Consider the following 56900-nt stretch of genomic DNA (forward strand, 5'->3'; position numbering starts at 1 on the left):
ATATCTCGCACGACGTCATCCATGACAGCCCATCTCCCCCCTTGTGGGGGAGATGTCCGGCAGGACAGAGGGGGGCGACGTAGGGCGCAAACCTCAACACGAAAACTCCTCGCCCTAAGCCGCCTTCTCCTTGGCCTTGCGCGGCAGATGCGCAACGATGTTCTCGATGATGCGCATGCCGGCATTGTGGCCGAGCGTCATGATCGATTCCGGGTGGAACTGCACCGCGGCGATCGGCTCCTTGCTGTGCTCGAAGGCCATGATGACGCCTTCTTCGGTCTCGGCGGTGACGACGAAGCCGTCGGGCAGGCGGACCGGATCAGCGAAAATCGAGTGATAGCGACCGACCGTCACCTCCTTGGGCAGGCCGGAAAAGATGATGCCCGGCTTCGACACGCGGATACGCGACGGTTTGCCATGCATCGGCACGTGCAGCTGCCGCAGCTCTCCGCCATAGGCCTCGGCCAGCGCCTGCAGGCCGAGGCAGACGCCGAAGATCGGCAGGTCGCGGGCGCGGGCCCGCTTGATGGTGGCGGCGCAGTCAAAGTCCTTCGGCGTGCCGGGACCGGGCGACAGCACGACCAGATTGGGTTTCAGCCGGTCGAAGACCTCGTCCGGCACAGGCGTGCGCACGGTCGAGACATTGGCGCCGGTCTGGCGGAAATAATTGGCCAGCGTGTGGACGAAGGAGTCCTCGTGGTCGACCAGCAGGATGTTGACGCCGTCGCCGACGCGCGCGGTGGCGCGTTCGGTGTCGGCGGCATTGCCGGTCTTGGCGTCGCGGATGGCGGAGATCATGGCGGATGCCTTCAGTTCGGTTTCGGCTTCTTCTTCCTCGGGAATGCTGTCGAAGAGCAGCGTGGCGCCGGCGCGCACCTCGGCGATGCCGTCCTTGATGCGGATGGTGCGAAGCGTCATGCCGGTGTTCATGTCACCGTTGAAATTGACCATGCCGATCGCCCCGCCATACCAGGCGCGCGGGCTCTTCTCGTTCTGCTCGATGAAGCGCATCGCCCATAATTTCGGCGCGCCGGTGACGGTGACCGCCCAGGCATGCGACAAGAACGCGTCGAAGGCGTCCATGCCTTCGCGCAGCCGCCCCTCGATATGGTCGACGGTGTGGATCAGCCGCGAATACATCTCGATCTGGCGGCGGCCGATGACGCGCACCGAGCCCGGGTCGCAGACCCTCGACTTGTCGTTGCGGTCGACGTCCGAGCACATGGTCAGCTCGGATTCGTCCTTCTTCGAATTGAGCAGTTTCAGGATCTGCTCGCTGTCGGAAATGGCGTCACCGCCGCGCTTGATCGTGCCGGAGATCGGGCAGGTCTCGACACGGCGGCCGTTGACGCGCACGAACATCTCGGGCGAGGCGCCGACCAAATATTCGCCTTCGCCGAGATTGATGAAAAAGGAATAGGGCGAGGGGTTGATGGTCTTCAGCTTGCGGGAGATGTCGGAGGGCGGCGTCTCGCAGCGCTCGTAGAACATCTGGCCGGGCACCACCTCGAACAGATCGCCGCGCTTGAAACTCTGCATCGCCTTGCGCACCAGATTGGCATATTCGCCGGGCTCATGGTCGCCGCGCGGCGGGATGCGGTCGGCGGTCCTGAACGGCTCGACGATTTCGTCGCGCGGCAATCCCTGCGTCGAAAACCCGTCGCTGGAATAGTCGTAGCGGTCGGTCCAGGCCGTGGTCGAATAGTGGTCGACGACTAGAATCTCGTCGGGCAGGAACAGCACGAGGTCGCGCTGGCCTTGCTGGCGCTCGAGCTTGTAGTCGACCGGATCGAACTGGAAGGCGAGATCGTAGCCGAAGGCGCCGTAGAGGCCGAGATTGGCGTCTTCCTCTGTCTTGAACAGAGCGGTGATGGCGCGCAGCACGGTGAAGACGGAGGGAACGCGGCTGCGTTCTTCCTCGGTGAAGACACGGCCGGGCTTGGCCACGTCGAGGCGGATCAGTCGCTTCGACGTCTCGGCGATCGTCACCTCGTCAAGGCCGCCGAGCGCCTTGCCGACCACCGGCAGAAGCATCTCGCCACGGCTGTTCAGCGCCTCGATGCGCATGGCGCGGCCACGCGCCGAGATCACCAGCGGCGGGTCGATGATGGCGGTGTCCCAACGCGTATAGCGGCCGGGATATTCGTAATTCGAGGAAAACACGGCGCCACGGCGTGAATTCAGCCCGTCGACATAGGCGTCGATCGCGCCTTGGTAAGGCCGGTCATGACGCTCGCGGGTAATCGTCACGCCACCCGCCGTGACGAAGCGTTCGGCCCCGTTCTCCAGAATTTTCGTCGTCATTGCCGTCTCCATCAGCGTCTTGGGCTTTTCAGCGTCTTGGATATTTCTGCGTCTTGGGGGCAACGAACCCGGAGCATGGCTTTGAAAAACAAATGGCCGCCCGGACATTCCGTTGCGGCCACCTTCCATTTTTCACGCGCACGCGTTCGAACAGGCCGCTGTCAGCGAGCCCACCACCAAACGGTCTTGATCGAGCGCATGTTCATGGCGATTCCAATAGCGGCGATTGAACGGCCGCGCAACTGGATTCAATGAGGGGCCTGGAGAAGGGGAAGGGGGAGGGCGTGGAGAAGGGCATGAGCCCCTCAATCCTCCAGCGTTCCCGACCGTGCATCGGCGCTTTTCCTGTCGCCGACCAGTTTTAGCAGATCTTCGCCGGCACGGATGATGCGGCGGGAACGCCGTGTCAGGATGATGCCCGCCTGCGGCGCGAACACCGGGGTGCGGCCGCCGGCTTCACCCGGCGCATGGACGATGGTGGCGAGCAGCGCGCCTTTTGCCACACGGTCGCCGGGCTTCACGTTATAGAGGACCGCGCCCGCCCGCGGCGCCGGCATCATGTCGATGTTTTCGAGCGGCGCGACGAGACCGGTGAAAGAATTGGGCCTGGTGAAAGAATTGGGACCGGTGAAGCTGCCGGACGTGGACAAGGCCTGATCCAGGATCACGCCGCGCCCCACCAGCAGCCGATACAGCCCTTCGGCATCGGCGCCGGCCAGAGCGCCGTCGACATCGAGTATGCCGCGATACTCGACCGTGGTGGCGACGCGCCGGTCGAACCGCGCCACCTCGGCAGGGAGGTTCAGATACGGCGTGATCGAGGCGCCTTCGAAGGTGCCGTCGGTATCTTCATCCCAGAGGATCACCGCATCGATGCCCATGGCCGCCGCACAATCCGCCATGGCCGGCCACAGGCTGGTGTGGACATAGAGGTAGGCAAGGCCCTCGTCGTCGCAGTGCAGGTCAAGCACGATGTCGTGGCCGATCGACAGCTGCAGCAGCCGGCTCTTCAGGCGCTGATCGGCAGTGCCAAGCGTGGTGTCGGGCAACAATTTTACGTCAGGCGCGGCCAGCAGCGGAAAGCCGCGGTTGAAGTTGGTGCGCGTGCCCAGGTGAAAACGGCCCTGGTGCTCGCCGAAATGATACTGGGCGCGGCCGATCGGATTGGCTTGCGGCACGATGGTGATATTGCCCTTGATGCGGCCTTCGGCCTCGGCCTTTTCAAGCATCGGCATCAGCGCGTCGATGGCGACGACGCCCGGCAGTTCGCCGGCATGCAGTGCGGCCTGCAGATAGACCGAGGATGCCGCCATGTCCGTTCCCTCGAAGCGGAAGACCGGGAATTCGTAGGAAACGCCCTCGCTGTCGCCGGTGATACGCTCGATCGATTTCTGCATGATACGACTCCTGGAAAGAGGCCGAACACATGCCCTTTCGCCGCTACGCTGTCGATTGGTCCAGCTTTTCACGCTATGGGCGCAAGGGCCTACCCGGCCGGGCGCGGTGGACATACTGGTCCTGCCCGGCCTATGCCAGCGGCTTCAACTCCTGGGCGATGGTGGGCAGAAATTCCGAGACGTTGGGGTGGATGTGCATGGCGCGCGCCAGCGTGCTGATCGGCGCCTTGGCATACATCAGATCGAGCACGCAGTGTATCGCCTCGTCGCCGCCGGGGCCGAGCACCGAGCAGCCGAGGATTTCGTTGGTGTTGGCATCGGCCAGGATCTTCATGAAACCTTGCGTCTCGCCTTTCTCGACGGCACGGCCGACGCGTGTCATCGGGCGCTGGCCGACCAGCGCGCGGCGGCCGGACTTTCTTACCGCTGCCTCGGTCATGCCGCAGCGGCCGAGCGGCGGGTCGGTATAGAGCGCATAGGCCTCGATGCGGTCGCTCACCCTGCGCGGGTCGTTGTCGAGCAGATTGGCGGCGACGATCTCGTAGTCATTGTAGGAGGTGTGGGTGAAGGCGCCCTTGCCGTTGCAGTCGCCCATCGCCCAGATGCCGGGCACGCCGGTGCGAAGCTGGTCGTCGACGACAATGAAGCCGCGTTTGTCGACCTCGACGCCGGCGTTGGCGAGGCCGAGATCGTCGGTGTTGGGGGTCCGGCCTACTGCCAGCAGCACATGCGAGCCGACAGCCGGCGCCTTGCCGGCGGTGAAAGTCACGGCGATGTCGCTGCCCTGCCTGGCGAAGCCGATGTCGCCGGCGCCGAGATGAACCGTGATGTCTTCGTTCTCGAGGATGGATAGGATGGCGGCCGAGACATCCTCGTCCTCGCGGTCGATCAGCCGCGGGCTCTTTTCAATCACCGTGACCTGTGAACCGAAACGGCGAAACATCTGCGCGAATTCGAGCGAGACGTAGCTGCCGCCGACGACGACGAGGTGGCGCGGCAGCACGTCGAGATCCATCATCGACGAGTTGGTCAGGAACGAAATGTCGTCGACGCCCGGCAGATCAGGCACCGAGGCACGGCCGCCGGTGTTGATGAATATTTTCCCGGCGCTCAGCAGGCCGTCGCCGACGCGCACGGTATCGGCCGTCTCGAAGCGGGCATGGCCGCGATAAAGCGTGCATTTGTCCATGCCGGCAATCCAGCTTTCGAGGTTGCCGCGGGCGTCGTCCGACACCTTGTCCTTGCGGGCCTTGATCGCCGTGTAGTTGACGCCGACCGGACCGGAGAGCGTCACGCCGTAGTCGGCGGCGCGGCGGGCGAGATGCGCGGCATAGGCGCTGGCGACCATGGCCTTGGTCGGCATGCAGCCGGTGTTGACGCAGGTGCCGCCGACCAGCTTTCGCTCGATCAGCGCCACGCTCATGCCGGCCGCCGTCAGCCGGCCGGCGAGCGGCGGGCCGGCCTGGCCGGCGCCGATGATGATGGCGTCGAATGACTTTGCCGTCATGCCACCGCCGCCACGATCAGCAGACCGCCGACGATCGCCACCGCGTCCTCGATGAAGGCGGCGGGCTGGTCCTTGCCGAAAGCCAGCGCCAGGCGTTTGCGCAGCTCGGCGCCGCCCAGCGTGCCGATCACCGCGCCGATGGCGCCGGCGATCAGGCCGCCGACGGTGGCGCCGCCGGTCGCGCCGATCACCGCGCCGGTGAAGGCGCCGACAGCGATGCGCGCGCCAAACTGCTGCGGCACCTTGCGGCTCGGCGTGGACGGCAACTGGTCGGTGACCAGTTCGGCAATGGCCAGGATGGTGAAGATGCCGACGGTGATCCAGTGGCCCATGAAGCTGGCCCAGGTTCCGGCGACCGGCAGCCAGCCGAGCCAGGCGCCCCAGGCGACGGCGGCGGGCGCGGTCATGGCGCGAAGACCGGCAACGACGCCGATGAGAAGTGCAAGAATGTACAGCATGATTGGCCCCTCGATCACACGGCCTGGGACAGCCCAGCCGGGGCAGGCTAGCATAGGTTCGGCATTTGACCAGAGGCGTAGCAGGACGGATCACCGTGGCCCGAAGCGAGCGCAGGATAGAGAGCAGAGAAAAGACAGCCTGTTGGATGGCAATCGGCGTCGGCGCGGCCCCTCATCTGCCTGCCGGCATCTTCTCCCCATATGGTGACGGGGAGAAGGGGCTGGCCGCAACCTCGGCACCCCTTTTGCAACGCTGACAGTTGGCGAAATCGTCGGAGACGGCGTCTTTCTCCCCGTCACTATACGGGGAGAAATGCCCGGCAGGGCAATGAGGGGCAGCGCCAGACCTGAAGCGATTGCCTCACCTCGGCGCCTGCGCCACGCGCTCCTGAACGTTCTTCGAGAATTCGCGCCGGTACTGCGCGGGCGTGGTCCTGAGCCGCGCCGAAAAATGCTGGCGCAGCGAGGTGGCGCTGCCGAACCCGGCCTCGAAGGCAACCGTGTCCATCGATTTCTCCGTTGCTTCCAGCAGCCGCTGCGCCAGCGCGACGCGCTGGTCGGTCAGCCAGTCGCCGAAGCTGGTGCCGATTGTTTTCTGGAAGCGGCGGGTGAATGTCCGGCGGGTGAGGCCGGCGATGTCGGCGACACTGTCGAGGCTGTGCGTCTCGTGCAACGTCTTGCGCACGGTGTCGAGAGCCTGTGCGAAGCGGTCGGCATTGCCGGTCCTGGCGATGGGGCGTTCTATGAACTGCGCCTGCCCGCCCTGACGATGAGGAGAAAGCACGATCTGCCGGGCAAGCCGGAGTGCCGCCTCCGCGCCATAGCGAGCCCGTATGATGTGGAGACAGCAGTCGAGCCCGGCGGCGACACCGGCCGAGGTCACGACATCGCCATTGTCGATGTAGAGCACCTCCGGCTCGACGAGAATGTCGGGATAGAGGGCCTGCAGCTGGTCGGAAAAAGCCCAGTGCGTCGCGGCTCGCCGCCCCGAAAGCAGTCCGGTCGCCGCAACAGCGAACGTTCCCAGGCACAATCCGACAATCAGCGCACCGCCCCGGTGCGCGCGACGCAGCGCCTCGATCAGTGCCGCCGGCGGTGGGACTTCGAGGTTCTTCCAGCTGGGCACGATGACGATGTCGGCGCCATCAAGCGCGGAAAGCCCGTGCGGGGCGCTGATGGTCAGCCCCGCATCGGTGCGGATCGGCCCGTCCTCAATCGCGCAGACCCGGAACTCGAAGCGCGGCAGGCCGAGCGTCGTGCGATCCTCTGCGAATACAAGGCAGGGCACGGAGAGGTGGAAAGGGCTGATGCCATCGAAGGCGATGGCGGCAACGATCGGATCGGCCATGATGAGCACCATGAGAGTTTCCGGAATGTCCCAATTCTTTCGAACAATGTCAATCGGGACACTTTTGCGACCTGATGCCGAGTCTATCCTCGACCCATCAATGTCAACGGGAAAGGAAAACTCCATGCCGGAATCAGCCAAAGGCAAAGCGCCACGCCGTGCCCTCATCGTCGTCGACGTTCAGAACGACTATGACGGTGGCAATCTCGCCATCAAGCATCCGCCCTTCCGCGACACCGTCGCCAATGTGGCGCGCGCCATGGACGCGGCCGCCAAGGCAGGCGTCAAGGTGGTGGTCGTCAAGCAGTTGGCGCCGGAAACCTCACCGGTCTTCGCCAAGGGCAGCCATGGCGCCGAATTGCATCCCGAGATCGCGAGGCGAAACCGCGACCACTACATCGAAAAGACCTTGCCAAGCGCCTTCACCGGCACCGACCTCGAGGAATGGCTGCGCGCCAACGCTATCGATACGATTACGGTCATCGGCTACATGACGCATAATTGCGATCTGTCGACGGTCATCCACGCCGTCCATATGGGCTTTGCGGTCGAGTTCCTGTCGGATGCAACGGGGTCGCTACCCTATGCCAACAGCGCCGGCTACGCCTCGGCCGAGGACATTCATCGCGTGGTGACGGTTGTCCTGCAGTCGCGCTTCGCCGCCGTTCTCAAGACCGCCGAATGGATCGACTGCCTGAAGACCGGCGTGCTGCCCGAGCGCGATACGCCCTATGCCTCCAACCAGCGCGCGCTGGCGCGGAGCGCCGCTTAGAAGGTTGGCGCGGCACACGCAAAGAGGGCGCCGCATCGCTGCGGCGCCCCTATCATTCCGGCCTTCAAAATTCTCAGAACAGGCCTTCGATCTGGCCCATCTCGTTCAGGAAGATCTTTTCCGAGGACGGCGCCTTGGGCAGGCCGGGCATGGTCATGACCTCGCCGCAGATGACGACGATGAAGCCGGCGCCGGCAGACAGCCTGACCTCGCGCACCGGCACGGTGTGGCCGGTCGGCGCGCCGCGCAGGTTCGGATCGGTCGAAAACGAATATTGCGTCTTGGCCATGCAAACCGGCAGGTTGCCGTAGCCGGCGTGCTCCCAGGCGTGGAGCTGGTCGCGCACCGACTTGTCGGCGATCGCTTCGGATCCGCGATAGATGCGCTGGACGATGGTATTGATCTTCTCGAACAGCGGCATGGCGTCGGGATAGAGCGGCGCAAACTGCGAGGAGCCGGATTCGGCCAGCGTCACCACCTTGTTGGCGAGTTCCTCGATGCCGGCCGAGCCGTAGGCCCAGTGCTTGCACAGGATCGCCTCTTCGCCCATCGAGGCGACGTAGTCCTTCATCGCCCTGATTTCAGCGTCGGTGTCGGAATAGAAATGGTTGATGGCGACCACGGCAGGTACGCCGAACTGCCTGACATTCTCGATGTGACGGCCGAGATTGGCGCAGCCCTTCTTGACCGCCTCGACGTTCTCCTTGCCGAGGTCTTCCTTCTTGACGCCGCCATTCATTTTCATGGCGCGCACGGTGGCGACGATGACCGTGGCCGCCGGCTTCAGGCCGGCCTTGCGGCACTTGATGTCGAAGAACTTTTCGGCACCGAGATCGGCGCCGAAACCGGCTTCGGTGACGACATAGTCGGCAAGTTTTAGCGCCGTCGTGGTGGCGACGACCGAGTTGCAGCCATGCGCGATGTTGGCGAAGGGGCCGCCATGGACGAAGGCCGGGTTGTTCTCCAGCGTCTGCACGAGGTTGGGCTGCATGGCGTCCTTGAGCAGCACGGCCATGGCGCCGTCGGCCTTGAGGTCGCGGGCATAGACGGCCGACTTGTCGCGGCGATAGGCGACGATGATGTCGCCGAGGCGCTTTTCCAAATCCTTCAGGTCGGTGGCGAGGCACAGGATCGCCATGACCTCCGAGGCGACGGTGATGTCAAAGCCGCCCTCGCGCGGAAAACCGTTGGCGACGCCGCCGAGCGAGCAAATGATCTCGCGCAGTGCGCGGTCGTTCATGTCCATGACGCGGCGCCAGACGACGCGGCGGATGTCGATACCGAGTGCGTTGCCCCAGTAGATGTGGTTGTCGATCAGCGCCGAAAGCAAATTATGCGCCGTGGTGATGGCATGGAAATCGCCGGTGAAGTGGAGGTTCATGTCCTCCATCGGCACGACCTGCGCATAGCCGCCGCCGGCAGCGCCGCCCTTGACGCCGAAATTCGGCCCGAGCGAGGCCTCGCGGATACAGACGATGGCCTTCTTGCCGATGCGGTTGAGACCGTCGCCGAGGCCCACCGTCGTCGTCGTCTTGCCTTCGCCGGCCGGCGTCGGGTTGATGGCGGTGACGAGGATCAGCTTGCCGTCCTTGTTTGCCTTCACCGACTTGATGAACTCGGCCGAGATCTTCGCCTTGTCGTGGCCGTAAGGCAAAAGATGCTCGCTTGGAATGCCGATCTTCTGGCCGATCGCCTGGATCTGCTTCTTGTCGGCGGCGCGCGCGATCTCGATGTCGGACTTCACTTCGGCCATGGCGGCTTTCCTCTGGATTGGACGGTGGAGGGGACGGGTTTGATCAGTGTGGTCGCAAGCCTGTTCGGAACAGCCTGGCGCTGCAGGCGAGGGCACGTTCTACCCCTGTCGCTGCCGTGGCGTCAACTTGCATGCAACTATGTTTCCTATAGAGAAAGACGGCTCCTGGTCGACCTGACCCGGATCTTCGCGGGTTGTCGCGCCGTATAGAAGCCAGAGCACGCGCCGTCCTGCCGTCTCAAAACAGCCGCGGAATGCACGGAATGCGACAGGGTTGGAACGCCGGTCGGCGCTTCGAGCGGTGGCGCTAGAATGCGCCGATCTGGTGCATCAGCCCCAAGCCGTCAAGCTGGCCGAAATGTTCGACCACGATGCCGTTCTCGACGCGATCAATGTTAATCACACCAACCGAGACGCAATTTCCGCTCGGTGCGACGCCGTGGAAGATGCCGGTGTGCGTGCCCTGAAAGCGACCGCGCGTGACCACCTTGTCGGCATCGCCGATATAGTCGTCGATGACGTGATGGCCGTCGGGGAATCCAACAAAGAATTCGGTGAGCGATTTTCGCCAGTCATCGAAGCCGATCGGATTGGCGCTGGCGAGATGAACGGTGAGATCCGGAGAGACCAAATCGGCCAGTCTATCCCAGTCTTGCGCATCGATCGTGGCATAGAAATTTCGAGCAAATTCCCGGATATCCATCGCGTGTCCTCGCTGGCTGCCGCCCACGGTTGAACGACGGCGAGACGATCAGGTTCCGCGCCCGGAGATGCGCAGCCGAACTGCTGCGACAGGACGTTGCCGATCTCGACCAGGGCCAGCGGTGATTCAAGCCAAGGCGTCTTTCACCAATCGCTTGCTTCACCGATCCAGGACGGACCTGACCTCGACGAGGTTCGATCGAACCCTAAGCACATAAAAACCCATCGTGGTGAGGTGGGTGGGCATGATCCAGCCATCCTCGCGGCCGTTGGAGATTATCAGAGGCTGGATGGCGAGCGCTGCCTTGAGCTGGCCTTCCACGCTGTTCCACAGCGGCGTGAGGCCGCGATTGTCGAGGATCTGCTGAAAATCGTGATGCGCCGCCGTCAGGATGCCGTAATAGCCGTAGAGCTGGCCGTAGGCGAACCAGAAGCGGTCGTCAGCGCGCGTGTCGAACCAGCCGCTGTTGAAGTTCTGCGAGCGGTCGCGGATCAGGTCCGACGTCGAGCCTATGTCACTCGCGATCCGGTCGACGAACTGCAACAGATTGTCGGCGCGCGCGTTGAAGACAACCTCGCATTTCATGAGCCGGTCGTTGAAGGCGCGAAGGCTGCTCGCCGCCGTGCGATAGAAACTCGGCGTCGGGGTTTTCGGACCAAAGGGCCTGAGGCCGAAGTACCAGGTTTCCTCGTCGAAGGTGATCGCGCCGCGCGCATCCTGCAGGTTCTGGTCGATCTGGCTGGTGCCGCGGACGCGGCCCAGCGTGTCGACAAGCTCGACCGTGGTGCGCCGGATGGCCTGATTGACCCCGCGCTGGAAGGAGGCCTTGTTGTCGAGAAACGGCGTGCGGTCCCAGTCCATGCCGAAGAGCCCGAGCTTGTAGAGTATCATCGACGAGATCCAGGCATTCTCGTTGACGTTGAAATCGATGAGATCGGCCGTAACCTGGACAATGGCCGAGTGGGTGCAGGTCTTGACCTCTCCCTCGACGCCAGCGGTTTCCCCGGTGGCGGAAGGAGCGGGCTGTGCCGGCGTGGTTCCGGCCGGCTGCGTGAACCTATATGCTTCCGCATACGCGGGATTGAAATTGCTCCAGACCTGCGTGTTCCAGATGAAATAGCCGTAGAGGCCGATCAGCATGAGCAGAGCGAGGCCGAGCACCGCCTTCAGGATCCAGCCGCGCTGCGAATACCAGCGCCCGGCCCACAGGAACGGCCACAGGATCACGCCGACGGCGAAGCCGATGCCGCGGCCGATCCACTGGAACATCCGTGTGAAGAAGTTCACGATCGGATCAAGCATGGCGATGTCACCCCTCGTCAGTCAGCCGGCCATTCAATCGGTAAGGCCGTAGAGGCGTGTGCGAAACGCCACCTTGTCTTTCAGATATGTGGTTTTCAGAACGTCCACAACATGCGATCGCCAGGCGTCGCTGAAGCCGTCATAGTCGCTGTAAAAACCCGGTTTGTTGAAGACGTAGCGCGAGACGAAATCCTGCGGCACGAAATCCGAGATCAACTGGTTGGTCAGCCAGGCGTCGGGATGTCCGGGCTTGGCCCGGATCGTCAGGAAACGCTGCTGCGGGAACACGTCCTCGACCTTGAGATAGCCGAGGTGAGCGATCTCGCGCTTGGCGGCGTTGAGGAAAGGAAAATTGCCGTCCCTGGTGATCAGGTCGGCATGGCTGTGGATCCAGGTCTGCAGCCAGACCTTGTCGACGTCGGTCAGGTTGCGGTCGGGCTCGGCGTCGCGGATCAGCGCGCGCACCACCATTTCGGCGCGGTGTTCGAGATAGCCTGAAGTTTCGATCCACGAGGCACGCGGCAGTTCGATGCGGCCGGTCGCGGCGAGGAACTTGAACACCCTGTCGGCATCATTGATCGAGAGGTAGCTCACCTGCCACGGCCGCGAGCGGCGGAAGCCGGGTGCTGCCGGGTCGCTGATCACCGTCGTCATGTCGGGGTCGATGAACACATAGAGCCCGCCGAAATGGCTGGTCCAATAGGCGCTGTGGCGAAAGATCACCTGATCCGGCACCAGCGCGTTCTCGCGGATGTCGCCGCAGATCTTGGCCAGCTCGACCATGCGGGTGAGCATGGCACTGTCGCGCCAGGCGTCCGGTTCCTGCTTCAACCGGTCGACGAGCTTGCCGAGTTCGGCGGCTTTGCCGAGCACGTCCTCCGCCGACAGAACCTTGAACTCGACCTGGTTGATCGACAGCAGGTCCTCGATGTCGTCGACCTTGGGGACCGAATCCTCGATCTCGCCATAGATGACATCCTTGATGGTCAGCGCGTCGATGGCGCGCTGGTTCGTCGACATGAACTCGAACATCAGCTGCGAGGTGTTGGAAAAGGCGGTGTGGACCACCGGCAGGTCGACCTGCGACGGCGTCAGGATGATGAAGCGGCGGTTGATCTCGTTGGGATCGAGATAGCTGTAGTCGCCGCATTCCTCGGCCACCTGCGGCGAGAAGCCGGTGCGGTCGATCTCGAAGCTCTTCAGCTTCGTCGGCTTCAGGCCGAAGGCGACCAAAGCCTTGTTGTAGCGCTGGATCAGATGCGGCTCGTCGATGGTCAGCAGCCGGCCATAGATCAGCTCGTTCTCGTGCAAAAGGTCGGACTTCCTGGCGGGGCTCATCTATCTCTTCTCCCCGTTCACGGGGAGAAGGTGCCCGAAGGGCGGATGAGGGGCGCGGGCATCCCTTCTCCCCTTGTGGGAGAAGGTGGATCGGCGCGCAGCGCCGAGACGGATGAGGGGTGCTGGACGGAGCGCCATCGGCGCCAAGCTGGAGCACCCCTCATCCGTCGCCTTCGGCGACACCTTCTCCCACAAGGGGAGAAGGGAGCGTCGGCGCGTCTCACGCATTCCACAGGCCCTTCTTCTTCAGCTCCTCGATCTCGCGGACCGCGCGGTCGCGCAGGCGGGTGTCGCGTATCATCTTGGTCACTGCGGCGTCGTCTGACTTGTCGGAATAGCGGAACTCCGAGTCGGCGTAGCGGTTGACCTCCTGCATGACCATGTCCATCGAGAACGGGCCGCGCAGTTCCTCGATCATCGCCTTCTTGTCGTCGTAGCTCTTGTGCATGAAGACTTCAGGCTTCTCGAACCATTCGTCCGGCAACTCGATGTCCATGGCGCGCATCTTGATCGCATCGGTGACATTCTTGATGGCGCGGCCGGTGAAGCGCGGCTCGGCCTCCTTGATCATGTGCAGATAGGTGCCGATGTCGGCCATCGACTTCGGCGCGCCGTTCTCCTTCATGTAGCGCTCATAGACCTTCATCAGCCCGTCTTCCCTGGGCTTCTCGTGCTCTTCATAGGCCTCCATCACCGCGCGCTGGATTTCTTGGGCGGCATAGAGCTTGTGGTCGCCGAGCGGGATCTTGTGGTTCTTGCCGGCGAGCAGCACGAAGATGTCGATATAGTCGTCGCGCGTTTGGGGCCCATCGACCAGCCAGCGGGCGCCGGCGCGTTGGCGCAGCGCGTCGTCGACGTTTTCGGGATAGTTGGAGAACATGCCGAAGGAGCAGTTGCCGCGCACCACCGTGGCCGCACCCCCGAATGCGTCCATCAGGACGCCGGTGATTTCCTGCTGGCCGGCCGAGGCGCGATCGTCGGAGCGGCGGGCCGCCACCTGGTCGATATCGTCGATGGTGCCGAAGCCGATGACGCGCGAGTTCAGCACATTGTTGATGAACTGGCGGCAGTTCTGGCCCGACTTGCCCTGGTAGGAGGAGATCTGGTCGACGCCGAAATTCTCGTAGGCGAAAGGATAGCCGGCGACCTGGCAGTAGCCGTTGACGAGACCGGCGATCATCTGGATCAGCGTCGTCTTGCCGGTGCCGGGCGCGCCGTCGCCGATGAAGGTGAACAGGAAGCCGCCGAGCTCGACAAACGGGTTCAGCTCGCGCTCGAAATCGTATGCCATCAGCATCTTGGCGAGCTTGACCGACTGGTATTTGGCGATGTGGTTGCCGACGACCTCTTCCGGCTTCTTGAAGGTCATCACCAGCGGCTTCGACCGCTTGCCCGGCGCGACGTCGAAGCCGTCGAGGGTGAAGTCGTCGACGTCGATGCGGATATGCGCATTCTCAAACGGACCAATGCCGTCGAAGCGGCCCTTTCGCGCCAAAAGCCCGTCGATGACGACACGGGCGAATGCGCGCGCCCGGGTCATCAGATCGGCGTCGTCCTTCGCGCCTGCTATCGCCCTGTCGAGGCCGGCTACGATCGATTTCACCGCGTCCTGCGGCGTGTCGAACAAAAAGTCCGGCTCGGGCGTGTCGTTCGGCGCCTCGCCGTCGCTGTCGATCAGCTGGAACAGATAGGAGGCGAGGCTGAAGGCCGAAATATAGGCCGAGGCCGACAGCAGCTTCTTGAAGGCGGCGGCCTCGTCGCCTTCGAGCGGCGCGCGGGCGTTTTTCGCCTTCAGGCTCTCGAGATCTGAGCCTTCGGCGAAGACATCGGCGATGGCCAGCGCGATCGCCAGCCCGCGCCGGGTGCGATAAAGCAGCATGTGCTGTGCAATGCTCAGCAGCTGGTCGTCGGGATGGACGGCGGCGACGGTCTTGGAAAGCTCGACCTCGCGCGTGCGGCGCACCGAGCCGACCGAGACGGTCGAGACGAAGCGGCGGTTGGTGCCGGCCAGTGCGGTACGGGATTCCCGCGACGGGTCCTCCAGCACGACGATGCGGGTGATGAAGCTCTGCGCGGTGGCGCGGTGCTTTTCGATTGCCGCTTCCGAAATCGTGGTCAGGCCGGTGTCCATGAAGGATGCTCCGCGGTTTGACTGTCAGACGTCACTGATGACCTGTCCTTTGGACAGGATGTGGACCTTGTAGCCGGAAAAGATCTTCTGCGCCTCGCCGGCGGCGTAGAGCGCCTGATAGGCCTCATGCGGGATCAGCGCGTGCTTCTCGTAGCTCGACACGCCTTGTCGCGCCGCCTCCAGATCGTCGGTGTCGATGAAGAATTCCTGCGTCGCCTTCTCGCTCGAAAACAACCCCTTGCGACCTGGCTTTTCGGATTTCGAATAAACCTCCTGGATGGTCCAGGTCAGCAGCCAGGCGTTTTCCGGCTTGCGCACCTTGTCCAGAATGTCGGTCACCGTCGAATTGTTGTCGGTGATCCCGGCCGAATAGAAAGGCCCGAGCACGACGCGGCGCAGCTGCTTGGGGTGGAGTTGCTCGAAATCCTTGTCGAGGTTGACCGCGATCGTAGCCGGCGACAGCGTATAGGCGGAGTTCTTCTCGGTGAAGTCGTCGAAGCGGTGGGCAAGCTCGGGATTGAGCAGTCCTTCAACCGGAAGCGGAATGTCGACCTTTTCGTTGAGCTTGCCATTGCGGTCGACAAGCTGCCCGATCATCTCTTCGGAGGAATCCTCGACCGTCACCATGTAGACCAGCGGCAGGTTGGCGCTGCCGTCGAAGGCTGCCCAATGGGCGAGGTAGTAAGGCCGCCTGGTCTTCGGATTGACCGAGACTTTTGCCGTCTGCGCCAAGGTGAACGGCCCGAAGGTCGTCTCGCTCCTGACGCCTTCCAGATAGAGCCGCTCGGCCATCGACTTCTGCAGCGCCTCGGGGAATTCCTTGTGGCGCAGGATGAAGTCGGCCATTTCCTCGCGCAACTCGTCGGCCAGCGGTATGTTGGCGAGACGCGTATCGGCCTGGCGGCGGTCGTTTTCAAGTTCGAGCACGTTCTGGAAGACCGGAAAGCCGCTTTCGGCGCGCGAGATGCGGAATGTCTCCATGAAGCCCAGCCGGTTGCGCCAGCAGGAAAACGAGTTGTCGAGCCGCGCTATGTATTCGGCGACGATCTTGGCGACGATGCCGTGCCGGTAGAGCGGCGAGCGATCGTCGCGCATGAACACTTCGAGGCCGCTGAGTGCCGCGGTGATCGCCGAGAAATACCGCGTTGCCGCTTCGTTTTCGGGGGTCATGCAGCCAGCCCTTGGGAGATATGCAGCAATTACGACTGCACGTAGTTTGCCGCATTGTGCTTTTTCAGCACGTCGTCGAAGCGGCGGGCAAAGGCATCGTCGGCCAGCTTCTTGCGGCGCTGGATGTCGGCGGTCGCCACCATGTTCTTCTCGTGCATTTCGAGGAGATCGCCAATGTGCTTCTGCGAGGCCGCGCCGATGCCGGCCATGGTTTCCTCGGCGGTGATGTCAACCTGGCTGCCCAGCGTGTTGATCTTGTGAGCGACGTCCTGCTGGGCGGCGGTCTTCAGCGAATCTTCCAGGGCCTTGTAGAGCACGATGCGCTGCTCGGTATCGATGGTCAGCTTGTTGATCAGCGTCGACTGCGCCGCGATCTGGTTGTTGAGCGAATCGACGAAGGTCTGGAACATCGAGGTGTAGCGCTCCAGCGTCTGGCTTTCGGCCAGCAGTTCCTGCTCCTTGGCCTGCTTCTCGTTGTACTCGGTTGCCAGTTTCGAACGCTCGCCCTCAAGCTCGGTGCGCTCCTTCTGGCTGGTCGAGGCGGCGATCTTGTTCTCGATGTCGAGCAGCATCGGATTGAGCTCCTCGATGCGCTTTTGCACGGTCTCGAGATTCGACATCGTCGCCTTGCGACGCTCGATCACCTGCGACAGGCTGGCCTCGGAGGTCTTGTAACGCTGGTCGAGGATCTGCTTCTGCGCCTTGAGGATGCCGACGATGGTGTCGGATTTCGCCAAAAGCTCCTGCAGATTGCCGGCGAGCGACATGTTGCGGACGCGGTCGGTGCGCATGCGCTGTTTGCTCTGGTCGGAAAATATGCCGACGAAGCTTTCCCAGCCGGTGTAGTTCTTCATGCTCTCGAATTCGGCGCCGAAGACGTTTGTGGCGTCCTCCAGCCCGATGATCAGGTCGGCGATGTTGCCTTCCATCACCTTCTGCTGCTTCAGCACATCCTCGATGCGGGCGTTCTCGAGGTCGAAATTGGCGTCGCCGATCTTCTTGTCGGTCCTGGCGAGCGTGTCGAGCACGGCGCCGGACTGCTCGATCTTGGTGCGCATGTCCTGCACGACCTGATTGGTCTTGGCAATTTCGGCATCGAAATTCTGCAATGTCGCCATAGGAGCCTCCCGCTTCGGCAATTGTTCGTGTCGCGAACGCCGCGAATATATGTATGGCAAGGGGGGAAGGAAAGGCGGAAGATGCCGCGATACCTCAAACAAAACCCGACCCCATCGGCCTGCCTTCCACCGCTGGTGATTGGCGAAAAGCCGAAGCCGCACCCGATCTCCCCCCGCAAGGGCCCGCAAGGGGGGAGATCGGCAGCGTCGCCGACGGCGCTGCTCAGGCCTTGGTGAAGCCGATGAAATCGTCGGGCGCGGCGCGGCCCATTTCCTCTTCCCAATGGCGGCGGCAGAGCGAGACATAAACATCCTTGCCGATCGCCACCTGTTCGCCCTGTCTCGCCACCTTGCCGTCCGCGCCGAGGCGCACGACCATCGTCGCCTTGCGGCCGCAGCGGCAGATGGTGCGCACCTCGCGCAGATCGTCTGCTATCGCCAGGAGCGCGCGCGAGCCGGAAAACAGCTTGCCCTGGAAATCCGTGCGCAGGCCGTAGCACATCACCGGGATGTCCAGCCGGTCGGCGATGCGGGCAAGCTGCCACGCCTGCTCCTCTTCGAGGAACTGCGCCTCGTCGACGAAGACGCAATGCACGGTCGTGTGGTCGTGATGCTCGGCGACCCTGGCGAACAGGTCGTCGCCGTCGCGGAACATCTCAGCCTCCGTCTCCAGGCCGATGCGCGACGAGATCAGCCCGGTGTCGCCCTTGCGGTAGTGGCCGGCGACGAACAGCATCGTCATCATGCCGCGCTCGCGGTAATTGTAGGAGGCCTGCAGCAGCATCGTCGTCTTGCCGGCATTCATCGTCGCATAGTGGAAGTACAGCTTGGCCATGCCGCCCTTTTAAGCCGAGTTGTCCCAACGCGGGGAGGGGGCGTCCCGACGTTCCACCGGAAAAGCGCCTGGCCACCGGAAAAGCGGCGAATCTGTCGCTGGTCGGCCAGCCCGCGCCGTTGATCGCGATTGTCTTATCGCTTGAAACCGCACCAGAATGGTGTTTGGCTGACGAAACAAGGCGGAGACAAATCCGCAATTTCGCTTCGCCGACAGATCACAATGGGAGAATACAGATGTCGCGTATGAAACTACTCGCCGCCGGCTTCGGTCTGGCGGCATTTCTTTCGGCGAGCGGTGCACTCGCCGCCGAGCCGGAAAGCTGCAAGCCGGTGCGTTTTGCCGATGTCGGCTGGACCGACATCACCGCCACCACCGCTACCGCCAGCGTCATCCTCGAAGCGCTCGGCTACGAGCCCGACGTGCAGGTGCTGTCGGTTCCGGTCACCTACACCTCGCTGAAGAACAAGGACGTCGACGTCTTCCTTGGCAATTGGATGCCGACCATGGAAGCCGACATAAAACCCTATCTCGAAGACAAGTCGGTCGAGACGGTCGTGACCAACCTGGAAGGCGCGAAATATACGCTCGCCGTTCCACAGCACACCTATGATGCCGGTCTGAAGGATTTCGCCGATATCGCCAAATTCAAGGACAAGCTCGACGGCAAGATTTACGGCATCGAAGCCGGCAATGACGGCAACCGCCTGATCCTCGACATGATCGCCGCCGACAAGTTCGGCCTGAAGGATTTCGAGCTTGTCGAAAGCTCCGAAGCCGGCATGCTGTCGGCGGTGCAGAAGGCGGCCGCATCGGGCGAAGACGTGGTCTTCCTCGGCTGGGAGCCGCATCCGATGAACGCCAACATCAAGATGGCCTATCTGTCGGGTGGCGACGAGGTGTTCGGCCCGAATTTCGGCGGCGCGACCGTCGCCACCAATGTCCGGGCCGGCTACACCACCGAATGCCCGAACGTCGGCGCGCTGCTCAAGAACATGGTGTTCTCGCTCAAGATGGAAAACGAGATCATGGGTGCGATCCTCAATGACGGCGCCGACCCGAAAGCCGCGGCCACCGAATGGCTCAAGGCCAATCCGGACGCGATGACGCCATGGCTCGCCGGCGTGACGACCTTCGACGGCGGCGACGCCGCGGCCGCGGTGAAAACCGCACTGGGTTCGTAGCAAACTTACACCTCCCCCGTGTGGGAGGTTCGGCGCGGCACGCGCCGCGGTTGGGATGGTTCGGAACGGAGCATAACCGTGACCATCCCACCCGGCTCGGCTGCGCGGTTCGGCCCACCCCGTCAGGGGAGAGGTGAAGAAGAATGAGGGGACATTTGCCATGGATCCGGTTTCGCAACTGATTTCGAGCTTCAAGATCCCGATCGGGCGGTGGGGCAAGACCTTCTTCGACTTTCTGACCACCAATTTCGAGTGGTTTTTCGACAGTATCGCCGACGGGCTCACCGTCGTTCTCGACGGGCTCGTCGATCTTTTGCTGCTCGTCCCCCCGGTCCTCCTGGTCGCCGCCATAGCCGGGCTTGCCTGGTACCTGCAGAAATCATGGAAGCTGGCGCTTGCCGTCGCGCTCGGCCTGCTCTTCATCGTCAACCAGGATCTCTGGCAGGAAACCGTCGAGACGCTGGTGTTGGTCGTGGGCGCCGCTGCGGCCTCGATGGCCATCGGCGTGCCGATCGGCATCTGGGCGGCGCATAACGAGCGCGGCTACCGCTATCTCCAGCCGGTCCTCGACCTGATGCAGACCATGCCGACCTTCGTCTACCTGATCCCGGTGCTCATTCTCTTCGGCCTCGGCATCGCACCCGGCCTCATCGTCACCGTCATCTTCGCCGCTCCCGCGCCGATCCGCCTGACGCATCTCGGCATCACCTCGGTGCCGAAACCGATGATCGAGGCCGGCGAAGCCTTCGGCGCGACGAAACGCCAGCTGCTGTGGAAAGTCGAGCTGCCGGCGGCGCTGCCGACCATCATGGCGGGCCTGACGCAGTGCATCATGCTCTGCCTCTCCATGGTGGTGATCGCTGCGCTCATCGGCGCCAACGGCCTGGGCAAGCCGGTGGTGCGCGCGCTGAACTCGGTCAACATCCCGCTCGGCCTCGAAGCCGGCCTCGCCATCGTCGTGCTCGCCATCATCCTCGACCGCATCAGCCGCATCGGCACGGGAGCCGCCAAATGAGCGCTGCGGTCGATTTCAAGAATGTCGACATCGTCTTCGGCGCGGCGCGCAAGGAAGCGCTGGCGCTCGTCGACAGGGGCGCAACGCGTCAGGAAATTTTGGAGAAGACCGGCGCCGTGCTCGGCTGCGCCGGTGCCAATTTGACCGTCAACGAGGGCGAGATTTCCGTCCTGATGGGCCTCTCCGGCTCCGGCAAATCGACGCTGCTGCGCGCCGTCAACCTGCTCAACGTGCCGGCGCGCGGCAACGTCATGGTCAAGGACGGCGACCGCATGGTCGATGTCGCAACCTGCGACGCCGCCACGCTGCGCCACATCCGACAGACGCGGGTCGCCATGGTGTTTCAGCAGTTCGGCCTTCTGCCCTGGCGCACCGTCGCGGAAAATGTCGGCTTTGGGCTCGAGCTTTCCGGCGTGCCCGAAGCCGAGCGCAAGGCGCGCGTCGACCGCCAGTTGAAGCTCGTCGGCCTCGACCAGTGGGCGTCGAAATACGCCCACGAGCTTTCCGGCGGCATGCAGCAGCGCGTCGGGCTGGCGCGCGCGTTTGCCACCGAAGCGCCGATCCTGCTGATGGACGAGCCGTTCTCGGCGCTCGACCCGCTGATCCGGACCAAGCTGCAGGACGAATTGCTGCAGCTTCAGGCCGAGCTGAAGAAGACCATCGTCTTCGTCAGCCACGATCTCGAGGAGGCGCTGAAGATCGGCAGCCACATCACCATCATGGAAGGCGGGCGCATCGTGCAGACCGGCGCGCCGGAAGACATCGTGCTGCGCCCCGCCAACGACTATGTCCGCGACTTCATCGCCAATGTGAATCCGCTCTCGGTGCTGACTGCCTGGAACGTGATGCGCGACCGCCGTGATCTCGACCACGGCGAGGACGGCTGGGTGTGGCTCGACCGCCGCAAGACGACGCGTTTCAAGATCGATGAGCACGGGCTGGTGGCGGCGGCCGAGCGCGATGGCAAGCCGGCGTTCTGGGTGTCGTGCGCCGATGTCGAGGCGCAGCCGGAGGAGACGACGCAGGTATTCTGGGCCAATCCCGGCACCTCGCTGAAGACGGTGATGCTGGCCATGCACCGCTCGCAGACCGCACCGGTGGCGCTGTTCGACGACCAGTCGCGCTTCGTCGGCGCCATCGGCATCAGGGATGTGTTGTCGGCGGTGTTGCGGCGGTAGCTATTTCTAAACGAAACGGCCCGTATCGTTTCTTCGCGGTCTCTGCGCGGCTTAGCGGCGGTCCCACATAAGGCATGGACTTGTGAACGGCGGCGCCCCGCCAGGAAGGCGGTTTGCGGGCGGTTCAAAATGGACGATTGCTTTCGTTCATGTCAGGATAAAAGCGAAATTCTTGCGCGCAGTTGCCGGTTCCGATGCCTGAGATCGTCACCAAACCCCGCACCAAGACGAAGCCGAAGATCGAACGGCCGAAGCTCTACAAGGTCATCCTCCTTAATGACGATTTCACGCCGCGCGAGTTCGTGGTGACGGTGCTCAAGGGAGAGTTCAAGCTGAGCGAGGACCAGGCTCGGCGGGTGATGATCACCGCGCACCAGCGCGGCGTCTGCGTCGTCGCCGTCTTCACCAGGGACGTCGCCGAGACCAAGGCGACACGGGCGACCGATGCCGGCAAGGCCAAGGGCTACCCGCTGATGTTCACGACGGAACCGGAGGAGTAGTGCCGGCTTCCCCTCCTCCCCTTGCTGCGGGAGAAGGTGGATTGGCGTGCAGCGCCAAGACGGTTGAGGGTACTGGACGGAGTGCGGTGATTGACAACTGCTCATCGCCGAGGCACGTTCGCAGCGCTGCGTAGGGCGCATCGGTGTAACGTCGAAAGGGCAATGCCCGCCTATACTGTAACCACAGTTGCGCCCATGCCGAATCTCGAAAACCTCAAAAAGCAGGCCAAGCAATATTTGCGGTGGCACCGCGAACGGTACTATCCGGTCGCAGCCGAGATCAGGGCTGCGTTGCCACGCTTCCAGCATCTCGATGACAATCAGGTACTGGAAGCAAATTTCAAGCTCAGCGACGCGCAGGAACTGATCGCGCGTCAATCGGGGTTCGAGGGATGGCAGGCGCTCAAGACAGGAGCCCCAGCCATGACAGATCAGAAAAAACAGACCGTACCTGCACCCGTTCTGAGTTCAACCTCAGCGCAGTTGTTCGTCACCGACATCAAAGCGTCGTTCGAATTCTTCACCACCAAGCTCGGCTTCGGAGTCGACTTTGTTTACGGCGACCCGGCATTTTACGGACAGGTGACACGTGACAATGCGCAACTCGCGCTGAGGCTGGTTTGCGAACCTGTGTTCGTTGGCGATATACGGCAACGTGAACACCTGCTCTCCGCCGGGATCACAGTCGATACTGCAGACGAGATTAAACAGCTCTTTCTGAATTTTCAGGCCGCAGGGGTGCCCTTTCACTAAGTCCTCAGGAAAGAACCCTGGGGTGCCAGAAACTTCATTGTTATGGATCCAGACGGAAATCTCATTTTGTTTGCTGGCCCGGGCGACTGAGCCGTCTGCGTCGTCGCCGTCTTCACAAGGGACGTCGCCGAGACCAAGGCGACTCGGGCGACCGATGCCGGCAAGGCCAAGGGCTACCCGCTGATGTTCACGACGGAACCGGAGGAGTAGCGCGCCCGCTTCCCTTCCTCCTGTGGGAGAAGGTGGATTGGCGCGCAGCGCCAAGACGGTTGAGGGGTGCTGGACGGAGTGCCGTCGCTGCCAAGCTGGAACACCCCTCATCCGACCGAGCGGAGCCTGTCCTCGGGCTTGCCGGAGGCAAGACCCGTGGGCTCGGCCACCTTCTCCCACAAGGGGAGAAGGAAAATCGGCGTCGCTACCGCCCCTCGCGGTACCACATCGAGCCCAATGCCAGCAGCAACAGGCCGAGGCCGAGGAACCCGCCGAACAGCGGCACGCGCGAGACGGCCTTCAGCACACTGTCGTCGGTGGTGCGCAGGCCGATCCAGTCGTTGCCGGCCGCCGCGCCCGTGGAGCGGACCGGGACGACCGACGGCAGCGTCACGCCGCCGGCGAGATTGCCAAGGGTCGACGATTGCGCCAGCCGGCGCACGCTGCCGCCGGTGGCCTCGGCCGGCGCTCTCAGCCGGTTCTCGGTGGAGACGACGTCGGTGAATTCCGGTGCGTTGACCGGGCCGACATGGGCAAGCGCTTTCAGGTCGCCATTGCCGACCTGATAGAGGCCGATCTCGCTGGTCTCGATGCTGCCGAGGAAGACGCCGGGTTCGGCTCTCTCGAGCTTGACGGTCATCGCCTTGCCGGACGGGGTGATGATCTGCGCCGGGCCGGGATCGTCGCTCATCGTCTGGCGGCGGATTTCCAGCATCATGCCGCGGCCGTCGGCAGTCAGCCGCTCCTCCTCGAGTTCGGGCTCCTTCATCAGCCAGTGGGCGATGCGGCGATAGAGCTGGACATGCGGGCCGCCGCCCTCGAAGCCGCGCGCCCACAACCAGCCCTGGTCGGACAAAAACATGCCGACGCGGCCTTCACCCTTGCGGTCGAGCAGCAGCAGCGGACGGTTGTCGGCGCCCTTCATTACCGCCTCGCCCCCGGGGTTCTCGACGCCGATGGTGCGGAACCAGCGGCTCCAGTGCGGCGGCTCGGTGGCGGAGCCGTCAAGCCCGCGCGTCACCGGATGGCGCTGGCCGAGCTCGGTGAGGCGCGGATAAAAGGCCTTTTCGACGACTTCGCCGGTCGGCATCGCCGGCAGCGCCGACATCAAAGGCGTGCGGGCGATGGAACTTTCGCCGGCATATTCGGGTCCTGCCGCGATCAGCAGCGCGCCGCCCTTTTCAACATATTCGGCGATGTAGTCGTAATAGAGGACCGGCAGCACGTCGCGGTGCTGGTAGCGGTCGAAGATGATCAGGTCGAAATCCTTGATCTTCTCGACGAACAGTTCGCGCGTCGGGAAGGCGATCAGCGACAATTCGTTGATCGGCGTGCCGTCCTGCTTTTCCGGCGGCCGCAGAATGGTGAAGTGGACAAGATCGACCGAGGCGTCGGATTTCAGAAGGTTGCGCCAGGTGCGTTCGCCGGCATGCGGTTCGCCGGAGACCAGCAGCACGCGCAAATTCTCGCGGATGCCGTCGATCAGCGCGATGGCGCGGTTGTTGGTGTCGGTGAGTTCGTCGGGCTCGGGATCGATGGCAAGCTCGACGATGTTGCGGCCGGCGCCGGGAATGGTCACCTGCAGCGGCATGGCCTGGCCGATGGTGGCGCGCTCGACCGAAACCTGCTCGCCATTGACCGAGACGCGCACATCGACCGAGCCCGCCTCGTTGTTGGTGCCGATGACGCGATAGGTCATTTCGAGCGGCTTGCCGACCAAACCGAAGCGCGGCGCATTCTCGAAGCGGATGCGGCGATCCTTTTCCTGGTCGTTGCCGGTGATCAGCGCGTGCAGCGGGGCGTTGAAGTCGGGCGTGCCGCCCGGGGCGTCATGCACCTCGCCGTCGGTGATCATGATGGCGCCGCCGATGCGCGAAGGCGGCACGTCGCGGAAAGCGCTCTCAAGCGCCCCGAAAAGCCGCGTTTCGGTGCGCTCCTCGGCGGCTTCCGACTTGCCGGCCTCGACGACGCGGATGTCGAATTGCTTGAAGCGGCCGAGGCGCTGCTGAAGCCCGGCCAGCGCCTCGTCGGTCTGCCTGGTGCGCTCGCCAATGTCCTGGCTCTGGCTGCGGTCGACGACGACGGCGACGACGCTTTTCAGCGCCTCGCGCTCTTCGTCGAGCAACACCGGGTTGAGCAGGGCCGCAGTCAGCGCCAGCAGGGCGGCAAAACGGAAGACCGCGCCGCGCTGGCGGAACCACAGGCCGACCAATGCCAGCAGCAACAGCGGCGCCAGCACCAGGCCGAGCAGCGGCCAGGAGATGAGCGGTTCGAAGGCGAGCGACAAGTTCATGGCTTACTGCCCCAGCCGTTCGAGCAGCACCGGCACATGCACCTGATCGGATTTGTAGTTGCCGGTCAGCATGTACATCATGATGTTGACGCCGCCGCGCAGCGCATAAATGCGCTGCATCGGATCCGACGGCACGGTCGGCAAAAGCGGGTCGCCATTCTCGTCGACCGCCCAGGCGCCGGCGAAATCATTGGCGGTGATCATGATCGGCGAGACGCCGTCGCCGGTGCGTACCGGGCGGTTCTCGGTGTTGCTGGCTTCGAGCGACGCCGCGACCCAGAGCGGGCCGCCGGCGAAGCGTCCGGGAAACTCAGGCAGGATGTAGAAGGATTTGGTCAGCACATGGTCCGACGGCACCGGCTCCAGCGCCGGCACGTTGAGGTTGCCGAGGATGTCGCGCAGCCGATCCGTCGCCGGGCTGGCCTGCTCCGCGCCGATGCCGGTGGCGAACTGGTCGCGCGTGTCGAACAGCACCGTGCCGCCCTGCTGCATATAGGCGTCGACGCGGGCGATCGCGGCCTGGCTCGGCATCGGCGCGGCAGGATCGATCGGCCAGTAGATCAGCGGATAGAAGGCAAGCTGGTCCTTCGAGATATCGACGCTGGCCGGCGCCCCCGGCTCAAGCGCGGTCTTCTCGATCAGAAAGCGGGTCAGGCCCTCCAGCCCGGCCTGGCTGATCGAATCGACGCTCCGGTCGCCGGTCTGCACATAGCCGATCCGGGTTTTCGAAATGTCCTCGATCGCCCGCTCATCACCGGGTTTGGCATCGTCGGCGCGGGCGATGTCGGTGTGGCCGACCAGGGCGCCGAGCGTAATCAGCAGGGCGGCGGTGGTTGCGGCGGCCGTGCCGGCGCGGCGCGGCCGGCGCGATAACAGGCCGCCCATCCAGAACACCGCCAGCGTATCAAGGACCATCAGCAGGAGAGCTGCCGCCACCAGCGGGCCCTTCAAATTGTGCGATTCGTCGAAAGCGTACTGGACGGTGGTGACCGGCACGGTGATCTGAGGACGGACCAGCGGCGCCAAGCGGCTTTCGGCATTGAGCAGATTGTGAGCGATGACGCCGGTGTCGGAGCCATACAGGCCGGGCGGATTCTCGAACGTCACCGGCAGCGGGCCGGCACCCGGCACCAGCGGCCGTGCATCCGGCGTCGGCGGCACCAGCGTGCCATCGGCTGATATCATGCGGTAGGGCGCCAGCGAGGCGGCGGCGGCTTCGGCATTGGCGACCGCCGCACCCTGGTTGCGCGACAGTTGCACGATGCGGCGCAGCATCTCGACGAAACTGCCGGAGATCGGCAGGTTCGACCAGGTCGCCTCCGGCGTGACATGGAACAGGACAAGCGTGCCTTTGCCCTTCTTCATCCCGGTCACCAGTGGCGTGCCGTCGGCAAGCGTGGCCCAGCTGCGCTCGACGATATCGGGCGTCGGCTCGGCCAGCACCTGCCTGGTGACGGTGACCTCGGCCGGTGGAGCGAGATCGGCGAAGGGGCCGGTCTTCGGAAAATCGGTGACCGGCTGCGGCGTCGTCCACGACAGCGCGCCGCCGAGCGAGCGCTCGCCGGTGCGCAGCCTGACCGGCAGCAGGTCGTCGTCATTGCCGGCGGCGACCAGCCGCGAGCCGGCGAAGCGCACCAGCGTGCCGCCATTGTCGACCCAGTCGACCAGCCTTTGCCGCACCTGCTGCGGAATGGTGCCGACATCGGCCATGACGATCATCGCCGGCTTCTGGTCGAGGAGCTGCGGGATGGCGTCGGCAAGGTCGGCGCTCGACGGCTCGGCCAGATCGGCGAAGGGCTGCAGCGCGCGGCGGATGTAGTACAGCGGCGACAGAAGCGGCTGCGCCTGGTCGGCTTCGGCCTGCGACAGCAGTCCGACGCGGCGGCGCTTGGAACTCTCGTCGAGCACGCGAACGGCGCCGGCCTGCCGCTGACCGTCGAGCGTGATCGAGGCGAAGTCGTTGCGCAGCTCGAAAGGCACCGCCATCGTGCCGGTGGCGGTGGATTCGCCCGGCGAGAAGGTCAGCGTGGCGTCGGCGATGCGGCGGCCCTTGTCGTCGAAGGCGCCGGCGGTCACCTGAGCCGGCGCCGGATCGCCCGGCGCGCGGATGGCGGTCAGCTCGAAGCCGTCCACCTGGTTGTCGGCGCCGGTCAGGCCGATCAGGCCAGGCCGGTCGGAGGCGGCCCAGACGACACGGGCGGCGTTCTTCGACAGAAGCGTGTTGAAGGCGGCCTCGTCGCCTTCCGCCGCCAGACCATCGGCGAGCACGGCGACGCTGGCGCCCGGCAAGCTCTCCAGGGTTGTCGCGACGCGGGCATAGACGGCCGGGCGGTCGGTCGGGATCGGCCGCGGCTTTGCCGCGCGCAGCCGGTCGAGCGCGGTGGCGGCGTCGAACGGGCCGATCTCGGCATTCGGTTTTTCGGCGGTGAAGGCGATGATGACAGGCACGTCGTTGGAGCTGGCATCGGCGATCAGCCGTTCGGCAGTGGCGACGCGCTGGCCCCAGTCGGCGGCACTTGCCCAGTCATTGTCGATGACCAACGCAAGAGCGGTGCCCTCGGCCGGCAGTCTTTCACGCGGGTTGAAGACAGGTTCGGCCAGCGCCGCAACGATAAGGGCCGCCATCAGCAGCCTGAGCAGCGTCAGCCACCACGGGCTCTGTTGCGGCGTCTCCTCGCGCTTCAGCACGCGGGCCAGGATCTTCAGCGGCGGGAAGACCTCAGTCTGCGGCTTGGGCGGGGTGAACCGCAAAAGCCACCAGATCACCGGCAGGGCCAGAAGGCCCCACAGCACCATCGGCGCTCCGAAGGAGAGCGGCAGCCAGCTCATGCGCGGATCCTCCCGGCTGAGCTGCCATCGACGGTCATCGCCATGTGGACACGCACCAGCGCATCGGAGGCGAGGCGGTCGGTGTGGTTGACGGTAAAGCTCCAGCCGAGGCGCTTGCACCAGTCGGTCAGTTCCTGGCGGCGGGCGATGTAAAGCAGTCGGTAGTCATCGCCCAGCGTTTCGGCGCGGCCGGCGGTCAGCTTGTCGCCGGTCTCGGGATCGGTGAATTCGGTGCGGCCGGCATAGGGGAATCTCTCCTCGGCCGGGTCGGCGACCTCGATCAGATGGGCACGCACGCCGTGGCGGGCGAGCACGTCAAGCCAGGCGATGGTGTCCTCGACCGGATCGAGGAAGTCGCTGACGATGACGATGTCGCAGAAGCGGCGGATGGCGGACAGGTCGGGCTTTGCCGGCAATTCGCCGGCATGGCTGAGTTGTGCTGCGATCCGCTCGGCGCCGTTGCGGGCGGTGAACGGATCGGTCAGCCCGGGCCAGGCGATGCGCTCGCCGCTGCGCGACAGAAGCTCGGCCATGGCCAGCGCCAGCACCAGCGCGCGGGACTCCTTCGAGACGGTGGCGCCGGTCGATTTGTAGAGCATGGAAGGCGAGGGATCTGCCCACAGCCACACCGTATGGGCGGCCTCCCATTCGCGGTCTCGCACATAGATGTGGTCGTCGCGGGCCGAGCGGCGCCAGTCGATGCGCGAGGAGTCGCCCTCGACATAGGGCCGGAACTGCCAGAAATTCTCGCCGATGCCGCGCTTGCGGCGGCCGTGCCAGCCGGCGATCACCGTGTTGACGATGCGACGCGCCTCGACCAGCAGGTCCGGCACCAGCGATGCCCGCAACCGGCCGCGGGCGAGCGCGTCACGCGTCGCCGCCGGAGCCTGGGCCTCGCCTATACGCGCCATCAGATGCCTTTTGCCAGTTTCGCCACCACGTCACGCACGGTCGTGCCCTCGGCACGGGCGGCAAAGGTCAGCGCCATGCGGTGCTGCAGCACCGGCTCGGCCAGCGCTCTGATATCGTCGATCGACGGCGCCAGCCGTCCGTCATAAAGGGCGCGGGCGCGGGCGCACAGTGTCAGCGACTGGCTGGCGCGCGGGCCCGGGCCCCAGGCGACGTGCTTGTCGGTCTCGGCATTGCCCTGGCCGGGGCGCGCCGAGCGCACCAGTTGGAGGATCGCCTCGACGACGCTTTCCGGCACCGGCATGCGGCGAATGAGGGTCTGGATCTCCTTCAGCCGCGCCGGCTGCAACACGTTCTGCGCCTTGGCGTCCTCAATGCCGGTGGTCTCCAGGAGGATGCGGCGCTCCGCCTCGATTTCCGGATAGAGGATGTCGACCTGCATCAGGAAACGGTCAAGCTGCGCCTCGGGCAGCGGATAGGTGCCCTCCTGCTCCAGCGGGTTCTGCGTCGCCAGCACGTGGAAGGGCGCCGGCAGGTCATGGCGGACACCGGCAATGGTGACGTGGTATTCCTGCATCGCCTGCAGCAGCGCCGACTGGGTGCGCGGCGAGGCGCGGTTGATCTCGTCGGCCATCAGCAGTTGCGCGAAGATCGGCCCGGAGATGAAGCGGAACGAGCGCTTGCCGAATTCGTCCTGCTCCATCACCTCGGAGCCGAGAATATCGGACGGCATCAGGTCGGGCGTGAACTGGATGCGGCGGGAATCGAGGCCGAGCACGATGCCCAGCGTCTCGACCAGCTTGGTCTTGGCGAGGCCGGGCACGCCGACCAGCAGCGCATGGCCGCCTGCGAGCAGCGCCACCAGCGTGCGTTCGACGACGCTTTCCTGGCCGAAGATGACGCGGCCGACGCCCTCGCGAACCCTGGAAATGTCGGCCAGCGCCGTCTCGGCCAGGGCGATCATGTCCTCTTCGCTGATCGGGCTTTCCTTGATCATCACGCTCATGCAGCATCGATCCTTCTCGTTGGAAATACCGGCTTGCAGCTTCGACGCCACAGAGTGCCGCGATTCGGCCTCGCGTGGCGCCCGTCTTTGAACTTAAATCACTGACTTAGGCTGACAAGCGGAACAACAGTGACTATTTCGTGACCATGACAGAACGCGCCGACGATCGTGAAGGAAGTTTGACGGCAGCGACCGAGGCGCGCGGACTGGAGGCGCTGATCTCGCGTGCCGCCCGCGCGGGCAACGGGCCGGCGCCGGTGGATCGTTGGAATCCGGCCTTTTGCGGCGATCTCGACATGGAGATCCGGCAGGACGGCACCTGGTTCTACCAAGGCACGCCGATCGGCCGCATGCCGCTGGTGCAGCTGTTTTCCTCCGTGCTGCGCAAGGACGAAGACGGCAGGACCTACCTGGTGACGCCGGTGGAAAGGGTCGGCATCCGCGTGGTCGACGCGCCCTTCATAGCCGTCGAGATTGATGTTTGCGGCACCGGCGATGGCCAGGTCATCACCTTTCGTACCAATGTCGGCGATGTGGTCGAGGCCGGGCCGGAGCATCCGCTGCGCTTTGTCGACGAGGAGGCAACCGGCGGCCTGAAACCCTATGTGCTGGTGCGCGGACGGCTGGAGGCGCTGCTGGCGCGGCCGGTCATGTATGAATTGGTCGAGCATGGCGAGGAGATCGAGGTCGGCGGCCGAAGGATGTTTGCCGTCCGCTCGAAGGGTGCGGTCTATCCGATCATGCCGGCGGAAAAACTGCAGCGGCTGAGCGCGTGAGCGGGCGACGCCAAATGGCGGGGCATGATGGACCAGGTGACGCGATGAACCAGGTGACACTATGGACCAAGTGACGCCGGCGCCGTTTTCGGCCGCGGATTTTCGCGCCCGCGTCGCGGCGCAGCCGCTGGCGCATGCCGCCGACGATTATGGCGACCATCGCTTCAACCCGGGACATCCGCGTTTGAAGCTCGCAAAGGCGCTGCGCGATGCCGCCGTGCTGATCCCGGTGGTCGATCATGGACGCGATGCAACGGTTCTGCTGACCAAGCGGGCGGAAAAGCTGCGCAGCCATTCGGGGCAGGTGGCCTTTCCCGGAGGCACGATCGATCCTACCGATCCGAGCCCGGAGGCGGCGGCATTGCGCGAGACATTCGAGGAGATCGGGCTTGGCCAGGATCGGGTCGAGATCATTGGCCGCATGCCCGATTACGTCTCCGGCAGCGGCTACCGGATCGCCCCGGTGCTGGGAATAGTGCGGCCGGACTTTTCACTGACGCTGAATTCCGAGGAGGTCGACGCCGCCTTCGAAGTGCCGCTACGCTTTCTGATGGACCCGGCCAACCACGGCCGCGACAGCCGCATGTGGAACGATCTCGAATGGGTCTTCTACGAAATGCCCTATGACGGACAGCGCATCTGGGGCGTCACCGCGGGCATCATCCGCACGCTCTATGAAAGGCTCTATACGTGAGCGGCCGGGTGTCGCTCGCGGGCAAAGCCGACTGGCTCGGGGAACGGCATTTGCAGCGCCTGCTGGCGGCTTTGGCGGATGGCGGCGAGGAGGCGCGCGTCGCCGGCGGTGCGGTGCGCAATGCGCTCATCGGCCAGCCGGTTGCCGACGTCGATATCGCCACCACGACCGTGCCTGACGAGACCATCCGCCGCGCCGAGGCGGCGGGTTTCAAGGCGGTGCCGACCGGCATCGAGCACGGCACCATCACGATTGTCGCCGGCGGCAAGCCATTCGAGGTGACCACGCTGCGCGCCGACATCGAGACCGACGGACGGCGGGCAAAAGTGTTGTTCGGGCGCGACTGGAAGGCCGATGCGGAACGACGCGATTTCACCATCAACGCGCTCTATGCCGAGGCCGACGGCACGATCGTCGACCTGGTCGGCGGCATTGCCGATGTCGAGGCGCGCCGGCTGCGCTTCATCGGCGATCCGGAGGCGCGCATCCGCGAGGATTATCTGCGCATCCTACGCTTTTTCCGCTTCTTCGCCTGGTATGGCGACGGCCGGCCGGATGCCGAAGGGCTGAAGGCTTGCGCCCGGCTCAAGGAGGGGCTTGGCCAACTCTCGGTCGAGCGCGTCTGGTCCGAACTGAAGAAGCTGCTGTCGGCCCCCGATCCATCGCGCGCCCTGCTGTGGATGCGCCAGGCGGGCGTGCTCACCAGCGTTCTGCCGGAGAGCGAGAAATGGGGCATCGATGCGATCCATGCGCTGACCAGGGCGGAGAAGGATCTCGGCTGGACGCTGGACCCGCTGCTCAGGCTGGAAGCGATCGTGCCGCCGGACGCAGCGCGGATGAAGACGCTCGCCGAGCGGTTGAGGTTCTCCGTCAGCGACGCCGGTCGCCTCAGGCAGTGGGCGCTGACAGCGCCCGTCGGGCCGAAGACGACCGAAGCGGAACTCGCAAAACGGCTCTATCGCGGCGATCGTCAGGGCCTTGTCGATCGCTTGCGGCTGTCGCTCGCTTCCGCTCGAGCCCGCGCCGTCGAGGACAACGACGCGCTGCTCGAAGCTGGCGGCTTTTCGCGGCTGCTGGCCTTTGCCGGAAAATGGAAAAAGCCCGACTTTCCGCTCAAGGGCGCCGATCTGACGAGGCTTGGCGCGTCGCCCGGGCCGAAACTCGGCGCAACCCTGAAGAACCTCGAAAACGAGTGGATCGAGTCCGGCTTTGCGCTGGATCGCGGCGCACTTCTCAAGCGCGCCGCAGAAGCACTCGAAAATTAGGCAAATCAGGCCGCGTCGCGAGCCTTTTCGATGCGCGAACGGATCGCTTCGATCATCGTCTCGCGAATGATCGTCTCGCCATGCGTCTCACGCATATGCTCGACGGCACGACGCATGATCTCGGCTTCCTCGTCGGCGCGCGTATGCCAGTCACAACCCGGAACCAGCGAGCCGCAGTGGAATTCCTTCATCGGATTTCTCCCTTTCCTCCTCGGAGTGCCGCATCTGCTCTGACGCGGAAGCTCCAGCACCTTTGATCGACGCATGATCTCTGTCGGAAACCGGTTCGGTTTTCGGGTCATGCGCTGGCCGAACCAGCATAACACGATCGGATGGTTTTGGTTGCTGCAGAGACCGAAAAAGGCGGAGCATCGCTGCTCCGCCCTCTTGACGCTACCCCGGAGGCAAGACCTCGTCTTGCTCCAGCGGGCAGGCCATCACTTCACGATCCTGACTGCCTCGGCAATTTTGTGCTTGCCGCTCATGTCCCACGAAACGCGGACCTTTTCGCCAGCCTTCAGGCCAGGATTCTTGAAGGCCTTGGGCAGCGTAAAGGTAGATCCGTCATCCAGAACGAGGCTCATGGCCGTTCCATCGTAAGTCTTGATTGTGCCCGTGGTGTGCTTGACCGCTGCGAAGGCAGCGCCACCAGAGGCAAGAACGGCGGCAGCCGCAACCGACATAATAAGCTTGCGCATGGCATGCTCTCCTGGAAATGAAGGCACCATTTTTCGGAGGTGCCCCACTCAATCATGGGCCGTCCGGTCGCGTCGGGTCGCGGTTCCAGGGAGGCGAGAACCGCCGGCGTTTCCCGGCCCGTAACGAAAAATAGTCTTGCTTTTTCAAATGGATATTAGACGAAAAAGATATTCTGCGCGCCACATTCGCCGCCAGAATCCTGCGATTTGGACCCGATTGCGACTCACGTCCAACTCACCGAGATTTTACGGCCATTTCACCTCTGGCGGCAGGCTGGACAGGATCGCGGCAACGTTGCCGCCGGTCTTCAGCCCGAAGATGGTGCCGCGATCGTGAAGCAAGTTGAATTCGACATAGCGGCCGCGGCGAATGAGCTGTTCTTCGCGGTCGCCGTCGGTCCAGTTGTCGTTGAAATTGGCCCGCACCAGATGCCCGTAGACGACGAGAAAAGTGCGCCCGACATCCTGGACGAAGTTGAAATCGGCGTTCCAGCCGCCTCTGTCCTCGTCCGAATGCAGCCAGTCGAAGAAGATGCCGCCGGTGCCGCGCGGTTCGTTGCGGTGCGGCAGATAGAAATACTCGTCGCACCAGGCCTTGAATTTCGCGTGGTCGGCGACGCCAGCGTGCTTCTCGCAGGCAAATTGCATGGCGCGGTGGAAGGCGACCGTGTCCGGGTCCCCCTGGCTGCGGCGACGGTCGAGCACCGGCGTCAGATCGGCGCCGCCGCCGAACCATTGGCGCGAGGTGACGACCATGCGCGTGTTCATGTGCACCGCCGGCACGTTGGGGTTCCACGGATGGGCGATCAGCGAAATGCCGCTCGCCCAAAAGCGCGGGTCTTCCTCGGCGCCCGGCATCTGCTTCCTGAACTCCGGCGAGAACTCGCCATAGACCGTCGAGGTGTGGACGCCGACCTTCTCGAAGACGCGGCCGCGCATCATCGACATGGTGCCGCCGCCGCCCTTGCCGGCGTCGCGCTGCCACGGCGTCTTTTCGAAGCGGCCGGGCGACCATGAGGCCTGCGGCCCCTGCAGGTCCTGCTCGATCTGCTCGAAGGCGGCGCAGATGCGCTCGCGCAGCGTCTCGAACCACAGCCGCGCCTTCATCTTCTTCTGTTCGATGTCGGCCGGCAGCCCCGCCGGTATTTCGGGTCGTTGCAAATGCTGTCTCCTGTTGTCGGGCGTACCCCGACAAATGACTCGTCTTTTCCGGCCGCGATCCCTAATCTCTTAGGTGCAAGGGTCAAGTGTGAATGGAGTTCTTTCGTGCGCACTCCGGCAAGACCGCCGCTGGATGGCCTGAAGAAGAGGCTCGACCGTTCGCGCGCCGAGCGCGAGCGCATGCCGCGCGACGGGTTTTTGCGCGAGACCTTCGTCCTGCCGCGCTCCGACGCGCGGCTCAAGGCGAAGGAATGGTTCGAGCGCTTTCCCAAGCAGGCCTACTGGACCGAGATCGAAAGCTGGTTCGAGCGGCCGGGCGACGTCATCGAATTCACCATCAGGCGATTGCCGGCGGCGGATTAGCGAGCGACCAACAACCGCCTTGCGCCCGGGCCTTGGGCGCTCAGCCGGTCTTCCTTGTTGCGCAGCGGGCACTTGTCGATCGACATGCAGCCGCAGCCGATGCAGTCGGTCAGCCCGTCGCGCAGCTTCTTCAACTGGGCAATCTTGCGATCGAGCTGGTCGCGCCAGGCGGTTGAAAGCACATTCCAGTCCCCGCGCGTCGGCGTGCGGCCTTCAGGCAGCGATGCCAATGCCTCGCCGATCTCGGCCAGTGAGATGCCGACCTCCTGTGCCACCTTGATGATCGCCACCCGCCGCAGCACGTCGCGGCCGTAGCGCCGCTGGTTGCCGGATGTGCGGTGGCTGCGGATCAGGCCGCGCGCCTCGTAGAAATGCAGCGCCGACACTGCCACCCCGCTGCGCGTGGCCACCTGGCCGACCGTCAATTCCGTCACCGCAGCCATTCGAATTTTCCGCTTGACCTCAAGTTAAGTTGAGCTTGTAACGAAGAAACCCTTGATATGCAAACCGCAGGAGAAGGCGATGTGCGCCTGGGTGAGAATGACAAGCGACCGTGCTGTCGTCGGCGAGAAAGCCGCCATAATCGCTGCGCCCGCTGAGGCTCTGCAAATCCTATCCGAGCTGCCGGATCGCCTCGCCGGCTACCATGGCGACGGAAAGCGCGACGTTGATGCTGCGCGCGCCCGGCTGCATCGGGATGATCAGTCTGGCATCCGCCGCCTCGTGGACAGGATCCGGCACGCCTGCGGATTCGCGGCCGAACAAAAGAATGTCGGCGTCGGCGAAGGCGAAATCCGTATAGGCGGTCGCGGCTCTGGTCGACAGCAGCACCAGCCGCCGCGCTTCGCCCCTGCGCCAGTTCTCGAAGGCTTGCCAGTCGACATGCCGGGTCAGCGCCGCCATTTCGAGATAGTCCATGCCGGCCCGTTTCAGCGCCCGGTCGGAGAGCGGGAAGCCGGCCGGTTCGATGATGTCGACGCCGAGACCGAGGCAAGCCGCGAAGCGCAGGATTGTCCCGGTGTTGCCGGCGATATCCGGTTGGTAGAGCGCGATGCGGAGACGGTTGTTCATTTCCGCATCCTTCTAATAAGTGGCAGATCGGCCACAACAGGTTCGCGGTTTTGGAAATTGCTGGACCGGCGGGTGGTCATTTTCTGCGAAGTCGGTTATACGCCGGGCATTGTCAACCCGAACCGATGGAGGGGTAATTCATGATGATCATGCACATCCAGCGCCCCTCATGTGGGCTTACCAGCCTGCCGGCGGTTTCGGTTCGACGATTCTCCTGACCTTTTAGACCTCGATCGCACCGATTCTTAGCCGAAACCCTTTTTCGGTCTTCGAAGGAATCCTGCGATGTTTTTCAAGCTGTCGAAGGGGCTGACCGCCCCGCCTGAGCACGCCGCTGTTCAACCCCCGCCTTTCGCTGGCCATTCACCTGCGAACAGGCCGGATTTTCTTCCCTATTTTCACATGGAGGACGGACCGATGTTCGATCCCTGCAAAATTCCCGGTTCAAGAAACCTGCACGAGCGCAGGATGGCGACCTGGGCGCTTTTGGTCGGCGAAACCTACTCGTCGGCGGTTCACGCCGAAACCCGCCGGCGCCCGCATCGCGGCATGCTGCCGGACGTCGATTTCTCGCGCGCGGTTCCCGACCGCAGCCGGCCGTCGCTGGTGCGCCGGATCATCAGGCTGATCCGCCCTGGCGCAAAAACCGGCGCGAAACTCCGGGTCGTCGACACAGCGCTGTCAGGATCGTCAAACGAGCCTGTCGGCGAAAAGCCCGCGACATCCTATATTGCGCGAAGCAGGATCGGCGGCCCGGGTGATTCCGGGACGCCGGTCCTTGCTGCCACGCGACCCATGACGCCATGCGCTCCCAGGACGCTACACGCTCCCGCGCGGCGAGAGCGAAAACGAGCATGTGAGTACCAAGACAATGTTCCGCTGGTTTGAAACAAGGCTCGATCCGTTCCCTGCCGAGGAGCCGGTCGAGCCGCCGAAGACGCTGATCGCCTTCTGCGTGCACTATACGCGCGGCGCTTGGCTCTACATCGCAATCGATGCGATGCTGGTGACGGCTATCGCCCTTGCCGAGGTGTGGATGTTCGGCTTCATGGGCCGGATCGTCGACTGGCTGTCGGTGCAGAATCGCGAGACATTCCTGCAGACCGAGGGCTGGACGCTCGCAGGCATGGCTTTCATCGTGGTTTTCGCACTGCCGGCGACGGTCTGGTTCCATGCGCTCCTCAACCAGCAGACGCTGATGGGCAACTATCCGATGCGTATCCGCTGGCAGGTGCATCGCTATCTGCTCAAGCAGTCGATGGCCTTCTACCAGGACGAGTTCGCCGGACGCATCGCGACCAAGCTGATGCAGACGGCGCTCGCCGTGCGCGAATGCGTCATCAAGCTTATCGACGTGCTCAATTATGTCGTGGTCTATTTCCTCGGCATGCTGTTGATTGTCGGCTCGGCCGACTGGCGGCTGGCGGCACCGCTTGCCGTCTGGCTTGCCGGCTATGTCTTGCTGCTGCGCTATTTCATCCCGCGGTTGGGCAAGGTCGGCGAGGAGCAGGCCAACGCGCGCTCGACCATGACCGGCCGCGTCGTCGACAGCTACTCCAACATCCAGACGGTCAAGCTGTTCTCGCATGCGCGGCGCGAGGCGTCCTTCGCCCGGGAAGGCATGGCCGGCTTTCTCGATACGGTCTACCGATCGATGCGGTTGGTGACGCAGCTCTACGGCCTGCTCTACGTCCTCAACTCACTGCTGTTGTTTTCGGTCACTGCGATCTCGCTGTGGCTTTGGCTCGGCCAGGTGGTGACGATCGGCGCCGTCGCCCTGGTCATCGGCCTCGTGCTTCGGCTCTGGGGCATGTCGCAATGGATCATGTGGGAGATGTCCACCCTGTTCGAGAATATCGGCACGGTGCAGGACGGCATCAGCTCGATCTCGCTGCCGCGCGTCGTCGAAGACAGGCCTGGCGCCAAGGACATTGTCGTGACCAAGGGCGAGATCCGTTTCGAAGACATCCGCTTCCACTACGGCAAGCAGAAAGGCATGATCGAACGCCTGTCGCTGACGGTGAAGCCGGGCGAAAAGGTCGGCATCGTTGGCCGCTCGGGCGCCGGCAAGTCGACGCTGGTCAACCTTCTGTTGCGCTTCTACGACCTTGAAAGCGGCAAGATCCTGATCGACGGCCAGGAAATCGCGGCGGTGACGCAGGATTCGCTGCGCGCCCAGATCGCCATGGTCACGCAGGATACCTCGCTGCTGCATCGCTCAGTGCGCGAGAACATCCTTTATGGCCGACCGGACGCCAGCAACGAGATGCTGGTCGAGGCAGCACGCCGCGCCAAGGAGCTTGATTTCATAGCAAGGCTTTCGGACGCCAGTGGCCGCACCGGTTTCGATGCGCATGTCGGCGATCGTGGCGTCAAATTGTCAGGCGGCCAGCGGCAACGCATCGCGATTGCCCGTGTCATGCTGAAGGACGCACCGATCCTCATCCTCGACGAGGCGACGTCTGCGCTCGATTCAGAGGCCGAGGCGGCGATCCAGGAGAACCTTTACAAGCTCATGCAAGGCAAGACCGTCATCGCCATCGCGCACAGGCTCTCGACCATCGCGGCGATGGACCGGCTCGTCGTCATGGACAAGGGCCGCGTCATCGAGGAGGGTTCGCATGAGCAACTCGTCGCCAGCGGCGGGCTCTATGCGCAGCTTTGGCAGCGTCAGTCGGGCGGCTTCCTGCTCGACGAGGGTGCGGCCGCCAACGATGCCATTGTGAAGGGTCAAGCAGCGGAATGATGGGCCGCAGAATGATGGCACCAGAATGATGATTGCCGTCTATCGCTGGTTCGAGAACTGGGTCTATCCGTTCAGGGAGCCCGCGAGCCTTCGGCCACCGGTCAGCGTCAGCGGTTTCCTCTGGCACTATGTCGGCCAGGCGAAGGTCGCCTTCTTCGCCATGCTTGTCATCGGCGGCATTGCGCCGCTGGTCGAGGCTGGGCTGTTCTACTTCGTCGGCAGGCTGGTCGACATTCTCGACCAGCTCCCTGGCGAGCGCAGCTGGGACGCGCTGTGGACTGCCGCCGGTCCCGAACTTGTCTTCATGGCCGCCGTGGTGCTGGTCGTCCGCACCATCGTCGTAGGCCTGGCGGCGCTGGTCGACGAGCAGACGATCACCCCCGGCTTCTACAATCTGGTGCGCTGGCAGGCGCACCGCCATGTCTCGCGCCAGTCCTACAACTTCTTCCAGAACGATTTCGCCGGCCGCATCGCAACAAAAGTCTGGCAGGCCGGGCAGGCGACCGGCGATTTGATGCAAAGCTTCATCGAGGTCGTCTGGTTCATGGTCGTCTATACGGTGACGACGCTGGTGCTGGTCGCCGGCCTCGACTTGCGGCTGGCGGCGCTGGTGGTGATCTGGATCACCGCCTTCGGCTGGCTGGCCAGGCGCTATCTGCCGGCGATCCGCAAGCATGCCGAACGAACCGCAGAGGCCGGTTCGATGATCACCGGCCGCTTTGTCGATTCCTACTCGAACGTGCAGACGCTGAAGCTGTTCTCCGCCGATGGCGACGACCGATACATCAGGAGCGGCTTCAACATCTATCTCGATGCGCTGCGCCCGTTCACCCGCAGGCTGACCGGCGTGCGCATGGCGCTGACGACGCTGTCGGGGATCATGATCACCGCGATCGCCTGTTTTGCCGTCTATCTCTGGATCGAAGGCTCGATCACCGTCGGCGCCGTCGCCTTCACGCTGTCCCTGGTGTTGCGGCTCAACATGCTGCTCGGCCGGCTGATGATGCAGCTCAACAGCATCCTGCGGAATCTCGGCGTGCTGGAAAACTCGAAGGCGCTGATCTCGCAGCCGCTCGGCCTGACCGATGCGCCCGACGCCAGGGAGCTTGTCGTGACCGGCGGCCGGATCGAAGTGAACAACGTCGAGTTCCACTACGGCAAGGGGTTTGGCGTGCTCAACGGCATCGACCTTGTCGTGCGGCCGGGCGAGAAGGTCGGACTGGTCGGGCCGTCCGGCGCCGGCAAGACGACGCTGGCCAATCTGATCCTGCGCCTCTACGAGCTCGAGGGCGGCAAGATCACCATCGACGGCCAGGACGTCTCGAAGGTGACGCAGAATTCGCTGCGTGCCAACATCGGCGTCGTCAGCCAGGATACCGCGCTTTTCCACCGTTCCTTGCGCGACAACATCAAGCTTGGCATGCCGGAAGCAACCGACGCCGAGGTGATCGCGGCCGCGAAGAAGGCCGAGGCGCACGACTTCATCCTCGACTTGCGCGACAATCGCGATCGCCAGAGCTATGAGGCCTTTGTCGGCGAGCGCGGCGTGAAATTGTCGGGCGGCCAGCGCCAGCGCGTGGCGATCGCCCGCGTCTTCCTCAAGGACGCGCCGATCCTGATACTCGACGAGGCAACGTCGGCGCTTGATTCCGACATCGAGGCGGCCATCCAGGAAAATCTGGCGAGGCTGATGGAGAACAAGACGGTCATCGCAATCGCGCACCGGCTGTCGACCATCGCGGCACTCGATCGCCTGGTGGTGCTCGACGGCGGCCGCATCGTCGAACAAGGCACGCATGACGAACTGGTCGCTATCGACGGGCTTTATGCGCGGCTGTGGAAGCGGCAGTCCGGCGGCTTCCTGTTCAACGAGGAGAGCGTGCTGGAGGAGACGCGGCCGGCGGAGTAGGGCCAGATTTCAGCAAAAAACGGAGTGAATCATGTCGGTGAGAATGCCATCGAATTTCGGACGGTCGGGAGCGCGGGAGAGCGCGCTCGACCTGCTCGGCCATGAAATCCTCGGCGAAAAGGCGGCGGCGCTCGGCCGCGCCGGCCGGCGGGTGGATGAAACGCTGGCGAGGTTGCGTGAACATGGCGAGGATGGCGAACGTCGTGCTCGCCTGCTCAGGGACGCGGCGGAGGCGGTCCATGGCTATTTCATCCAGCGTGAATTGTGCGGCTTGCGCAAGCACGACGCAGTGATCCGGGAATACAACATCCCCAAGGCCGTGCTGGCCAGGCTTGGCGCGAAATAGACAATAGTGTTGAAATCTGACGCTTGGTACCGAAGACGAAATAAATACCGATTTCGACCCGTTCCAGTCGTCCAGATTCGCTCGCGCTACGGAATAAGTTGACCCGAAGCCGCCCTTCATCAGCCCATTTCGCTGCCTGATAGCTGACATTTTTGGCAACCAGCACTGATGGCTCGGAAGCCTGCTGGCGGGGTTGAAGCCATGGACCAGCCAGCGCTCGTTCTAAGACAAACAGTATTTCGCTGATCGTATCCATGGCCCCCCTTGCTCAAAGAAATCCGTGACAATCCCGTTCTCTGGTTGTTGGCCTTTGCGCCTGCGGTGTTCGTCGCCCAAGCACTCGAGCCCGAAGCACACACGCTGCTTTTTGTGCTTTCCGTGCTGGCGATCGTGCCGCTGGCCGCGCTGCTGAGCTACGCCACCGAGTCGATGGCGACCAAAACGGGCGATACGGGTGGGCGGCCTTCTCAATGCGACGCTGGGCAACCTCACCGAACTGATCATCTACTCACTGGGTCTGGTATTCTCGCTTAAAACGCATCGGGAGTTTTTCGGCGGCGGGGATCCCCATCCGGACGCAGGCGAATCGATGTTGCCGGCGCCCGTAGCTCTGGGGACGGCGGCCTGTCTGACCGTCAAAGGTTCGGAGCGGCTTGAGACAATTTGCCGGTCTCGGGAACAAATTTGGATTCTTTCAGTTAATGACGACGTTTCGCATCCGGCAAACATTGCCACCAGCGAGGGACGCGATCATGAGGTTCCTGTCAGGCATAGCGACCTCCCTGGTCGCCACTTTTGCACTTACAAGCACTGTTCCAGTTGATGCCGCACCGATCTTCGTGCCCAGGGCACAAAGCGCGCAGTCCGATGTCATCCAAATTCGAGATGGCTGGTACAGGGGTTATCGCGGCTATCGCCACTATCGTCCGGGATACCATAGGCACAACGACTTTTGGTTTCCCGCCGGCGCATTTGTCGCTGGAGCGCTGCTCGGCAGCATGATCGCCAACAACAACGGCTACTACGGCGGGTATTACCGAAGCGGCTTCTACGGCGATCCTTATTACGGCAGACCTTATTATGGCAGACCTTATTATGGCGGAGCCTATTATGGCGGATCCTATTATGGCGAACCGTATTACCGCGACCGGTATTACCGCAACCGGTATTATGGCGACCGGTATTATGGCAATGGGTATCACTCAAACAGGTCCTATCGCCCATGCTCGCCCCGGGAAGCCGATTCCGGTAATTGCTACTAGCGCGACCTGTCGCGACACATTCTACCGCCTATCGCGAATTTGACCTTGATGTGCCCACATGGCATCATGGAATGGTAGCTGGACTGCGAAGACAAGACTCCTTGCCGCGGCGGCCGATCCCTTCAACGTGCGGCTGGCAGCCTGCCTCAGTCGACTACCCTGCTGATTTACGTCTTGCGGTTGGGTGGGCATGAATTGAGCCCAACGAACGAGATTGGCAAGACGTCGATCTGCCTCTGTGTTCTATTCTCGAACGGTTTCGAGTGGAGGAGAAAATGGCCAACATCAAAGACACAGCTTTAGACATAAATGCGGCGCCGCCGAGCGCTGAGCAACTGCGAATGGCTCTCCTAGAGGAGCAGATGGCGGAGGCAGACAAGCAGGAAAAGCTGCGGGCGAAAAAAAATCAGGAGCTCACGAAGTTCACAGAAAGTTTCCTCAAGGACCAGGTGAACGAGAATGAAATCGCGATGGTCCGCCGCCTGGTGATGAACGCTGTCAAGAACGGCAAGTACGAAGCACTAGTATATAGTTTTCCGTCGGCCCTTTGCACTGACAGCGGCCGAGCCATCAACAGCGCTGATCCGCAATGGCCCGAAACGCTCCAGGGCAAGGCCAAGCAGTTCTATGAGCGCTACCAGAAGAATGCGAAGCCGCAGGGTTACAAGCTTAAGGCCATGATTATTAACTTCCCCGGCGGAATCCCTGGCGACGTCGGCTTCTTCTTAAATTGGGAGCACGAAACCAAATAGGAACCGGTAATGGTTCTGAACTGCGTGTATAGCTGGGTCAAAGCACGTTCGGCACCACGTTGCGCGGAGTTGCATCGTCCACGAAGTTGTCGGGCCGCTTCTGGCGTTTGCTGAAGTTAGGTTTTTCGAACTCGACGCGCTCATAGGGGATGGAGCTCAGAATGTGCGAAATGCAGTTGATGCGCGCGCGCTTCTTGTCGTTTGACGGCACAATCCACCAGGGCGCATGCCTTGTGTCTGTTGCACGGATCATCTCGTCGTAAGCGCGGGTGTAATCCCACCAGCGGTTGTACGATTCGACATCCATCGGGCTCAGTTTCCACTGTCGAAGGGGGTCGTCGGCCCGCTGTCGGAAACGCCGCTCCTGTTCTTCCTCACTCACATCGAGGAAGTATTTGAGCAGCGTTATGCCGCTTTCGACCAGGGCGGTTTCAAACGTCGGTGCCTGTTCGAGAAAGCGCCGCGCCTGCTTGTCGCTGCAGAAACCCATGACGCGTTCGACGCCAGGACGGTTGTACCAGGAGCGGTCGAATATCACGATTTCGCCTCCGGCGGGCAGGTGCTGGATGTAGCGCTGCATGTAGATCTGGGTCTTCTCTCGATCGGTCGGAGCCGGCAGGGCGACGACGCGGAACACTCGTGGGCTGACCCGCTCGGTCAGGCGCTTGATCACGCCGCCTTTCCCGGCGGCGTCACGGCCCTCGAAAATGATCGCGATGCGGGCACCAGACTTCTTCACCCAGGCCTGAAGGTGGGCAAGCTCGACATGCAACCGGGCGAGTTCCTTCGCATATTTTTTTCCTCCCGATTTCGCTTCCTCCGCCGGTTCGGATATCGTAGCCGCCGCCCTGTCTCTATTCTTCTTACTCATGTCTTCCTCCACTCCACTGGCACGCAGCCATTAAAATGACAGTTGGGTGACAGCAGGACAGTCCCTGAACTGTCACGCTTGGGCCTCGAACGCATGATACGCCTCTTCGAGAATGTCGAAGACCATGTCGGAGCCAATGCGCTCGATCACGCCGGCGCGAACAAGGATATCGCGCGCTTCGGCGTGAAGCTCGGCTACGCCAAGCCTGATCCCGCGATTGCGCAATTCGTCACATAGCTCCTCCAGCATCGCCGCTGCCGAGCTGTCGATCTGGGAAATTGCACTTGCATCAATCAGCAGCCAGCGTGTGTCGGCCGGCAATTCCTCGGCAATGGACCGCAGCCGCGATGCGACGTAGTCGGTGTTGAAGAACAGCAGGCTGCCTTGAATGAGGCATACGGCGAGGCCGGGTACCTGACGGGCCTCGGGCGTTCGATGCAGTTTGTAGAAACCGTCATGGCCTGGAACACGGCCGAGCATAGCGTCGCGGGGAAACATCAGCTTGCGCAAAACATAGACCAGCGTCGCGCCGATCGCGATGACAACCCCGTTAAGGACGCCCAGACCGATCGGACCCCACATCGCAATGAGGGCGAAGACGAACTCCATGCGGCTGATGCGCCAAATCTGCCTAAGGGCGGCGAGATCTATCAGGCTGATTGCAGTAGCCGCAAGAATCGCCCCGAGCGCAGGGATCGGGATAATCCTTAGGGTCGGACCGAGAAACAGCAGTGTCGCGATCAGGGTCGCGGCAGCCACGATGCTCGTCACCTGCGAGCGTCCGCCAACGGTAAGGTTGACCGCCGTGCGCGAGTCGGAGGCCGTCACCGGGAAGGCGCCGAAAAGGCCCGCCCCTATGTTCGCAGCGCCAAATCCGATGAGTTCGCGGTTTGGATCGACCGGGTAGCCGCCTATTGCCCCAAAGCTGCGGGCCGTAATGATGCCGGCGCCGTAGCTCACGAGGAAGATCGCCGCGGCGCCGAGGGCCAATGTCTGGATCGGAAGGTCAGCGATCGCTGGCAACGACAACGAGGGCAACCCTGTCGGAATATCGCCGACTATGGCGATGCCGCGTCCTTCAAAGTCGAAAACGGCCGAAAGCACTACGGAGAGGACCACGACCAGCACTGGCCCGGGAACCGGAAAACGCATGGCCCGCGCGATCTGCAACAAACCGAACATCCCCAAGGCCAGCAGAAGAGACGGCCAATGTATCGATCCGGCCTTGCGCAGAAGTTCGAGGACTGGTGCGAGCAGGCCTTCCGCCTCGATCTTGACTCCGGTGAAGCGACCGATTTGGCCGATCAGGATCGAAAGCGAGATGCCGATGAAGAACCCCGTCAGGATGGGACGCGACAGGAAGGTTGCAAGAACGCCGAGCCGAAGCACCCACGCCGCCAGGCAAAACAAACCGACGCCAAGCGCGAGGATTGCTGCGATCGCAGTTCGGTCCACTTCGAGCCCGATTGGCACGGTCGCGGTAACCGCGACCAAAACCGCCGCAAGCACCGTCATCGTAGCCGCGTCCGGACCGACTATGAGCTGACGCGAGGGGCCAAAGATCGCGTAGGCAACCAGCGGCGCGATGCTCGCGTAGATGCCGGTCTCAGGCGGCAGGCCCGCTATCGCAGGATAGGCGATAGCACTGGGAAGCCCAACCGCGGCAACTGCAAGCCCGGCAGAGACATCGCTCCGCACCCAGCCCGGTTGATAACCGGAAAGGCTCGTAAGCACGGGAAGGCGCAAGCCCACCGGGTTGAATCCTTAGCTGGCATAACTATTTTATAGCTTAAGCTACTCTATAATCTTGCACCGGGCCTGACAACACTACAACACTCGGCCATGAGCGAGATCGAGCTAAAATTTCTCCTCGACGAACTGACGTCGAGCCAACTGGGCGTGCGCGCGAAGGCGTTGAAGCTGGTTACTGGCCGCCCGAAAACCAGGACGCTCAAAAGCATCTATCTCGACACCCCTGATCATGCGCTGAAGAAGGCAGGAATTGCGCTCAGACTCCGGCGCGACGGGCGGCGTTGGATACAGACCGTTAAGACCAAGCCAGAGCTGCATGGCGGTCTGTCGCAGGTTGGCGAGGTGGAGAACCCGGCTCCGGGCGGGCGGCTGTGTCTCGAAGCGATTCCGGACGCAGCGGTCCGAGAGGAGGTCGTTCGCCGCGTGAACGGCGCGCCGCTTGAGTTCGTCTGCGAGACCGTGATCAGGCGTTCCGCCAGCGAGTTGTCCCTTGAGGACGGCACGCGTGCGGAACTGGCAATAGACATCGGCGAAATCCACGCCGGGGGGCGCTCGGCCGAGTTGCGTGAACTCGAGATCGAAATCATCGAGGGCAGCCCCGGCGGATTGTTCGACATTGCACATCTACTGTTTCCTGAGGGGGGCCTGAGGTTCTCCCGCCTTTCCAAGGCGGCGCGCGGCTATCTGCTCGCGGAACAGGGATGGATCGACCCGCCGCTCGCGCCCCGCAATGCCGAGGACGTTGCACTCGATCGGGCTCAGATCGCCGAGCAGGCGGCACGCGACGTCCTTCGCGAGTGCCTCGATCAGGTCGCCACGAATGTCGTGGTGATCCGGGAGCTGGACGATCCCGAAGGGCCGCACCAGTTGCGGATCGGCCTGCGCCGATTGCGAAGCGCGTTCTCTGTCTGCGCTTCCGTTCTGAAGAGCCCGGAAATGACGCGGCTCAGCATGGAAGCCCGCTGGTTTGGCCAGGAGGTCGGGCGTCTCAGGGATATCGATATGGTGGCGAACAATATCGTACGGCGGGAGGCCGAGGCCCACGCGGATGAACCGGGTCTGCCGCCGCTTGCCGATGCTCTCTCGAAGCAGGCGGGGGGACTGCGCGATCACCTTCGCAAGGTTCTCCCCGACGCGCGCGTGCAGGCGTTCCTGATCGACCTGGCGCGTTTCGTGGAGGCGCGCGGCTGGCTCGTTCCTCAAGATTTTGGCCAGACCGAGCGGCTTGCAGCGCCGGTCGTCGAGTTGGCTGGCATGGCACTCAGCAAGCGCTGGAAGAAAGTTAGCAAGCACGCACGTGGACTGGAGACTCTCGATGTGGAGCAGCGCCACGAGTTGCGCAAGCAACTAAAGAAGCTGCGCTATGCGGTTGAGTTCTTCTCTCCCTTGTACCCGGCGAAACGTGCTGAACCGTTCCTGAAGCAATTGAAGAAACTTCAGGCGGTCTTCGGCGACCTGAACGACGCGGCGGTCGCCAGAGCCATGTTGACGGGAGCGGAAGCGCCCGGCGCCGGCGATCCGGCCGCGCAACGCGCCATCGGATGGGTGATCGGAGCGAGTCAGGCGCGCGCCGAATTTGGCTGGGCTGGCGCAAAAACCTTGTGGGGAAGCCTCGACGAGACCCGCCCCTTCTGGAAGTGACCGGCCCCGCTGCATGGAGATCGCTGGCCCGGCTTTGGCCTCCGGAAGACGCGGCGATTGTATACTTGACAGACCAAACTTTGGTTGATGGCGTTTCCCCGCAATCCTGCTAATATGCTTGGCGTCGCCAAGTGGAGTTTTGCTGTGGAAGCGGGCGAGATGCAGGCTATTGCCGACACCCTGATGCGGGTCGTGACGCCAGACATGACGCCCAAGCAATTGACCAAGGCGGCAATGAAAGCGCATCCGAACGCGTCAAAGAAGGATATCGCCTGCGCGGCGTTCTTCTCGATTATTGCAACCGCCGATCAGGACCACGGCAAGGTCAAGAACCTGCAGGCGTTCGCAATAGCCGAGCGCGTAGCCGGCGGCTCTTGATCGGGAGCATGGCGCTTGCGTCCAACCAATGCCGACCGAATAGCAATCCGCGAGCAACAGATTGAGCTTTGCCGCGACATGATTGCGTGGGAAGCGTCACACCATTGGGGCGATGCAGTCCAACTCGCGCATTTCTCGACTGATATCATCGAGGAATACAAGCGCCTGATCGCCACGCTGCAGCTAGTCAGCGACGGGTTGCGAAACCTTGAACCAGTTCAGTGACTAATTCACTGGCCGCGTCCCGTGCCATCTTATGAACGGCGCATTCTTCCCGGTGATCTCCACCCGCGTACAGAGCCTGGCCCAGCCTCCGGAATTGGTACGTCGCAAAACTCAAAGGGCTTCTGATACCCGACAAATCGAAGAGCCCGCATGGTCTTGCCGTCAGTCGTATGACCCTCCTGTCGTTGACCCTGGGCAGGACCACAAGATACACGCACGCAACACAGAATCCAAAGAACGTCGGCGCGCCGCCCCTCAGTAAGAAGTTGGTGGCGCTCGGGTCCGCATCCGCCCGTCTGGCTGTGTAAGGGTGAAGTGCCGGTCTGAGTCCTTAGTTGGGTGACGGACTTCTGCGCTAAGCCTAAACTTGCCAGATGACACTTTATGCGCGAAACTTGGTTTTCGAAGAGCCACTCATAGAGCAGATGTGGGAATAGCGTGGTTGTCCACACCACCGTCACAACCGGCATCAAAAATAACGGCGAGCAAAGTGGGGTCCAATCAAATGGCATATGTCGCGTCTTGGCGGAATCCTCGCGTGAAGGCGCGTGGTATGGTCATAAGAGCAACTTTCGCCGCCACTGCGTTGTCGCAGTTAGCGGCCATCGCGCATGCCAGCGAGGGATCATTTGATGACTTTCCTTTCTTAGTACATTGCGAGGTTAGCGGCCTGCATCGTGCTTTCTATTTGTCCACAATTGGCCAAGACGGGGTTGCCGTCTATATTTCGCCAGACAGGCAGGCCGGCACCATAACTGTAAGCGGCAAGGCCGATCCGGTGGGCGGAGACGGGTCGGGAAGTTGCGCAGGAAAAACACTTGAGCAACTACGATCGACGGGTCAAGCATATGACTTGCAACACTGATCTTTGAGGAATGTAGTCTTATTCTTTTGACCTACTATCTCAGCTAGGACACCGGCTGTGGCCGGCTGAATGCCCGGTGTTCGTACGTGCCTTCCTTCGAGCCAAGCCAATGCTGCCTTGTCTCGCGCCTGACAGAGTACATGGGATGATCAGCGAAGTTCCATCCGACCGCTCTTCACGGCAGGATCCCCAGTCATATTCACGCCCACCGAGAGGTGGCTCACGACCGAGCGCCAATGGGTGCCTAGTTTTGATTGAAACTCGTCATATAGTGCTGGATGGCTCCCCGTACGCTGGAGAATAGACGCTCGGGTCCTAGTCGATCGGCGAAGCCAGAGGCCCGGATGTATTCGAGTACGCTGGGGTTCAGCGCCACTATCCAACACGTCATTCCTTGCTCGGTTATGCGGCGTTCACCCTCCATTATCATCTGGAGGGCGGAATACTCGATGTCGAAGACCCGGCTCATGTCGAGCGCGAGGACGCGCGGCTTGTGCTCGACGACCAGGGCCTGGATCTGATCCGCGACCCGTTGGGCATTGGCGAAGAAGAGCCGTCCCTCCGGCCGGAGGATAAGCAGGCCCTCGAATGTCTCATCGTCCGGGTGCTCGGGTGACAACGGACGGACTACGTCGGTGCCCCGCTTGCGGCCGATCACGTAGACATTTGGGTTGGCCGACTGACTGGCCAAGCCAACGAGCGACAGAACGATCGCCACGACGATGCCCTGCAGCGTGCCGAAGGCAAGTACGCCAAGGAAGGCCGCCAGCGCCCATCGAAACTCCATTCGCCGTACCTTGCGGATCGACACGAACTCGGCCGGCTTGATCAGTCCGATCGAGTAGACGATCACGATTGCCGCCAGCACAGCCTGAGGCAACAGGCTGAGCAGCGGGGCGAGGAGCAGCATGGTGGCCGCCGCGGCACAGGCCGTGACGAGAGATGCCTTCTGCGTTTGTCCTCCGACCGCGCGGACCACGGCAGTCTGGGAAGTACCACCGCCCGCCGGCATGGCGCCGAACAACGCACCCGCCAAGTTGGCGGCCCCTGTTGCAAGAAGCTCGCGGTCGGCCTTGATGAGCGGCTCGGCGGGGGCGGCGAAGGCTCGCCCGGCGGCGATCGATTCAGTGAAGCTCATCAATGCGATGCCGAGCGCGCCCGGCAAGAGTTGCTGGACGAGGCTGAGAGTCGGCAGGGTGATCGAAGGGAGCGACTGTGGGATGAACCCCACAATCGCGACGCCCAGAGAATCCAAACCGACGAACCATGAGAGCCCAATCCCCGCGCTCACCGCTACGAGGGGAGCCGGCGAATGGGGCCAGAGCCGCTCTATAGCCAACAGCGCCAGTATTGCCGCGATGGCGATGGTCAAAGTGAGCAGCGACGTGTTGGGTAAATGGTGCGCCACACTCAGAATGTCGCGGAGGAAGCCTTCCTTCGCAATGTGCACGCCGAGCAGCTTCGGCACCTGATCGAGTACGATCACAAGACCGATACCGGCCTTGAAGCCGGTCAGAACGGGAGACGAAATGAAATTGGCGACGAACCCGAGGCGAAGCACTGAGGCCCCGATCAGCAGGGCTCCGGTCAGCGCGGTGAGCGTCGCAGTTGCCGTGATCAGTTTATCCGGATCACCGTCCGGAACTGCGAGCCCGAGCTGTGTCCCAGCGAGGATCGCAAGGGTGGTCGTAGAGCTTACACTCAGGACGCGCGATGTGCCAAGCAACGCGTAGACGATCATCGGCACGAAGGCCGTGTAAAGTCCGACACTCACCGGCAGGCCCGCAACCGTCGCGTAGGCCATCGCCTTTGGCAGGACGACGGCTGAGGCCGTCAGGCCTGCGACCACGTCGAGGCGTTGGATTGCAACAATCGAGGGCTTTTTCACGCCGCTTTGCCAGCGCTCAACAATCGAGCGACCTTGCCGATGTCAGTTATGGTTCTCAACCTAGTCTAGCTAGGGTGTAACTCCTCGGCAAGGAAGGTACTTAACTGTATCCTACTCCAGGAATTTCGGTTCAGTCTGGCGACGCAGCGATGGTAGGTTCCGATGATCTCGCGCATGTCCTCCGGATCTAGGCGGCCTGCGAGTGCCGTCGAGCCGACGACGTCAACGAACATGACCGTTAGCTGCCGCCGCTCAGCCTCTGGAAGCGGCGGGGCTGTCCCTGAGATCGCCGCCAGGGATCGCGTGGTCGAGGTGGCCGCTGTATCCGAATTCGCGCGCAGGACGGCGATAGCGGCGAGCACGAGATCGTCGGCCGTGAGCTGGGGAAGCGTTTCAGCTTCAATGTCGTTGTCGCGAAAAGCCTGCTCGTATTGCTGCAGGCCGAGGCTCCGTAGCCATTTCGCGATATCCACGCCCCTTCTCCTTTTCGGCTGCGGGGGCTGCCCTGTTCTCCCAACTATATCCCAAATCGATGGAGTAGGCGGAATCTCTTTGGAAGAGGCCGCTGAAACGGAGATATCGGCGTGGAACGGGTGGCCTGACGACGAGCATCGCTTCTCGAAAGGATGCCTGCTCTGAGGTCAGGACTTGCCCATGCTCTTGCCTCGGGGAAGGTCAGCTTCGGAGAAGCGCTGGCAATGTCAAGAAATGGCGCGTCCTTCCTTTCCGCAGACCGGAAGAATTGACCCTTGGACTAAGCCGCTCGCGCGGCAATGGCGCCCGTGGTGAGGGTGCAGCAATGATCTGAACGGTTCCGTTGCAAAATTGTCGTCTGGCAATAGAAACTCTGGGAACGACCCCAGCCTCACGCGACGGCGATGATTTCGAATTGCTCGGCGATAGCGGATTTGGATTGAAGGCGTACCTCGCCTGTCGTTTTCGCATCATGTGGATCATCTCGATCCCGCCCAGCGTGGCGATAGCGCTTGCCAAGTTTGAAACCGAGCATAGGCCGCACACGACAGTTGATGCGCCGGTGATCCTGCTCGATGCGGTTGTTGAGGTACTGGCTCTTTCGGATGCGGATCGGCTTGAGCTGCCGCCGCGACCGATCCCGCAGCCGGCTTTCCGCGTCACAGGAAAGGATCGCCTCGCGATTCGTCTGGCTGCCGTCGTTGACGATGCGCTCGGGGTGGCCATGACGCTGCAACGCCTTGCGCAGGAAGCGTTTGGCCGCCGGCAGATCACGATGCTCGCTGAACCAGAACTCGACGGTGTCGCCGACGCTGTCGATGGCGCGATAGAGATACATCCAGCGGCCGCGAACCTTGATATAGGTTTCGTCGATATGCCACCTTCCGCCGACGGCACGCTTGCGCCGATTGAAGCGTTTCAGCAGCAAGGGCGAGAAGTGAACGACCCAGCGGTGGATCGTCGAATGATCGATACTGATGCCGCGCTCGGCCATCATTTCCTTCAATTCGCGAAGGCTCAAGCCGTAGGCCAGATACCAGCGAACGCAAACAGAATGACGGACTAGTCGAAATGGCGGCCCTTGAACATCTGAACTCTCCGGCGAAACACCAGAGGCCATGCCATGCGCCTGGTACCGAAAGCTTTGCAACACAGCCCAATTTTGCAACGGAACCCGACAGAATGCCTCTCCCAACCATCAACCGACAGTTAAACTGGCTAGGTGTGTCTTTCCTGCACTAGCTGCGGTGTAGTCCCCCGTTAGTTTGCGTGTTGTAGCTTGAACCGATTCGCCCGAGGGGAATATGTGATGAGCAGGATTCTAATCGCAGTGGTCGCGGCGCTCGCCGTCGCCAGCCTAAGCGGCTGCGCAAATATGGACATCGGCAAAGGGAAGGGGAAGGCTCCGCCGCCTGTCGTCGTCGAAGAGCCTGCACCGGCGCCCGTGTACAAGTAAACCGGCCTAGGTCGGGATGGGGAAAGGGCCGCTGGCCTTTCCCCATCAGCCAGCAATCCGGATCGGGCGACTCTTCGGCTCGGTCGTGAGGTCGGCAGTGGCGGGCAGGACCCGCTTTTGATCTGCGCTCTCGGAGTTCGGGAATGAAATGACGCTTGTAAGTGGCCGTTCGCTGTCCGTGGCCCTGCTCGCGCTCGCGGCGGCATCATGCCAATCACAATCGCAGGATAAACCTCAACTGAATTTCACGTCCGATGATCGGACCCTAGCGGCTGCCGGGGCGCCGACGAGCACGGTGAATTCAGCAGAAGGCCGGTACTTCATCGAGTTCCGCTCCCGCTACGCCTATACATACGGGCACTCCTTCGTGATTTTCGGGCGCATGGACAAATCGGGAAAGATGATCAATGCCGAAGTCGCCGGGCTCGCGCCGAAATCCAACGATCCCAATATCTATATGCTCGGCCATCTCGCGCCGGTGCCGGCCTCGACCGGATGGACCGACGGCGATCTGGAAATCGCCTACCGGTCGGCGAGCTGGACAGTTCCGCTTACCGAACCTGAATACAGGAGGGTCGTGGCATATATACGCAAGCTGCAGGCCAAGTCGCCGCTCTGGCACGCGTCGCTCTACAATTGCAACGCCTTCGTGGCCGACATCGCAAGCTTCATGGGCTACAAGACGCCAGGTATCTGGCTTATGCCGCGTGATTTCATCACAAAGCTTCGACAGATGAATGGCGGGCCGAATGCGATCGGCTATACCGGCCCGCCGGGGGTTGAATCCGGAAATGCCGCCGCCGCAACGGCCCCCCGTTAGCAGATCGAGAATGTCGAGGCGGCCGCGGCTCCTCAAGACGTCCATACTGCCGTAAGGGCGCCGGTGAGCTAGATTGAGCATGGAAGCGAGTTCAGTCGGCGAGATCGTATGGGTGTTCGGGATCGTCGGCTGGTATGTGATTCGATATCCTTTCGAGCACCGGGCCAAGCGCGTGCTGCTCTTCGGCCTGGCGATTCTGCCCGGCCTATATGTCGCGACCGGAATCCCCGAGTCAGCCGACTTTACGGCGAGATGATGGGCGGTCGCGCTCGGGGCTATCATCTTCGCCCTGGCCGCGCGCGGCATGGGCCTCCCGGACTTTAATGGCGCATCATTGCCATCCGAATCAAAGGATGCGCTATGGGACAGGTTCTACACCGCCGCGCCACCATGCTGAAGCGGAGCCACTCGTTCGCCTCTGCCCAAAGCACGGGAACTCGGCAAGCGGAATTAGACTCCAAACGGAAATCGCTTGCTGTAAGGTGCGATTGCTCAAGTGTTGTCATGTGCCGGTTGTCCTGCCATGAACGGTCCCGATCCCGTTAAACCCGTGCTCGACCCCATCGACCGTCTGTCGGAGGTAATTTTCGGACTATTGATGGCGCTTTCCTTCACAGGCACCATGAGCGTCGCGGTTGGCGAAGGCGACAAGGTGGGGGCCGTGCTGATGGCTGCCCTGGGCTGCAACCTCGCTTGGGGAATTGTCGACGGCGTCATGTTTGCCTTGACGACAGCTGTGGAGCGGGTGAAGCGCCTAAATTTCTTTGAGGCCATCCGCGTGATGCCCCTGGCAGAGGCGCGGCGCGTCTTCCTCTCCGAGTTGCCGAAGGACGTCCGCCTGGTCACATCCGAGGCCGACGCCGAAAGTATCGTCACGCGCATCAGATCTCTTCCAGCATCCGACAATCGCCGCATTGTGAACATTCGGGATGTCAGAGCTGCAGTTTCAATCTGCTTGCTGGTCATCCTATCGACGCTTCCACCCAGCATGCCGTTCCTCTTCATCAACGATCTGCCGACGGCGATGCGCGCGTCGAACGCGGTAGCCGTCGCCATGCTGTTTTTGATCGGCGCACGGCTCGGCAAATATATGGGCAGAAGCCCTTGGCCGATGGCTCTGGCCATGGCGGCAATCGGTAGCGTCTTGGTAGTTACGACTATAGCGCTTGGAGGGTGAACTGCCGGGCGTGCGCATTGAGTCCACCCTACTAGCCGATTTGGCTCGCGGCGCTGCCGCCTAGCTTAAAAGCAGCAACGCGTGCCGGCTTCATCGCGTTTCCCCAGCAGGTTCTCTATCATCGCCATCCGCCATCCACGCATTGAGCAGCGTATAGGCGACCGCCAGAACCGTCGGGCCTATGAAAATGCCCAGTATGCCAAACGCTACCAGGCCGCCGATGACCCCGGCCAGGATAAGCAGCATAGGCAAGTCGGCGCCTCTGCGGATGAGAACAGGGCGAATAAATTGATCCATCGTCGCGGCGACGATGGTAAAGGCCAGCAACACCGTCGCCCAAAGCGTGTCGCCCGAATAATACATCCAGATCACTGCCGGAGCCATTACCAGGACCGGACCGAGCTGGATCAGACACAAAATGAAGATCAATGCCATGAGCACGGCGGCATAGGGCACGCCGGCTACGGCCAGCCCGATACCCGCTACAGCGCTTTGCGCAACGGCGGTAACCACTACGCCTAAGGCCACACTTCGGATCGCCTGGCCGGCCAGCTTTACCGCGGTCTCTCCACGAACGCCGCCCAGCCGGCGACCGAAGAGAATTGCGGTGGCGGCGGCCCGTTCACCGCCCGAATACATGATCGCGGCAATCGCGGTCGTCAGCAGGAAATGTATGAACATGCCACCCAAATTTCCGGTGGCTGACGCGAACCAGTAGGTCAGCGTTCCGGCATAAGGGGTCAGTCTTTGGACCAGTTCCTGAGCGCCCGCCGAGTTCAGTTTCTGCCATGCTTCGGCAGCGCGTGCTCCAACCAGGGGCACTCCCTCCAGCCAGCTGGGTGGCGGTGGCAGTCGCATCGACAGGATAGTCCGGACCAGGTCGCCAACCTTGTCGATGTTCGCGATGACCGTGCTGAGCGCCAGCCAGAAGGGCACGATCACAAGCAGCAGCAAGGTCAGCGTCATGATCAGGACGGCAAGGCCGCGGCGGTTGCCGGTATGGCGCTGCAACCAGAGCATGAGCGGCCAGGTGGCAAGCACCAACGTCGTGGCCCATACGATCGCCGGCAGAAACGGCTGCATCACCCAGATGCTGGCGATGAGAAGACTGCCGATGAACAGCACCGCCAGCGTCACGCGGGTGAGATCCTGACGAGGATGGACGAGGGGACGCGAACCGTCCGAATCCATTATCTGCCCTCCCAACGCCGCTCGCCTATCTTTCTCACGTCATGTTCTCCAAGTCCGCTCCTGGCGCGCCCAAACCTGCGGTCAGCCCATCCTTGGTGTTCACCTATGGTATTCGCCCTGACGGAACCACGGCCCGCCTACCTGCCTAGATTTGCGGTGGCAGAAGGTAGATCGTCATGGCGAAGATCAGATAGACCATCAGCAGCAGCACTCCGACGAACCATGCGGAACGTCCGCTATTGGTCATCAGAAATGCCGTGATCGTCGCGATAAGCACCATGACGACCGCGCCCGGCCAGAACAGCAGGTCCATCGGAGCGGGGCCGATAACATAGCTGAGGAGTACCATCATCGGGGCGACGAAAAGCGCGATCTGTGATGCGGCCCCAAGCGCGATGCCCACGCTCAGGTCCAGCCGGTCCCTTCGCGCGCCGGCAAACGCCGCCGCCATCTCGGCAGCACCGCCTACCAACGCAACGACGATGAAACCCACGAAGGCCGGCGTCATGCCGAACGCCACCGCAGCCTCCTGCACCGACTCGACGAACACTTCGCTTACCAGAGCAACAAGCACTGTCACCGCTGCCAACGTTCCGAGAGCCAGGCCCATCGGCCACGCTTCGCCTTCTTCCGCATGGGCTGTTCCGCTGAAAAGTTCTCGATGGGTCTTCAGTGAGAAGATCAGGCCCATCGCGTAGGCGCTGATGAGCAGCACCGACAATCCAACGCTCAACTGCTGGGTGAACGCGGACGTGGCAACGGAATCGACTTGCGCCACCATGGACGGGGTCACCATCGCGATCGTAGCGAGGAACAGCAGGCTGGTTTGCAGCCTGGCGCTGACCCTGTTGTACTCCTGCACATGATACTTGATACCGCCTAGCAGGAACGAGGCGCCCAACATGAACAGAGTATTGGCGACGATTGCTCCGGCGATAGAAGCCTTCACCAACGTGTACTGGCCGGCTTGCAACGCAGCCAGCGCAATGACCAGTTCCGTCAGGTTTCCCAACGTGGCATTCAGCAGCCCGCCGACCGTATCGCCCGTCTTGGACGCGACCGACTCGGTAGCCGCGCTCAGCAAGGTGGCCAGCGGTACAATCGCC

Annotated in this window: 49 protein-coding genes and 5 pseudogenes (1 of these 54 running past the window's edge); 25 read left to right on the forward strand and 29 right to left on the reverse strand. The window is 62.8% G+C overall.

Annotated elements, in window-relative coordinates; translation table 11 throughout:
- Positions 1-114: 114 nt before the first annotated feature.
- The 5 genes from AC0L2Z_RS18180 to AC0L2Z_RS18200 all read right to left on the reverse strand — a co-directional run bounded on the left by AC0L2Z_RS18180 (position 115) and on the right by AC0L2Z_RS18200 (position 7014).
- Complete coding sequence (locus AC0L2Z_RS18180; RefSeq protein ID WP_473628943.1) at positions 115-2304, reverse strand: anthranilate synthase; 2190 nt, start codon at positions 2302-2304, stop codon at positions 115-117.
- A gap of 305 nt (positions 2305-2609) precedes the next feature.
- Positions 2610-3701: a succinylglutamate desuccinylase/aspartoacylase family protein gene (locus AC0L2Z_RS18185; protein WP_473628944.1), complete on the reverse strand. Its 1092-nt coding sequence runs from the start codon at positions 3699-3701 to the stop codon at positions 2610-2612.
- 130 nt (positions 3702-3831) lie between these two features.
- Positions 3832-5208: an FAD-containing oxidoreductase gene (locus AC0L2Z_RS18190; RefSeq protein ID WP_473628945.1), complete on the reverse strand. Its 1377-nt coding sequence runs from the start codon at positions 5206-5208 to the stop codon at positions 3832-3834.
- Positions 5205-5666 (reverse strand): membrane protein, encoded by a 462-nt coding sequence (locus AC0L2Z_RS18195; RefSeq protein ID WP_023797878.1) that lies wholly within the window; start codon positions 5664-5666, stop codon positions 5205-5207. The genes AC0L2Z_RS18190 and AC0L2Z_RS18195 overlap by 4 nt, the downstream gene beginning before the upstream one ends.
- A 361-nt stretch (positions 5667-6027) precedes the next feature.
- Positions 6028-7014 (reverse strand): helix-turn-helix domain-containing protein, encoded by a 987-nt coding sequence (locus AC0L2Z_RS18200; protein ID WP_473532608.1) that lies wholly within the window; start codon positions 7012-7014, stop codon positions 6028-6030.
- A 124-nt stretch (positions 7015-7138) separates the two neighbouring features.
- Here AC0L2Z_RS18200 and AC0L2Z_RS18205 point away from each other — a divergent pair, with 124 nt between their 5' ends.
- Positions 7139-7786 (forward strand): cysteine hydrolase family protein, encoded by a 648-nt coding sequence (locus tag AC0L2Z_RS18205; protein ID WP_473628946.1) that lies wholly within the window; start codon positions 7139-7141, stop codon positions 7784-7786.
- A gap of 73 nt (positions 7787-7859) precedes the next feature.
- On the opposite strand, the gene AC0L2Z_RS18210 is transcribed toward AC0L2Z_RS18205, so the two are convergent.
- From AC0L2Z_RS18210 to AC0L2Z_RS18245, 8 genes are all read right to left on the reverse strand, one after another.
- The gene (locus AC0L2Z_RS18210) at positions 7860-9539 is read right to left on the reverse strand and encodes a formate--tetrahydrofolate ligase (RefSeq protein ID WP_473628947.1); all 1680 of its coding nucleotides are present in this window, start codon (positions 9537-9539) and stop codon (positions 7860-7862) included.
- Between the two features lie 307 nt (positions 9540-9846).
- Positions 9847-10242 carry an ester cyclase gene (locus AC0L2Z_RS18215; RefSeq protein ID WP_473628948.1) on the reverse strand — a complete coding sequence of 132 codons (396 nt, stop codon included), beginning with the start codon at positions 10240-10242 and terminating at the stop codon, positions 9847-9849.
- A 159-nt stretch (positions 10243-10401) separates the two neighbouring features.
- Positions 10402-11544, reverse strand: coding sequence for a DUF2333 family protein (locus AC0L2Z_RS18220; RefSeq protein ID WP_473628949.1), 1143 nt, complete (start codon positions 11542-11544; stop codon positions 10402-10404).
- A 33-nt stretch (positions 11545-11577) separates the two neighbouring features.
- Complete coding sequence (locus AC0L2Z_RS18225) at positions 11578-12882, reverse strand: DUF6638 family protein (protein WP_473628950.1); 1305 nt, start codon at positions 12880-12882, stop codon at positions 11578-11580.
- Positions 12883-13102: 220 nt separating this feature from the next.
- On the reverse strand, positions 13103-15013 hold the full coding sequence (locus AC0L2Z_RS18230) for an AAA family ATPase (protein WP_473628951.1): 1911 nt from the start codon (positions 15011-15013) through the stop codon (positions 13103-13105).
- A 24-nt stretch (positions 15014-15037) separates the two neighbouring features.
- Positions 15038-16183 carry a hypothetical protein gene (locus tag AC0L2Z_RS18235; RefSeq protein ID WP_027151017.1) on the reverse strand — a complete coding sequence of 382 codons (1146 nt, stop codon included), beginning with the start codon at positions 16181-16183 and terminating at the stop codon, positions 15038-15040.
- A gap of 29 nt (positions 16184-16212) precedes the next feature.
- Positions 16213-17301 (reverse strand): hypothetical protein, encoded by a 1089-nt coding sequence (locus AC0L2Z_RS18240; RefSeq protein ID WP_473628952.1) that lies wholly within the window; start codon positions 17299-17301, stop codon positions 16213-16215.
- A gap of 223 nt (positions 17302-17524) precedes the next feature.
- The gene (locus AC0L2Z_RS18245; RefSeq protein ID WP_287375412.1) at positions 17525-18136 is read right to left on the reverse strand and encodes a thymidine kinase; all 612 of its coding nucleotides are present in this window, start codon (positions 18134-18136) and stop codon (positions 17525-17527) included.
- 236 nt (positions 18137-18372) lie between these two features.
- Here AC0L2Z_RS18245 and AC0L2Z_RS18250 point away from each other — a divergent pair, with 236 nt between their 5' ends.
- From AC0L2Z_RS18250 to clpS (AC0L2Z_RS18275), 6 genes and pseudogenes are all read left to right on the forward strand, one after another.
- Entirely contained in the window at positions 18373-19320 is a 948-nt protein-coding gene (locus AC0L2Z_RS18250; protein ID WP_023799957.1) for a choline ABC transporter substrate-binding protein, read from the forward strand.
- A gap of 160 nt (positions 19321-19480) precedes the next feature.
- Positions 19481-20335 carry a choline ABC transporter permease subunit gene (gene choW / locus AC0L2Z_RS18255; protein ID WP_023799956.1) on the forward strand — a complete coding sequence of 285 codons (855 nt, stop codon included), beginning with the start codon at positions 19481-19483 and terminating at the stop codon, positions 20333-20335.
- Positions 20332-21513 (forward strand): choline ABC transporter ATP-binding protein, encoded by a 1182-nt coding sequence (gene choV / locus AC0L2Z_RS18260; RefSeq protein ID WP_023799955.1) that lies wholly within the window; start codon positions 20332-20334, stop codon positions 21511-21513. The genes choW and choV overlap by 4 nt, the downstream gene beginning before the upstream one ends.
- A 194-nt stretch (positions 21514-21707) precedes the next feature.
- Entirely contained in the window at positions 21708-22013 is a 306-nt protein-coding gene (gene clpS / locus AC0L2Z_RS18265; RefSeq protein WP_023799954.1) for an ATP-dependent Clp protease adapter ClpS, read from the forward strand.
- Positions 22014-22208: 195 nt separating this feature from the next.
- Positions 22209-22856: pseudogene (locus AC0L2Z_RS18270) on the forward strand (VOC family protein).
- A 3-nt stretch (positions 22857-22859) separates the two neighbouring features.
- Positions 22860-22976 (forward strand): annotated as a pseudogene (clpS, locus tag AC0L2Z_RS18275) (ATP-dependent Clp protease adaptor ClpS); the annotation flags it as partial.
- Positions 22977-23181: 205 nt separating this feature from the next.
- On the opposite strand, the gene AC0L2Z_RS18280 reads toward clpS (AC0L2Z_RS18275), so the two are convergent.
- From AC0L2Z_RS18280 to AC0L2Z_RS18295, 4 genes are read right to left on the reverse strand one after another with little or no spacing between them, the layout of a single operon-like run.
- Entirely contained in the window at positions 23182-25269 is a 2088-nt protein-coding gene (locus AC0L2Z_RS18280) for a hypothetical protein (RefSeq protein WP_287260211.1), read from the reverse strand.
- 3 nt (positions 25270-25272) lie between these two features.
- Positions 25273-28098 (reverse strand): DUF4159 domain-containing protein, encoded by a 2826-nt coding sequence (locus tag AC0L2Z_RS18285; protein WP_473628953.1) that lies wholly within the window; start codon positions 28096-28098, stop codon positions 25273-25275.
- Entirely contained in the window at positions 28095-29009 is a 915-nt protein-coding gene (locus tag AC0L2Z_RS18290; RefSeq protein ID WP_023799950.1) for a DUF58 domain-containing protein, read from the reverse strand. Before AC0L2Z_RS18290 ends, AC0L2Z_RS18285 begins: the two co-directional genes overlap by 4 nt.
- The gene (locus AC0L2Z_RS18295) at positions 29009-30013 is read right to left on the reverse strand and encodes an AAA family ATPase (RefSeq protein WP_023799949.1); all 1005 of its coding nucleotides are present in this window, start codon (positions 30011-30013) and stop codon (positions 29009-29011) included. Before AC0L2Z_RS18295 ends, AC0L2Z_RS18290 begins: the two co-directional genes overlap by 1 nt.
- 146 nt (positions 30014-30159) lie before the next feature.
- Between AC0L2Z_RS18295 and AC0L2Z_RS18300 the strand changes: the two genes are divergently transcribed.
- The 3 genes from AC0L2Z_RS18300 to AC0L2Z_RS18310 all read left to right on the forward strand — a co-directional run bounded on the left by AC0L2Z_RS18300 (position 30160) and on the right by AC0L2Z_RS18310 (position 32748).
- Positions 30160-30789 carry a DUF1285 domain-containing protein gene (locus AC0L2Z_RS18300; RefSeq protein ID WP_473628977.1) on the forward strand — a complete coding sequence of 210 codons (630 nt, stop codon included), beginning with the start codon at positions 30160-30162 and terminating at the stop codon, positions 30787-30789.
- Positions 30790-30850: 61 nt separating this feature from the next.
- A complete protein-coding gene (locus AC0L2Z_RS18305; RefSeq protein ID WP_128169702.1) occupies positions 30851-31483 on the forward strand; it encodes a CoA pyrophosphatase in 633 nt (210 codons plus the stop codon).
- Complete coding sequence (locus AC0L2Z_RS18310; protein WP_128174429.1) at positions 31480-32748, forward strand: CCA tRNA nucleotidyltransferase; 1269 nt, start codon at positions 31480-31482, stop codon at positions 32746-32748. Before AC0L2Z_RS18305 ends, AC0L2Z_RS18310 begins: the two co-directional genes overlap by 4 nt.
- A gap of 5 nt (positions 32749-32753) precedes the next feature.
- Here the strand turns inward: AC0L2Z_RS18310 and AC0L2Z_RS18315 are convergent, their stop codons facing one another.
- The 3 genes from AC0L2Z_RS18315 to hemF all read right to left on the reverse strand — a co-directional run bounded on the left by AC0L2Z_RS18315 (position 32754) and on the right by hemF (position 34607).
- Positions 32754-32939: a DUF1059 domain-containing protein gene (locus tag AC0L2Z_RS18315; protein WP_023799945.1), complete on the reverse strand. Its 186-nt coding sequence runs from the start codon at positions 32937-32939 to the stop codon at positions 32754-32756.
- A gap of 246 nt (positions 32940-33185) precedes the next feature.
- Positions 33186-33446, reverse strand: a complete 261-nt coding sequence (locus AC0L2Z_RS18320) for a DUF1344 domain-containing protein (RefSeq protein WP_128174431.1) — start codon at positions 33444-33446, stop codon at positions 33186-33188.
- A 246-nt stretch (positions 33447-33692) separates the two neighbouring features.
- The gene (gene hemF, locus AC0L2Z_RS18325; protein WP_128174433.1) at positions 33693-34607 is read right to left on the reverse strand and encodes an oxygen-dependent coproporphyrinogen oxidase; all 915 of its coding nucleotides are present in this window, start codon (positions 34605-34607) and stop codon (positions 33693-33695) included.
- 105 nt (positions 34608-34712) lie between these two features.
- Here hemF and AC0L2Z_RS18330 point away from each other — a divergent pair, with 105 nt between their 5' ends.
- On the forward strand, positions 34713-34970 hold the full coding sequence (locus AC0L2Z_RS18330; protein ID WP_006202578.1) for a hypothetical protein: 258 nt from the start codon (positions 34713-34715) through the stop codon (positions 34968-34970).
- Here the strand turns inward: AC0L2Z_RS18330 and soxR are convergent.
- Both soxR and AC0L2Z_RS18340 read right to left on the reverse strand, forming a co-directional pair.
- The gene (soxR, locus tag AC0L2Z_RS18335) at positions 34967-35413 is read right to left on the reverse strand and encodes a redox-sensitive transcriptional activator SoxR (protein ID WP_023799942.1); all 447 of its coding nucleotides are present in this window, start codon (positions 35411-35413) and stop codon (positions 34967-34969) included. The genes AC0L2Z_RS18330 and soxR overlap by 4 nt on opposite strands.
- A gap of 169 nt (positions 35414-35582) precedes the next feature.
- Positions 35583-36041, reverse strand: a complete 459-nt coding sequence (locus tag AC0L2Z_RS18340; RefSeq protein ID WP_128169704.1) for a tRNA (cytidine(34)-2'-O)-methyltransferase — start codon at positions 36039-36041, stop codon at positions 35583-35585.
- 417 nt (positions 36042-36458) lie between these two features.
- Here AC0L2Z_RS18340 and AC0L2Z_RS18345 point away from each other — a divergent pair, with 417 nt between their 5' ends.
- The 7 genes and pseudogenes from AC0L2Z_RS18345 (at position 36459) to AC0L2Z_RS18375 (ending at position 43056) form a co-directional block, all read left to right on the forward strand.
- Positions 36459-36929, forward strand: a complete 471-nt coding sequence (locus AC0L2Z_RS18345; protein ID WP_287120850.1) for a hypothetical protein — start codon at positions 36459-36461, stop codon at positions 36927-36929.
- A complete protein-coding gene (locus AC0L2Z_RS18350; RefSeq protein WP_473628978.1) occupies positions 36913-38787 on the forward strand; it encodes an ABC transporter ATP-binding protein in 1875 nt (624 codons plus the stop codon). Before AC0L2Z_RS18345 ends, AC0L2Z_RS18350 begins: the two co-directional genes overlap by 17 nt.
- 25 nt (positions 38788-38812) lie before the next feature.
- Entirely contained in the window at positions 38813-40696 is a 1884-nt protein-coding gene (locus AC0L2Z_RS18355; protein WP_128174435.1) for an ABC transporter ATP-binding protein, read from the forward strand.
- A gap of 31 nt (positions 40697-40727) precedes the next feature.
- Entirely contained in the window at positions 40728-41042 is a 315-nt protein-coding gene (locus AC0L2Z_RS18360; protein ID WP_128174437.1) for a DUF6665 family protein, read from the forward strand.
- A gap of 264 nt (positions 41043-41306) precedes the next feature.
- Positions 41307-41547 (forward strand): annotated as a pseudogene (locus AC0L2Z_RS18365) (calcium/proton exchanger); the annotation flags it as partial.
- Positions 41548-41794: 247 nt separating this feature from the next.
- Positions 41795-42304, forward strand: a complete 510-nt coding sequence (locus AC0L2Z_RS18370) for a BA14K family protein (RefSeq protein ID WP_128178091.1) — start codon at positions 41795-41797, stop codon at positions 42302-42304.
- A 275-nt stretch (positions 42305-42579) separates the two neighbouring features.
- Entirely contained in the window at positions 42580-43056 is a 477-nt protein-coding gene (locus tag AC0L2Z_RS18375; protein ID WP_473628954.1) for a histidine kinase, read from the forward strand.
- Between the two features lie 37 nt (positions 43057-43093).
- Here the strand turns inward: AC0L2Z_RS18375 and ppk2 are convergent, their stop codons facing one another.
- Together ppk2 and AC0L2Z_RS18385 are read right to left on the reverse strand one after the other, a co-directional pair.
- Positions 43094-43927, reverse strand: coding sequence for a polyphosphate kinase 2 (gene ppk2, locus AC0L2Z_RS18380; RefSeq protein WP_128178101.1), 834 nt, complete (start codon positions 43925-43927; stop codon positions 43094-43096).
- Positions 43928-43999: 72 nt separating this feature from the next.
- A complete protein-coding gene (locus AC0L2Z_RS18385; RefSeq protein WP_473535087.1) occupies positions 44000-45679 on the reverse strand; it encodes a SulP family inorganic anion transporter in 1680 nt (559 codons plus the stop codon).
- Between the two features lie 90 nt (positions 45680-45769).
- Here AC0L2Z_RS18385 and AC0L2Z_RS18390 point away from each other — a divergent pair, with 90 nt between their 5' ends.
- From AC0L2Z_RS18390 to AC0L2Z_RS18400, 3 genes are all read left to right on the forward strand, one after another.
- On the forward strand, positions 45770-47320 hold the full coding sequence (locus AC0L2Z_RS18390; RefSeq protein ID WP_473628955.1) for a CYTH and CHAD domain-containing protein: 1551 nt from the start codon (positions 45770-45772) through the stop codon (positions 47318-47320).
- 87 nt (positions 47321-47407) lie between these two features.
- Complete coding sequence (locus AC0L2Z_RS18395) at positions 47408-47698, forward strand: hypothetical protein (protein WP_287375384.1); 291 nt, start codon at positions 47408-47410, stop codon at positions 47696-47698.
- A gap of 15 nt (positions 47699-47713) precedes the next feature.
- Positions 47714-47923 (forward strand): hypothetical protein, encoded by a 210-nt coding sequence (locus tag AC0L2Z_RS18400; protein WP_023799928.1) that lies wholly within the window; start codon positions 47714-47716, stop codon positions 47921-47923.
- A gap of 1109 nt (positions 47924-49032) precedes the next feature.
- Here the strand turns inward: AC0L2Z_RS18400 and AC0L2Z_RS18405 are convergent.
- The 3 genes and pseudogenes from AC0L2Z_RS18405 to AC0L2Z_RS18415 form a co-directional block, all read right to left on the reverse strand.
- Positions 49033-50676, reverse strand: coding sequence for a SulP family inorganic anion transporter (locus AC0L2Z_RS18405; RefSeq protein WP_287171583.1), 1644 nt, complete (start codon positions 50674-50676; stop codon positions 49033-49035).
- 65 nt (positions 50677-50741) lie between these two features.
- Entirely contained in the window at positions 50742-51149 is a 408-nt protein-coding gene (locus AC0L2Z_RS18410; protein ID WP_128178099.1) for an SAM domain-containing protein, read from the reverse strand.
- 392 nt (positions 51150-51541) lie between these two features.
- Positions 51542-52239, reverse strand: a pseudogene (locus AC0L2Z_RS18415) (IS6 family transposase).
- A gap of 220 nt (positions 52240-52459) precedes the next feature.
- Here AC0L2Z_RS18415 and AC0L2Z_RS18420 point away from each other — a divergent pair.
- The 4 genes and pseudogenes from AC0L2Z_RS18420 to AC0L2Z_RS18435 all read left to right on the forward strand — a co-directional run bounded on the left by AC0L2Z_RS18420 (position 52460) and on the right by AC0L2Z_RS18435 (position 54603).
- A complete protein-coding gene (locus tag AC0L2Z_RS18420; protein WP_077380058.1) occupies positions 52460-52606 on the forward strand; it encodes an ABC transporter in 147 nt (48 codons plus the stop codon).
- Positions 52607-52754: 148 nt separating this feature from the next.
- Positions 52755-53426, forward strand: a complete 672-nt coding sequence (locus AC0L2Z_RS18425) for a hypothetical protein (protein WP_287238931.1) — start codon at positions 52755-52757, stop codon at positions 53424-53426.
- Between the two features lie 73 nt (positions 53427-53499).
- Positions 53500-53679, forward strand: a pseudogene (locus AC0L2Z_RS18430) (protein-S-isoprenylcysteine O-methyltransferase); the annotation flags it as partial.
- Between the two features lie 270 nt (positions 53680-53949).
- A complete protein-coding gene (locus AC0L2Z_RS18435; protein ID WP_473628956.1) occupies positions 53950-54603 on the forward strand; it encodes a VIT1/CCC1 transporter family protein in 654 nt (217 codons plus the stop codon).
- A gap of 90 nt (positions 54604-54693) precedes the next feature.
- On the opposite strand, the gene ydiK is transcribed toward AC0L2Z_RS18435, so the two are convergent.
- On the reverse strand, positions 54694-55794 hold the full coding sequence (gene ydiK, locus AC0L2Z_RS18440; RefSeq protein WP_473628957.1) for an AI-2E family transporter YdiK: 1101 nt from the start codon (positions 55792-55794) through the stop codon (positions 54694-54696).
- Positions 55795-55939: 145 nt separating this feature from the next.
- Positions 55940-56900, reverse strand: the 3' portion of a protein-coding gene (cax, locus tag AC0L2Z_RS18445) for a calcium/proton exchanger (RefSeq protein ID WP_128177060.1). The gene runs 128 nt beyond the window's last position; only the last 961 of its 1089 coding nucleotides appear in the window; its start codon lies beyond the right edge, outside the window; the stop codon is at positions 55940-55942.

The sequence above is a fragment of the Mesorhizobium sp. WSM4850 genome (assembly GCF_055811735.1).

Bases quoted from the DNA above. Each gene is read 5' to 3' on its own strand.
- AC0L2Z_RS18425 (WP_287238931.1), top strand. From the start codon at position 52,755: ATGACGCTTGTAAGTGGCCGTTCGCTGTCCGTGGCCCTGCTCGCGCTC.
- AC0L2Z_RS18215 (WP_473628948.1), bottom strand. From the start codon at position 10,242: ATGGATATCCGGGAATTTGCTCGAAATTTCTATGCCACGATCGATGCG.
- AC0L2Z_RS18315 (WP_023799945.1), bottom strand. From the start codon at position 32,939: ATGAAGGAATTCCACTGCGGCTCGCTGGTTCCGGGTTGTGACTGGCAT.
- AC0L2Z_RS18300 (WP_473628977.1), top strand. From the start codon at position 30,160: ATGACAGAACGCGCCGACGATCGTGAAGGAAGTTTGACGGCAGCGACC.
- AC0L2Z_RS18340 (WP_128169704.1), bottom strand. From the start codon at position 36,041: ATGAACAACCGTCTCCGCATCGCGCTCTACCAACCGGATATCGCCGGC.
- AC0L2Z_RS18305 (WP_128169702.1), top strand. From the start codon at position 30,851: ATGGACCAAGTGACGCCGGCGCCGTTTTCGGCCGCGGATTTTCGCGCC.
- AC0L2Z_RS18420 (WP_077380058.1), top strand. From the start codon at position 52,460: ATGAGCAGGATTCTAATCGCAGTGGTCGCGGCGCTCGCCGTCGCCAGC.
- AC0L2Z_RS18245 (WP_287375412.1), bottom strand. From the start codon at position 18,136: ATGGCCAAGCTGTACTTCCACTATGCGACGATGAATGCCGGCAAGACG.
- choW (WP_023799956.1), top strand. From the start codon at position 19,481: ATGGATCCGGTTTCGCAACTGATTTCGAGCTTCAAGATCCCGATCGGG.
- AC0L2Z_RS18280 (WP_287260211.1), bottom strand. From the start codon at position 25,269: ATGAACTTGTCGCTCGCCTTCGAACCGCTCATCTCCTGGCCGCTGCTC.
- choV (WP_023799955.1), top strand. From the start codon at position 20,332: ATGAGCGCTGCGGTCGATTTCAAGAATGTCGACATCGTCTTCGGCGCG.
- AC0L2Z_RS18240 (WP_473628952.1), bottom strand. From the start codon at position 17,301: ATGGCGACATTGCAGAATTTCGATGCCGAAATTGCCAAGACCAATCAG.
- soxR (WP_023799942.1), bottom strand. From the start codon at position 35,413: ATGGCTGCGGTGACGGAATTGACGGTCGGCCAGGTGGCCACGCGCAGC.
- AC0L2Z_RS18350 (WP_473628978.1), top strand. From the start codon at position 36,913: ATGTTCCGCTGGTTTGAAACAAGGCTCGATCCGTTCCCTGCCGAGGAG.
- AC0L2Z_RS18250 (WP_023799957.1), top strand. From the start codon at position 18,373: ATGTCGCGTATGAAACTACTCGCCGCCGGCTTCGGTCTGGCGGCATTT.
- AC0L2Z_RS18230 (WP_473628951.1), bottom strand. From the start codon at position 15,013: ATGGACACCGGCCTGACCACGATTTCGGAAGCGGCAATCGAAAAGCAC.
- AC0L2Z_RS18225 (WP_473628950.1), bottom strand. From the start codon at position 12,882: ATGAGCCCCGCCAGGAAGTCCGACCTTTTGCACGAGAACGAGCTGATC.
- ydiK (WP_473628957.1), bottom strand. From the start codon at position 55,794: ATGGATTCGGACGGTTCGCGTCCCCTCGTCCATCCTCGTCAGGATCTC.
- AC0L2Z_RS18360 (WP_128174437.1), top strand. From the start codon at position 40,728: ATGTCGGTGAGAATGCCATCGAATTTCGGACGGTCGGGAGCGCGGGAG.
- AC0L2Z_RS18390 (WP_473628955.1), top strand. From the start codon at position 45,770: ATGAGCGAGATCGAGCTAAAATTTCTCCTCGACGAACTGACGTCGAGC.
- AC0L2Z_RS18370 (WP_128178091.1), top strand. From the start codon at position 41,795: ATGAGGTTCCTGTCAGGCATAGCGACCTCCCTGGTCGCCACTTTTGCA.
- AC0L2Z_RS18185 (WP_473628944.1), bottom strand. From the start codon at position 3,701: ATGCAGAAATCGATCGAGCGTATCACCGGCGACAGCGAGGGCGTTTCC.
- AC0L2Z_RS18355 (WP_128174435.1), top strand. From the start codon at position 38,813: ATGATGATTGCCGTCTATCGCTGGTTCGAGAACTGGGTCTATCCGTTC.
- AC0L2Z_RS18210 (WP_473628947.1), bottom strand. From the start codon at position 9,539: ATGGCCGAAGTGAAGTCCGACATCGAGATCGCGCGCGCCGCCGACAAG.
- AC0L2Z_RS18205 (WP_473628946.1), top strand. From the start codon at position 7,139: ATGCCGGAATCAGCCAAAGGCAAAGCGCCACGCCGTGCCCTCATCGTC.
- AC0L2Z_RS18195 (WP_023797878.1), bottom strand. From the start codon at position 5,666: ATGCTGTACATTCTTGCACTTCTCATCGGCGTCGTTGCCGGTCTTCGC.
- AC0L2Z_RS18395 (WP_287375384.1), top strand. From the start codon at position 47,408: ATGGCGTTTCCCCGCAATCCTGCTAATATGCTTGGCGTCGCCAAGTGG.
- AC0L2Z_RS18345 (WP_287120850.1), top strand. From the start codon at position 36,459: ATGTTCGATCCCTGCAAAATTCCCGGTTCAAGAAACCTGCACGAGCGC.
- AC0L2Z_RS18200 (WP_473532608.1), bottom strand. From the start codon at position 7,014: ATGGCCGATCCGATCGTTGCCGCCATCGCCTTCGATGGCATCAGCCCT.
- clpS (WP_023799954.1), top strand. From the start codon at position 21,708: ATGCCTGAGATCGTCACCAAACCCCGCACCAAGACGAAGCCGAAGATC.
- AC0L2Z_RS18375 (WP_473628954.1), top strand. From the start codon at position 42,580: ATGGCCAACATCAAAGACACAGCTTTAGACATAAATGCGGCGCCGCCG.
- ppk2 (WP_128178101.1), bottom strand. From the start codon at position 43,927: ATGAGTAAGAAGAATAGAGACAGGGCGGCGGCTACGATATCCGAACCG.
- AC0L2Z_RS18435 (WP_473628956.1), top strand. From the start codon at position 53,950: ATGAACGGTCCCGATCCCGTTAAACCCGTGCTCGACCCCATCGACCGT.
- AC0L2Z_RS18235 (WP_027151017.1), bottom strand. From the start codon at position 16,183: ATGACCCCCGAAAACGAAGCGGCAACGCGGTATTTCTCGGCGATCACC.
- AC0L2Z_RS18220 (WP_473628949.1), bottom strand. From the start codon at position 11,544: ATGCTTGATCCGATCGTGAACTTCTTCACACGGATGTTCCAGTGGATC.
- AC0L2Z_RS18320 (WP_128174431.1), bottom strand. From the start codon at position 33,446: ATGCGCAAGCTTATTATGTCGGTTGCGGCTGCCGCCGTTCTTGCCTCT.
- AC0L2Z_RS18180 (WP_473628943.1), bottom strand. From the start codon at position 2,304: ATGACGACGAAAATTCTGGAGAACGGGGCCGAACGCTTCGTCACGGCG.
- AC0L2Z_RS18295 (WP_023799949.1), bottom strand. From the start codon at position 30,013: ATGAGCGTGATGATCAAGGAAAGCCCGATCAGCGAAGAGGACATGATC.
- AC0L2Z_RS18290 (WP_023799950.1), bottom strand. From the start codon at position 29,009: ATGGCGCGTATAGGCGAGGCCCAGGCTCCGGCGGCGACGCGTGACGCG.
- AC0L2Z_RS18285 (WP_473628953.1), bottom strand. From the start codon at position 28,098: ATGAGCTGGCTGCCGCTCTCCTTCGGAGCGCCGATGGTGCTGTGGGGC.
- AC0L2Z_RS18190 (WP_473628945.1), bottom strand. From the start codon at position 5,208: ATGACGGCAAAGTCATTCGACGCCATCATCATCGGCGCCGGCCAGGCC.